Source organism: Streptomyces sp. NPDC014734, assembly GCF_043083325.1.
In the GTDB taxonomy this organism is placed as follows: Bacteria; Actinomycetota; Actinomycetes; order Streptomycetales; family Streptomycetaceae; genus Streptomyces.
In genome coordinates, this window is record NZ_JBIBYN010000014.1 from 1 (window position 1) to 57671 (window position 57671).

At 69.7% G+C, this 57671-nt stretch carries 50 protein-coding genes, 2 tRNA genes and 1 riboswitch (1 of these 53 running past the window's edge); of the genes, 18 read left to right on the forward strand and 34 right to left on the reverse strand.

What is annotated here, in order from left to right; all coding sequences use genetic code 11:
* Positions 1–238: 238 nt before the first annotated feature.
* From ACF1CT_RS21940 to ACF1CT_RS21950, 3 genes are all read right to left on the reverse strand, one after another.
* Positions 239–829: a lytic polysaccharide monooxygenase gene (locus tag ACF1CT_RS21940; protein WP_391785594.1), complete on the reverse strand. Its 591-nt coding sequence runs from the start codon at positions 827–829 to the stop codon at positions 239–241.
* A gap of 154 nt (positions 830–983) precedes the next feature.
* Positions 984–2843: an SPFH domain-containing protein gene (locus tag ACF1CT_RS21945; RefSeq protein ID WP_391785595.1), complete on the reverse strand. Its 1860-nt coding sequence runs from the start codon at positions 2841–2843 to the stop codon at positions 984–986.
* A gap of 10 nt (positions 2844–2853) precedes the next feature.
* Positions 2854–4251 carry a peptidoglycan-binding protein gene (locus ACF1CT_RS21950; RefSeq protein WP_391785596.1) on the reverse strand — a complete coding sequence of 466 codons (1398 nt, stop codon included), beginning with the start codon at positions 4249–4251 and terminating at the stop codon, positions 2854–2856.
* A 184-nt stretch (positions 4252–4435) separates the two neighbouring features.
* On the opposite strand from ACF1CT_RS21950, the gene ACF1CT_RS21955 reads away from it, so the two are divergent.
* Positions 4436–4509 (forward strand) — tRNA-Lys (locus ACF1CT_RS21955).
* 646 nt (positions 4510–5155) lie between these two features.
* On the opposite strand, the gene ACF1CT_RS21960 is transcribed toward ACF1CT_RS21955, so the two are convergent.
* The 11 genes from ACF1CT_RS21960 to ACF1CT_RS22010 form a co-directional block, all read right to left on the reverse strand.
* Positions 5156–5791: a class F sortase gene (locus ACF1CT_RS21960; protein ID WP_391785743.1), complete on the reverse strand. Its 636-nt coding sequence runs from the start codon at positions 5789–5791 to the stop codon at positions 5156–5158.
* 82 nt (positions 5792–5873) lie between these two features.
* A complete protein-coding gene (locus tag ACF1CT_RS21965; RefSeq protein WP_391785597.1) occupies positions 5874–6518 on the reverse strand; it encodes a hypothetical protein in 645 nt (214 codons plus the stop codon).
* A gap of 110 nt (positions 6519–6628) precedes the next feature.
* Complete coding sequence (locus ACF1CT_RS21970) at positions 6629–7417, reverse strand: HAD-IIA family hydrolase (RefSeq protein ID WP_376242679.1); 789 nt, start codon at positions 7415–7417, stop codon at positions 6629–6631.
* Positions 7418–7622: 205 nt separating this feature from the next.
* The gene (locus ACF1CT_RS21975) at positions 7623–8684 is read right to left on the reverse strand and encodes a 2-aminoethylphosphonate ABC transporter substrate-binding protein (protein WP_391785598.1); all 1062 of its coding nucleotides are present in this window, start codon (positions 8682–8684) and stop codon (positions 7623–7625) included.
* A gap of 157 nt (positions 8685–8841) precedes the next feature.
* Entirely contained in the window at positions 8842–9639 is a 798-nt protein-coding gene (locus ACF1CT_RS21980; protein ID WP_391785599.1) for an ABC transporter permease, read from the reverse strand.
* A complete protein-coding gene (locus ACF1CT_RS21985; protein ID WP_391785600.1) occupies positions 9626–10606 on the reverse strand; it encodes a 2-aminoethylphosphonate ABC transporter permease subunit in 981 nt (326 codons plus the stop codon). Before ACF1CT_RS21985 ends, ACF1CT_RS21980 begins: the two co-directional genes overlap by 14 nt.
* Entirely contained in the window at positions 10599–11873 is a 1275-nt protein-coding gene (locus tag ACF1CT_RS21990; protein ID WP_391785601.1) for an ABC transporter ATP-binding protein, read from the reverse strand. The genes ACF1CT_RS21985 and ACF1CT_RS21990 overlap by 8 nt, the downstream gene beginning before the upstream one ends.
* Positions 11870–12583 carry a phosphonatase-like hydrolase gene (locus ACF1CT_RS21995; RefSeq protein ID WP_391785744.1) on the reverse strand — a complete coding sequence of 238 codons (714 nt, stop codon included), beginning with the start codon at positions 12581–12583 and terminating at the stop codon, positions 11870–11872. Before ACF1CT_RS21995 ends, ACF1CT_RS21990 begins: the two co-directional genes overlap by 4 nt.
* Before the next feature lie 68 nt (positions 12584–12651).
* Complete coding sequence (locus ACF1CT_RS22000) at positions 12652–13776, reverse strand: TIGR03364 family FAD-dependent oxidoreductase (protein WP_391785602.1); 1125 nt, start codon at positions 13774–13776, stop codon at positions 12652–12654.
* A 251-nt stretch (positions 13777–14027) separates the two neighbouring features.
* Entirely contained in the window at positions 14028–14798 is a 771-nt protein-coding gene (locus ACF1CT_RS22005) for a GntR family transcriptional regulator (RefSeq protein WP_391785745.1), read from the reverse strand.
* A 95-nt stretch (positions 14799–14893) separates the two neighbouring features.
* The gene (locus ACF1CT_RS22010; RefSeq protein WP_391785603.1) at positions 14894–16144 is read right to left on the reverse strand and encodes a hypothetical protein; all 1251 of its coding nucleotides are present in this window, start codon (positions 16142–16144) and stop codon (positions 14894–14896) included.
* Between the two features lie 843 nt (positions 16145–16987).
* On the opposite strand from ACF1CT_RS22010, the gene ACF1CT_RS22015 reads away from it, so the two are divergent.
* Positions 16988–18247, forward strand: a complete 1260-nt coding sequence (locus tag ACF1CT_RS22015; RefSeq protein ID WP_391785604.1) for a Gfo/Idh/MocA family oxidoreductase — start codon at positions 16988–16990, stop codon at positions 18245–18247.
* 235 nt (positions 18248–18482) lie between these two features.
* On the opposite strand, the gene ACF1CT_RS22020 is transcribed toward ACF1CT_RS22015, so the two are convergent.
* From ACF1CT_RS22020 to ACF1CT_RS22045, 6 genes are all read right to left on the reverse strand, one after another.
* Positions 18483–19343 carry a fumarylacetoacetate hydrolase family protein gene (locus ACF1CT_RS22020; protein ID WP_391785605.1) on the reverse strand — a complete coding sequence of 287 codons (861 nt, stop codon included), beginning with the start codon at positions 19341–19343 and terminating at the stop codon, positions 18483–18485.
* Positions 19344–19526: 183 nt separating this feature from the next.
* A complete protein-coding gene (locus tag ACF1CT_RS22025; RefSeq protein WP_391785606.1) occupies positions 19527–20297 on the reverse strand; it encodes a YidC/Oxa1 family membrane protein insertase in 771 nt (256 codons plus the stop codon).
* A 285-nt stretch (positions 20298–20582) separates the two neighbouring features.
* Positions 20583–20927, reverse strand: a complete 345-nt coding sequence (locus ACF1CT_RS22030) for a DUF6412 domain-containing protein (RefSeq protein ID WP_391785607.1) — start codon at positions 20925–20927, stop codon at positions 20583–20585.
* Positions 20928–21093: 166 nt separating this feature from the next.
* Positions 21094–22767 (reverse strand): sodium:solute symporter, encoded by a 1674-nt coding sequence (locus ACF1CT_RS22035; RefSeq protein WP_391785608.1) that lies wholly within the window; start codon positions 22765–22767, stop codon positions 21094–21096.
* The gene (locus ACF1CT_RS22040) at positions 22764–22922 is read right to left on the reverse strand and encodes a DUF3311 domain-containing protein (RefSeq protein WP_391785746.1); all 159 of its coding nucleotides are present in this window, start codon (positions 22920–22922) and stop codon (positions 22764–22766) included. The genes ACF1CT_RS22035 and ACF1CT_RS22040 overlap by 4 nt, the downstream gene beginning before the upstream one ends.
* Positions 22923–23190: 268 nt before the next feature.
* A complete protein-coding gene (locus tag ACF1CT_RS22045; protein ID WP_391785609.1) occupies positions 23191–23994 on the reverse strand; it encodes a class E sortase in 804 nt (267 codons plus the stop codon).
* An 87-nt stretch (positions 23995–24081) separates the two neighbouring features.
* On the opposite strand from ACF1CT_RS22045, the gene ACF1CT_RS22050 reads away from it, so the two are divergent.
* The 3 genes from ACF1CT_RS22050 (at position 24082) to ACF1CT_RS22060 (ending at position 28968) form a co-directional block, all read left to right on the forward strand.
* Positions 24082–25083, forward strand: coding sequence for an SEC-C metal-binding domain-containing protein (locus ACF1CT_RS22050; protein WP_391785610.1), 1002 nt, complete (start codon positions 24082–24084; stop codon positions 25081–25083).
* Positions 25084–25223: 140 nt separating this feature from the next.
* Positions 25224–25796, forward strand: coding sequence for a GNAT family N-acetyltransferase (locus tag ACF1CT_RS22055; protein WP_391785611.1), 573 nt, complete (start codon positions 25224–25226; stop codon positions 25794–25796).
* 28 nt (positions 25797–25824) lie between these two features.
* Positions 25825–28968, forward strand: coding sequence for a DUF3427 domain-containing protein (locus tag ACF1CT_RS22060; protein WP_391785612.1), 3144 nt, complete (start codon positions 25825–25827; stop codon positions 28966–28968).
* 32 nt (positions 28969–29000) lie between these two features.
* Here ACF1CT_RS22060 and ACF1CT_RS22065 read toward each other — a convergent pair whose 3' ends face one another.
* Positions 29001–29975 carry a YDG/SRA domain-containing protein gene (locus tag ACF1CT_RS22065; RefSeq protein WP_391785613.1) on the reverse strand — a complete coding sequence of 325 codons (975 nt, stop codon included), beginning with the start codon at positions 29973–29975 and terminating at the stop codon, positions 29001–29003.
* A 1647-nt stretch (positions 29976–31622) separates the two neighbouring features.
* On the opposite strand from ACF1CT_RS22065, the gene ACF1CT_RS22070 reads away from it, so the two are divergent.
* The 5 genes from ACF1CT_RS22070 (at position 31623) to ACF1CT_RS22090 (ending at position 36805) form a co-directional block, all read left to right on the forward strand.
* Positions 31623–31934 (forward strand): ArsR/SmtB family transcription factor, encoded by a 312-nt coding sequence (locus tag ACF1CT_RS22070; RefSeq protein ID WP_391785614.1) that lies wholly within the window; start codon positions 31623–31625, stop codon positions 31932–31934.
* 179 nt (positions 31935–32113) lie between these two features.
* Positions 32114–33301, forward strand: a complete 1188-nt coding sequence (locus tag ACF1CT_RS22075) for an MFS transporter (protein WP_391785615.1) — start codon at positions 32114–32116, stop codon at positions 33299–33301.
* A gap of 121 nt (positions 33302–33422) precedes the next feature.
* Positions 33423–33992 (forward strand): DinB family protein, encoded by a 570-nt coding sequence (locus tag ACF1CT_RS22080; RefSeq protein ID WP_391785616.1) that lies wholly within the window; start codon positions 33423–33425, stop codon positions 33990–33992.
* 463 nt (positions 33993–34455) lie between these two features.
* Complete coding sequence (locus ACF1CT_RS22085) at positions 34456–35433, forward strand: hypothetical protein (protein ID WP_391785617.1); 978 nt, start codon at positions 34456–34458, stop codon at positions 35431–35433.
* 742 nt (positions 35434–36175) lie between these two features.
* The gene (locus tag ACF1CT_RS22090; protein WP_391785618.1) at positions 36176–36805 is read left to right on the forward strand and encodes a hypothetical protein; all 630 of its coding nucleotides are present in this window, start codon (positions 36176–36178) and stop codon (positions 36803–36805) included.
* 160 nt (positions 36806–36965) lie between these two features.
* Here ACF1CT_RS22090 and ACF1CT_RS22095 read toward each other — a convergent pair whose 3' ends face one another.
* On the reverse strand, positions 36966–37772 hold the full coding sequence (locus tag ACF1CT_RS22095) for an alpha/beta fold hydrolase (protein ID WP_391785619.1): 807 nt from the start codon (positions 37770–37772) through the stop codon (positions 36966–36968).
* 256 nt (positions 37773–38028) lie between these two features.
* Here ACF1CT_RS22095 and ACF1CT_RS22100 point away from each other — a divergent pair, with 256 nt between their 5' ends.
* A complete protein-coding gene (locus ACF1CT_RS22100; RefSeq protein WP_391785620.1) occupies positions 38029–38676 on the forward strand; it encodes a MepB family protein in 648 nt (215 codons plus the stop codon).
* A 154-nt stretch (positions 38677–38830) separates the two neighbouring features.
* Here the strand turns inward: ACF1CT_RS22100 and ACF1CT_RS22105 are convergent, their stop codons facing one another.
* From ACF1CT_RS22105 to ACF1CT_RS22115, 3 genes are read right to left on the reverse strand one after another with little or no spacing between them, the layout of a single operon-like run.
* Positions 38831–39439 (reverse strand): hypothetical protein, encoded by a 609-nt coding sequence (locus ACF1CT_RS22105; protein WP_391785621.1) that lies wholly within the window; start codon positions 39437–39439, stop codon positions 38831–38833.
* A 28-nt stretch (positions 39440–39467) separates the two neighbouring features.
* Positions 39468–40319 carry a TetR family transcriptional regulator gene (locus ACF1CT_RS22110; RefSeq protein ID WP_391785622.1) on the reverse strand — a complete coding sequence of 284 codons (852 nt, stop codon included), beginning with the start codon at positions 40317–40319 and terminating at the stop codon, positions 39468–39470.
* Entirely contained in the window at positions 40316–41848 is a 1533-nt protein-coding gene (locus ACF1CT_RS22115; protein ID WP_391785623.1) for an MFS transporter, read from the reverse strand. The genes ACF1CT_RS22110 and ACF1CT_RS22115 overlap by 4 nt, the downstream gene beginning before the upstream one ends.
* Before the next feature lie 194 nt (positions 41849–42042).
* On the opposite strand from ACF1CT_RS22115, the gene ACF1CT_RS22120 reads away from it, so the two are divergent.
* Entirely contained in the window at positions 42043–42345 is a 303-nt protein-coding gene (locus ACF1CT_RS22120; protein ID WP_391785624.1) for a hypothetical protein, read from the forward strand.
* A gap of 410 nt (positions 42346–42755) precedes the next feature.
* On the forward strand, positions 42756–43511 hold the full coding sequence (locus ACF1CT_RS22125) for an SDR family NAD(P)-dependent oxidoreductase (protein ID WP_391785625.1): 756 nt from the start codon (positions 42756–42758) through the stop codon (positions 43509–43511).
* Positions 43512–43750: 239 nt separating this feature from the next.
* Here the strand turns inward: ACF1CT_RS22125 and ACF1CT_RS22130 are convergent, their stop codons facing one another.
* The gene (locus ACF1CT_RS22130; RefSeq protein WP_391785626.1) at positions 43751–45142 is read right to left on the reverse strand and encodes a DUF445 domain-containing protein; all 1392 of its coding nucleotides are present in this window, start codon (positions 45140–45142) and stop codon (positions 43751–43753) included.
* Positions 45143–45292: 150 nt separating this feature from the next.
* On the opposite strand from ACF1CT_RS22130, the gene ACF1CT_RS22135 reads away from it, so the two are divergent.
* Complete coding sequence (locus ACF1CT_RS22135) at positions 45293–46726, forward strand: SGNH/GDSL hydrolase family protein (protein WP_391785627.1); 1434 nt, start codon at positions 45293–45295, stop codon at positions 46724–46726.
* 255 nt (positions 46727–46981) lie between these two features.
* Here the strand turns inward: ACF1CT_RS22135 and ACF1CT_RS22140 are convergent, their stop codons facing one another.
* The 4 genes from ACF1CT_RS22140 to ACF1CT_RS22155 form a co-directional block, all read right to left on the reverse strand.
* Positions 46982–47695 carry a DUF1707 domain-containing protein gene (locus ACF1CT_RS22140; RefSeq protein WP_391785747.1) on the reverse strand — a complete coding sequence of 238 codons (714 nt, stop codon included), beginning with the start codon at positions 47693–47695 and terminating at the stop codon, positions 46982–46984.
* Between the two features lie 199 nt (positions 47696–47894).
* Positions 47895–48953, reverse strand: a complete 1059-nt coding sequence (locus tag ACF1CT_RS22145) for an ATP-binding cassette domain-containing protein (RefSeq protein WP_391785628.1) — start codon at positions 48951–48953, stop codon at positions 47895–47897.
* 98 nt (positions 48954–49051) lie between these two features.
* Positions 49052–49960, reverse strand: coding sequence for an ABC transporter permease (locus ACF1CT_RS22150; RefSeq protein WP_391785748.1), 909 nt, complete (start codon positions 49958–49960; stop codon positions 49052–49054).
* Positions 49961–49973: 13 nt separating this feature from the next.
* Complete coding sequence (locus tag ACF1CT_RS22155; RefSeq protein WP_391785629.1) at positions 49974–50774, reverse strand: ABC transporter permease; 801 nt, start codon at positions 50772–50774, stop codon at positions 49974–49976.
* Positions 50775–50946: 172 nt separating this feature from the next.
* Here ACF1CT_RS22155 and ACF1CT_RS22160 point away from each other — a divergent pair, with 172 nt between their 5' ends.
* Positions 50947–53460 (forward strand): transglycosylase domain-containing protein, encoded by a 2514-nt coding sequence (locus tag ACF1CT_RS22160; protein ID WP_391785630.1) that lies wholly within the window; start codon positions 50947–50949, stop codon positions 53458–53460.
* Here ACF1CT_RS22160 and ACF1CT_RS22165 read toward each other — a convergent pair.
* The 3 genes from ACF1CT_RS22165 to ACF1CT_RS22175 form a co-directional block, all read right to left on the reverse strand.
* Positions 53454–53774, reverse strand: coding sequence for a DMT family transporter (locus ACF1CT_RS22165; RefSeq protein ID WP_391785631.1), 321 nt, complete (start codon positions 53772–53774; stop codon positions 53454–53456). The genes ACF1CT_RS22160 and ACF1CT_RS22165 overlap by 7 nt on opposite strands.
* Before the next feature lie 39 nt (positions 53775–53813).
* Positions 53814–53884: riboswitch (guanidine-III (ykkC-III) riboswitch) on the reverse strand.
* Positions 53885–54024: 140 nt separating this feature from the next.
* On the reverse strand, positions 54025–54363 hold the full coding sequence (locus tag ACF1CT_RS22170; protein ID WP_030923137.1) for a co-chaperone GroES: 339 nt from the start codon (positions 54361–54363) through the stop codon (positions 54025–54027).
* Positions 54364–54424: 61 nt separating this feature from the next.
* Positions 54425–54745 carry a DUF3618 domain-containing protein gene (locus tag ACF1CT_RS22175; protein WP_391785632.1) on the reverse strand — a complete coding sequence of 107 codons (321 nt, stop codon included), beginning with the start codon at positions 54743–54745 and terminating at the stop codon, positions 54425–54427.
* 128 nt (positions 54746–54873) lie between these two features.
* Here ACF1CT_RS22175 and bcp point away from each other — a divergent pair, with 128 nt between their 5' ends.
* The 3 genes from bcp (at position 54874) to ACF1CT_RS22190 (ending at position 57362) form a co-directional block, all read left to right on the forward strand.
* On the forward strand, positions 54874–55341 hold the full coding sequence (gene bcp, locus ACF1CT_RS22180; RefSeq protein WP_391785633.1) for a thioredoxin-dependent thiol peroxidase: 468 nt from the start codon (positions 54874–54876) through the stop codon (positions 55339–55341).
* A 200-nt stretch (positions 55342–55541) separates the two neighbouring features.
* Positions 55542–57038 (forward strand): glycine betaine/L-proline transporter ProP, encoded by a 1497-nt coding sequence (gene proP / locus ACF1CT_RS22185; protein ID WP_391785634.1) that lies wholly within the window; start codon positions 55542–55544, stop codon positions 57036–57038.
* A gap of 248 nt (positions 57039–57286) precedes the next feature.
* Positions 57287–57362, forward strand: a tRNA-Leu gene (locus tag ACF1CT_RS22190).
* A 53-nt stretch (positions 57363–57415) separates the two neighbouring features.
* On the opposite strand, the gene rdgB is transcribed toward ACF1CT_RS22190, so the two are convergent.
* Positions 57416–57671, reverse strand: partial view of an RdgB/HAM1 family non-canonical purine NTP pyrophosphatase gene (gene rdgB / locus ACF1CT_RS22195; protein WP_391785635.1) — the 3' portion only. The gene runs 347 nt beyond the window's last position; 256 of the gene's 603 nt are visible here — the last part of the coding sequence; its start codon lies off the right edge, out of view; the stop codon is at positions 57416–57418.

The window sequence follows — 57671 nt, forward strand, 5'->3', positions numbered from 1 at the left end:
GCCGGCTGGGTCGTGGACGTTCGGCGCGGCTGGGGGGTGTTCCCCGGGGGGGGGCGGGGGGGGGGCGCGGGGGGCGCGCGGCGGGGGGGGGGGGGGGGCCCGGGGGGGGGGCCCCCCCCCCCCGCCCATCATGTCCGTACGCCCGGACCGTGACCTCGGACGGCACCGGGTGCGGTCCGCCGCCCGCCACCCGCCGCCCGCTGCCCCACGAGGGGCGCGCACATCGACCCGCTACGGGTCAGAACTTCACGTCGGAGCAGGCGTAGAACGCGTTCGCCGTGTCGGCGACGTTCCAGACGCTCAGGATGATGTGCTTGCCGGTCTTCTGGGTGGGGATGGTGCCCTGCTGAGTCAGGGTCGCCGGGGGCTGCTTGCCGCCGTAGGGCACCGTCATGAAGGGCTGCGGCTCCAGGTCGGCCCTGGTGAGCGGCTTGGTGGAGTCCCAGCCGTCCTTGGTGATGTAGTAACGGAAGTCGGAGGTCGCGTGGCGGGCGGTGAACTGCCAGCGGAAGCTGAAGCCCTGACCGGCCGTCACATTGGTGGCGGGCCAGTTGCCGCCGCGCGGGTCGTCGAGCTGGGCGAACTCGCCGTGACCACCGGAGCAGATCTTGCCGTCGGCGGGGCCCGCCGCCGGGAAGCCCTTCGGGCCCTCGACACTCTGCGGCTCCCACTGGATGTTGCCGCATCCCGTCACCGTGCCGTTGGCACAGAGCTTCTGACGGCTGATCGGGTTGTCGGTGTAGCCGTGGCTGCTGGCGCTGCTCGTCGCGAACATCGAGACGCCGGCGATCGCCAGGCCGACTACGGCCGCACTTGCCCTTTTACGCATTGCTGTCGCTCCTCAAGAACGGGGGGAGGTTCCATGAGCCTGCTGCGCGCGTACTGCGGTCTAGACCAAGGTCTAGATTATTGACGGGAAATGAACATGTCCAGACCAATGAGAGTTCGATTCCGCTCCCCCCACTCGTGGCCCCCGGAACCCGTCAGGCTCCCTCCCCGCCGCCGCGACCCGTGTAGAACGCCACCGTCAAGTCCTTGACCAGCGCCTTTCGTTCATAGTCGTCGAGTTCCACAATGCCCCGTTCGGTCAACCGGTTGACCGTGTCGTCCACCGCGTCAACCACCGAAGTCAGGACACTGTCACGGTGCTTGGCGTCGATGGCGGCGATCCGACGGCGCTGCATGGCCGCGGCGACCTCCGGCGCGTACTCGATCCCGGTCGGCTGCGCCGAGTACACCTCGATGCCGACGGGCACGCAGTCCGCCTTCAGCATCCGGGTCAGCGCGTCCCCGACGGCCTCCGCGTTGCGCAGGGTGTGCGTGTCCTCGTGGAAGGCGTCGGCGGGCAGTTGCGAGAGAACCCGGGCCATCGCCGCCTCGACCTGCTCGCGCAGGTACGTCTCGTGGTCCGCGACCCCGAGCACCGCCCGCGCGGTGTCCTCGATCCGCCACACCACGAGAACGACGACACGCAGTGCCGTGCCGTTGGCATCGACGGCGGGGAGCGGCTCGCTGCGCCAGTGCCGCAGGCGTACGTCGACCCGGCGGCGCAGCAGCAACGGGCTGATCCACATGAGGCCGGTCCGCCGCACGGTCCCCCGGTACTCGCCGAAGAGGGTAAGCACCCAGGCGTACCCGACACGTCCGCGGCTCAGTCCGCCCAGCGCGAAGAGCACCAGCGTCGCGAGCACGGCCAGTGCCGCCCAGGCGACGGGGCCGACGCCCTCGTAGGGCCGCGAGCCGATGCCGAGCAGGGTGAGCACGGGGACGGGGAACGCCCCGATCCACCAGAGGACGGCCCCGGAGGCGGCCGATCCGGTCAGCCCGGTGAACAGCGCAGCCCAGCCGGGCAGCGCGGGCCCCGAGCGCTCGGCGAGCCGCGGGTCGCCGAGCGGCGCCGGTCGGGTGGGGGGCCGCACCTGCGACCCTCTCGGTACGGGCGGTCGCCGCGTCCCCGCCTCGGTCCCCGGCCCACGACCGCCCCGTCGCAGCCCGTCTCCGGGAAACGTCGCGGTGTCGGCGCCCCCGGAGTCCTCACGGAAGAGCAGGTGCACGGGGATGGACGCGGCTCCCCCGCGGCCGATGACCATGCGCCGCCCACCGGCTCCCGCCGCAGGGATGCCGGTCCGCCCGACGCCGCCGCTACCGGGCCGATCGGCAGGGATGCCGGTCCGCCCGACACCGCCGGGCCCTTCGGCAGGGATACCGGTGCGCCCGACGCCGCCGGGCCCTTCGGTACCGCCGGGGCCCCGGCCGATGGTGCCGCGACGCCGGGAGGGGGACGGCAGCGGCGACGACGGCAGCGGGATCGTCGACGGGTGCGGGAGGTCGGCAGCGTGCCCCGTGCGGTGACCGACCGCGGCGGGCACCGGCGTGCCCGGCACGAACGCGGCGTCCGTCGCAGGCCCCCCGACGGGCGCCCCGTCCGCCGCGCGGGCCCGGCCGGGCGGGGCGCCGCCGACCGGGACCGACACGGAGGTCGCGCCGAGTGCGGTGCCCGTGTCCTCGCCCGGGACCAGGTCCAGTACGAGATCGACCACGGCGTCCGGCCCGCCGTCCTGCCTCCCGTCCTGCCTCCCGTTACGACCGTCGTCCGGCCCGCCGTCATGCCTTCCGTCATGACCGTCGACCTGTCCGCTCTCCACTCCCGGCACCGGGTTCCGGTCCGGGCCGAAGCCACCGCCGCTCCCCTCGTTCCGGTTCGCGCCCCGTCCGTCCGCCGGAGTCCCGTCCGCCGGGGTCCCGTCCCGCATCCGCGCCATCTCCCGTTCTCTCCCGCCCCTCTCGCATTCCGGCGTTCCGGAACTGTCCGGCACCGTGGAACCCATTCCCGCCTCCGTCATGTCCGTCTCCTCACGCGAAGAGCCGCCGCCAGGTCTCCGGCCCCGGGTATCCGTCGGCCGACGCGCCCCGCCAGCCCTGGGCCCGCTGGAAGGCCTCGACGTTGCGCCGGTCCGCCTCGGTCCACCGGGGCCCCGGGCCCGACAGGTAGTACGCGCCGTACCCCTTCTTCACCAACTGCCTGCCGAGCCGCTCGACATGGCTGTTGGACTGACCGGGCCGGAAAAGCCCCCGCCCGGGGAACTCCGAATTCGAGTTCGACCCGCCGTTGCCCCCGCCGGCGCCCGCGGCGGAGATGTCGCGGCCGGTACCGCCGGTCAGGAGGCGCCAGGTGTCGGGCCCCGGGATGCCGTCCGCCTCCTTCCCCTTCCAGCCCTGGGCCTTCTGGAACGCCTGGGTGGCCTTCCGGTCCGCGTCGCCCCAGACCGGGCCCGGCCCCACCGTGTAGAAGCTCCTGCCACCCCGTTCCACGAGCATCTGTCCGAGCCGGGTGACATGCGCGTTGTCGGCTCCGGAGCCGAACTTCGAGGCACCCGGGAACGCCGTCGACGAACCGCTGCCGCCACTGCCACCGCTGCCGCCGCCGTCGAGTCCCTTGTAGCGGTACGCGACGTAGTCGCCGGAGTGGGACCAGTACGCCATGGGCGTCGTCTGTCTGCGGGTGTGCGGCTTCGTCTGCTCGTACGCCGTGTAATGGGTGTGCGTGTAGTCGGTCCAGCCGCCGAAGATCGTGACGTGCGAGCCCTTGGACGGGTCGGCCGGATTGTGGAACAGCAGGATGTCGCCGGGCTGCAGGTCCTTGCGCGCGATCCGGGTGCCGTACCGGGCGAGGCTGCCCGTCCACTCGTTGCTCGGCAGGTTCCAGGCCATCGACACGAAACCGGAGCAGTCCTGCCGGTACCCGTCGGACCAGTACTTCGTCATGCTGTACGGCACCTGCGCGGAGACCCACTTCTTGGCCCGGTTGATGATCGCGGTCCGGGTGGTCCTGCGCAGTTCGGGCGTGGTGCTCGTGGACGACGCCGGGCCCGCGGCCCCGGTGCCCCGCACCGGGCCCGGCGCACCCTGCGGACTGTCCGGATCCGCCTCGTCCCGGTCGAGCGAGGCTCCCTCCTCGGCGGGGGTCGTCGGCTCCGGCGCGGCCACCGACGCCGTCACCTCGTCCGGGCGGGCGGATCCGGCCGACTCCGCCGCCCGGTCGCCCGGCACCTCGATCGCCTCGGCCACCCCGGTGCTCAGCACCACGCCGGCCGCCGTGGCCAGCACCAGCACACGGCGCGCCCCGTGGGCGGCCGGATGGCCTCCGTCCCGCACGGGCAATGACCCGGCCGCCGCCCTCCGCCGTGCGGCGCACCCCACACAGGCGCAGTCGACGGCAGGCACGTACTCCTCGAAAGCCGGCACAGTCATGCGATTCCCCTCCGCATTCGTCAAGATCTTTGGCCGCATCTGTACGGGCGTCAGTGTCTCAACCCTTATGACATGTCGCATTTTGACGGATAGAAGTTAAGAAACGACCATCCGACAGGCCGTGACGGGCGGGAAATGGTCAGGAGCACACTCCACCTTCGGGTAGAGTTCTCCAGGTCAGCAGGCGCCGCTAGCTCAGTTGGTTAGAGCAGCTGACTCTTAATCAGCGGGTCCGGGGTTCGAGTCCCTGGCGGCGCACGCAGAGTCAAGACCCCCTCACCAAGCGTGAGGGGGTCTTGTTCGTTCGCGTACCACGCCCGCATATCGCCGCACGCCTCCCCCAAGGGGCCGGACATGGCGCGGACGACCGGCAACGCGCCGCCCCATCCCCGTGATCGGCGCCGGGCCGGCCGATCCGCCCGGCGCCGCGACCGGCACCGTGATCAGGACCGCGCCACGCCTTCATCGCCCAACCGCACCCATACGCGCCACAGTTGGAGGCAGGGAGAGGGGCGTTCCGGTTGCCCGCCGGGCCGAGCGGGGCCGCCGCCCCGTGGACGGACTCCTTCGCATGACAGCCGCGCTGACCTCGGAGTGCGTGCGGGATGCGCAGGACATTACGGGATACCGAGGATGTGCGGGGCGCATGGGGGTGATCCTCCGGCGGCACGGGGAGGGCTTTCGGCGAGAGCCCCGGGAGAGCTCGTCAACTGCGCCCCGTGATCGGCTTCTCTCCGGCGTCGGCGTCGAACCGGTCCCTCGCGGCGCCGAGTTGCGCACCGATCCCCGACGCGGCTCCCACGCACCCCACCACCGACCGCCACAGAGTGTCATCATTCCGTGGCGTTCGGTGATGGTCGATGTCGGTCATCACCGTCGGAATCCGGATCCGTCGCCGCCGGAATCAGGATCCTGCGCGTGTCCCGGACTTCTCGCCGGTCAGGTAGGCGGAGACGACCACGTTGGCGTCGTAGGAGTGGGACGACCGGTCGTAGGTGCCGCCGCAGGTGATCAGGCGGAGTTCCGCGCGACCGCGGCCGCGGGAGCCGTAGGCCTTGTCGGCGTCGAAGCGTTCCCGGGTGATGACCTGGACGTCGTCGACGGTGAACTCGGCGACGCTGCCGTCGACCCGGATCACCTGGATCTTGGCACCGGGGCGGGTCGCGCTCAGCCCGTAGAAGACGGCAGGCCTGGTCTCGGTGTCGACGTGGCCGACGAAGAGGGCAGGGCCCTTCGCCCCGGGCTCGGTGCCGTCGCCGTACCAGCCGACCGTCCGGGGCTGGTCGAACGGCGGGGATTCGATCGCACCGTCCGTGTCCAGACCGCGGACGACCACGGGCGCCGCGACGCCGATCGACGGGATCTCGATCCGCCGCGGCGCGACGCCCGTGATCGGGTCGTGCGGCGGGGGCAGCGGAACACCCAGGGGGCGGCCCACTGCCGCGATGTCACCGGTCGTGGGGGCGGAACTGGCGCCGGTGCCGTCGGCGATGTCCCGGCCCCACAGCCACAGGCCCAGCAGCAGAACGGCCCAGGCCACTCCGGCGAGCAATCGGCCGTGGTCGGCGGGGGGCGGCGGGGACGGGGGCGCGGCACTCGTCGGGCGGTCGGGGGTGGGCACGTCAGTCCGCTGCCGGACGGCGACGGCGCGCGGTGCCGCGGAACGCGACGGCGACGATCGCGACGGCGGCCAGGGCCAGGCCGAACATGGCATGCGCGGCGCCGGGGCCGCTCTGCCGGGCTTCCTGGTCGGTGAGGGCGGCGGTGCCGCCGCCTCCCGCGCGGACCGGGGCGAGCGGGGTTGCCGCGTCACGGTCGACGACCGTGACCGTGCCGGAGATCCTGCCCCCGGTGCCGTCGGCGCAGACGGCCCGGATCTCGTGGTCACCCGGTGAGGCGTCGGAACCGATCCGGGCCCGGGCGACGAGCCCGCCGTCGGAGGCGGACGCGAAACGCGCCTCGGAGGCGAGGGCGTCGGAGCTGCCCGTGGCCCCCTCGCCCTCGCAACCGTCCAGCCGGAGGGTGATCTCACCCCCCGGGGCCGCGGAGGGCGGAGTGACGGAGAGGGAACTGCGGGAGCCCGCTCCCCGGTCCGGATCGGAGCCCGTGCCGGAGCTTGTACCGGAACCCGTACCAGTGCTGGAGCCGGAACCCGTACCGGTACTGGAGCCGGCACCGGGGCCGGATTCGGCAAGGGCGGCGGGGGACGGTGTCAGAGTCGCCGCGACGACCGCGACGGAACAGAGCGTGAGGGATATGGAACGCATCGTGAACCTCCTCAGATGAAAGGTTCGCGCCTGCTCCGGCGTTCCGCATCCGCAGCGGGGGCCGGGAGGGGCTCCGGGCGGTGCCCCTCCCGGCCGGTGTCCCGCCGGGGTCAGGCCTTGTCGACGAGGTCGACGAGGTCGGCGATGGAGTCCACGACCGTGGACGGCCGGAAGGGGTACTTGTCGATGTCGGCCACCGTGGTGAGACCGGTGAGGACCAGGAAGGTCTGCATACCGGCCTCCAGACCGGCCAGGACGTCGGTGTCCATCCGGTCACCGATCATGGCACTGGACTCGGAGTGCGCGCCGATCGCGTTCAGTCCGGTGCGCATCATCAGCGGGTTGGGCTTGCCCGCGAAGTACGGGGCCTTGCCGGTCGCCTTGGTGATCAGGGCGGCGACGGACCCGGTGGCGGGCAGCGGCCCCTCGGCGGACGGGCCGGTCTCGTCCGGGTTGGTGCAGATGAAGCGGGCACCGCCGTTGATCAGCCGGATCGCCTTGGTGAGCGCCTCGAAGCTGTACGTGCGGGTCTCGCCGAGGACCACGTAGTCCGGCTCGTGGTCGGTGAGGACGTAGCCGATGTCGTGCAGGGCGGTGGTCAGCCCGGCCTCGCCGATGACGTACGCCGTACCGCCCGGCCGCTGGTCGTCCAGGAACTGGGCGGTGGCCAGCGCGGAGGTCCAGATGTTCTGCACGGGCACGTCCAGGCCCATGCGGTCGAGGCGGGCGTGCAGGTCGCGGGCGGTGTAGATCGAGTTGTTCGTGAGGACCAGGAAGGGCATCCCCGAGTCCCGCAGCCGCTTGATGAAGGCGTCCGCCCCGGGGATCGGGGTCCCCTCGTGGATCAGGACTCCGTCCATGTCGGTGAGCCAGGATGAGATCGGCTTGCGCTCTGCCATGTGTGGAACTCCTGCCGTACGCCGTGTGCGGGGACGCCGGCGGCACCGCGTTGTGCAGCGCCGACGCCCCCGATTTTAGAGCGTGTGTTCAAGAGCTCCGGTTTCGTCCCGCCCGCCGCTCCAACCGCCGTCCGACCGGCGGGCGGGCGAACCGGGAAACGGGTCGGCGGGCGGGGTGGACCGTCGGACGGACCGGCGGGCGGTATCAGCTCCCGGTGGCCGACTTCCAGGCGCCGACGTAGGTCTCCAGGTTGGTGCCGATGTCCGACCAGTCGGGCTGGAAGACCTCCACGCCCTCCATCAGCTCGGTGAGCGCGACGGCGTTGGCGTCGGTGGCCTCCACGTCCTTGCGGGCGGCGAAGCCGCCGCCGACCGCGCTGACGTCCTTCTGGGCCTGCTCGGAGAGCATGAAGTCGAGCAGCTTCTTGCCGTTGTCGCTGTGCGGGGCCTTGTCGACGAGTCCGGCCGCGTACGGCAGGGCGAACGTGGTGGGCTTGCCGCCCTGCTTCGCGGGGAACCAGATGCCGAGGTTCGGCATGTCCTTGGACTGGGCGAAGTTCATCTGCACATCACCGTTGGCGACGTGCAACTCGCCCTTGTCGACCTTGGGCGCGAGCTTGCCGGTGGACGCGGACGGGCCGACGTTGTTGGCCTGGAGCTTCTTCAGGTACTCCATCGCCGGTTCCTTGCCGCCGAAGTCGTGCATGGCCTTGATGAGCACGGCCGTGCCGTCGCCGGCGACCCCGGGGGTGGAGTACTGGATCTTGTTCTTGAACGTGCCGTCGAGCAGTCCCTCCCAGGTGGTGGGCGCCGACTTCAGTTCCTTCTTGTTGTAGATGAAGCCGAAGTAGTTGTTGACGACCGAGGTCCACTTCGAATCGGCCGCCTTGTCGGCGCCGTCGACCTTGTCCGCGCCCTCCGGCGCGTACGCGGTCAGCAGGCCCTTGCTGTCGGCCTGCTGGATGAACGGCGGCAGGGTGATCAGCACGTCGGCCTGGGTGTTGGACTTCTCGCGGACGGCGCGCTGGACCATCTCGCCGGAGCCGCCCTCCACGTACTTGACCTTGATGCCGGTCTTCTTCTCGAAGTCCTTGAAGACCTTGTCGTACCAGCCGTCGCCGTTCTCGCCCTTGAGGCCGTCGGCGCTGTAGACGGTGACCACCTTCTCGTCGGAGGCGGCGGAGGAGCCGCCGCACGCGGAGAGGGTGGCGGCGAGGGCGAGGGCGCCGGTGACGGCGGCTATCGGCTTGAGGTGGCTCTTGCGCATGGCAGTCGGATCTCCTGGAAGTCGGCCGGGGAGCCGGCCGGAGTCGGTACGGGGGTGTCGGTGTCGATGCCGGTGTGAATCGGGGGTACACCGACGGTGGTGACGGGGATGTCGGCCGTGCGACAGGGGGTGCCGACGGGGCGCGACGGGCGGGACGTCAGCGGTACGAGGCCCTGGTCCGGATGCGGGAGACGCCGAGCAGCACGAGCAGCGTCGTTCCCATCAGGACCACGGCGACGGCCGCGCCGGTGAAGAGCGAACCGCGGTCGGTGGCCGCGAAGATCTGCACCGGCAGGGGCGTCCAGTCCGGCGGGTAGAGCATCATCGTGGCGCTCAACTCGCCCATGGACAGCGCGAAGCAGAGTCCCGCGGACGCCGTGAGGGACGGCAGCAGGAGCGGCAGCTTGATGCGCCACAGGACGTACGAGGGACGGGCGCCGAGACTGGCCGCCGCCTGTTCGTACATCGGGTCGAGACGCACTATTGCCGCCGAAACCGACGAATAGGCAAACGCCGTGACAAGAATGGTGTGCGCCAGGATCACGATCCAGCGCGTGCCGTTGAGCAGCATCGGCGGCTTGCTGAACGCCACCAGCACGGCGAGGCCCACGACGACGGACGGCACGGCGACCGGCAGCATGAACAGCGCGTCCAGCAGCCTCCTGCCCCGGCTGCGCAGCGAGGCGGCGGCGAGCGCGGCCCAGGACCCGATGGTCAGGGCGAGCACGCTGGCGGCGACTGCGGTGACCAGGCTGGTGGTCAGGGCCTGGAGGGAGTCTCCGCTGGTCGCGGCCGTGTAGTGGCGGCCGGTCGGCCCCGAGGGGAAGGCGCCGGACCAGTTGGTGGCGAACGACGCGGCGAGGATGACCAGCAGCGGCAGCGCGAACAGCGGGACGAAGAGCACGAAGAACACGGCCCAGGTGGCCCACTTCCCCGTACGGCTATGCACCAACACGGCGGCTCACCATCCGATACAGACTGTAGAGACCTACGGAGATCGCGATGTTGACGACGGCGACGACACAGGCGGCCGGGTAGTCGGACTCCAGGATCGCCTTGCTGTAGACGAGCATCGGCAGCGTCGTGACACCCTTGGCGCCGGTGAACAGGACGATGCCGAACTCGTTCAGGCACATCACGAGGACGAGGCTGCCTCCAGCGGCGAGCGCGGGGAGCGCCTCGGGGAGGATCACCTGCCGCACGATCCGGGCCGGCTTCGCACCCAGCGAGGACGCCACCTCCAGCTGCGCGCTGTCCAGTTGCGAGAACGCGGCGAGCAGCGGACGCATGACGAACGGGGTGAAGTACGTGATCTCGGCGAGCAGCACGCCCCACGGGGTGGTGAGGAAGTCGAAGGGGCCGCTCGACGCCCCGGTGACGTCCGTCCAGACGCCGTTGGCCATGCCGACGCTGCCGTAGATGAACAGGAGCGCGAGCGTGATCAGGAACGACGGGAAGGAGAGGAAGACATCGATGAACCGGGCGACCGCCCTGCCGCCGGGAAACGGCACGAACGCGATGACCACGGCCAGCACGAAGCCCAGCACCAGGCATCCGGCCGTCGAGGCGACCGCCAGCCAGACGGTGGTCGTCAGCGCCGAGCGGAACGCCTCGGAGGCGAACACGTCGCCGTACGGGGCGAGCGAGGTGCCGCCCGTGTCCGGGCTGACGGACTGCTGGACGACGAGGGCCAGCGGGTAGAGGAAGACGAGGGCGAGCACGGCGACGGGCGGCAGCGCCCAGACGAAGCGGGGGATGCCCCTCGGCGTCCCGGCCTCGCGCCGCCCCCGACCGCCGCCCGTCCGCCCGAGGCGCCCGGGGCTGCCGGGACGGCTGGGGCGGCCGGTCCCCGAATCGGTGCGGGCACCGTCGGCGGACGCGGAAGGCCCGGTGCGGAGGTCCGCGGTCGCGGCGCTAGCCATGGGACTCTCCCTCGGTTCCCTGGACCGTGCCCGCGGGCAGCAGCACCGCGTCCTCGGGCGCGAAGTGCAGGGTGACCCTGTCGCCGAGCGCGGGGGTCTCGCGCAGTTCGCGCAGGTCCGCCTTGATCCGGTGCCCGTCGACGTCGACGTACAGGCGGTGGGTGGAGCCACGCCACTGGACCTCGACGATGGTGCCGTTCAGCGCGTTGGGGCCGTCGCCGAGCCCGACCAGGTGCGGGCGGACGCACAGGGTGGCGGTGGCGCCGCGGACCGCGTCGCCGGTCGGTACGTCGAGGGTCCGGCCGGCGAAGTCGACCCCGCCGACGCCGGTTCCTGTGCCTGTGCCGGTGCCGGTTCCCGGGCCTGTACCCGAGCCGGTGCCGGTTCCCGGGCCTGTACCGGTGACGTCGGTGGCATGGGTGACGTCGGTGACGGTGACGGGCAGGAGGTTGGCGTTGCCGACGAACGAGGCGGTGAACTCCGTGCGCGGGCGTCGGTACAGATCCTGCGGGGTGCCGCAGTCCTGGAGCCGGGCCTTGTCCATGACCGCGATCCGGTCGGCGAGGGTGAGCGCCTCCACCTGGTCGTGGGTGACGTACAGGATGGAGACGTCGGGCAGTTCCCGGTGCAGCCGGGCCAGTTCGGCGAGCATCCCGGAACGCAGCTGCGCGTCGAGCGCGGAGAGCGGTTCATCGAGCAGCAGGACGTCGGGGCGGATGGCGAGTGCCCGGGCGATGGCGACGCGCTGCTGCTGACCGCCGGACAGTTCGCGCGGGTATCGGGTGGCGTACGCGGACATGCCGACGAGTGCGAGGGCCTCGGCGACCCGCTCGGGGATCTCCGCCTTGGCGGCCTTGCGGGCCTTGAGGCCGAAGGCGACGTTGTCCTGGACCCGCATGTGCGGGAAGAGGGCGTACTGCTGGACGACCATGCCGATGCCGCGCTTGTGCGGCGGCAGCGCGGTGACGTCGCGGTCGCCGATGTACACCCGGCCCGAGGCGGGCCGGACGAACCCGGCGACGGCACGCAGGGCGGTGGTCTTGCCGGATCCGGAGGGTCCGAGCAGGGCCATGACCTCGCCGGGTTCGACGGTCAGGTCGAGCCCGGCGAGAACGGTGTTCCCGCCGTACGCGACGCTGACCCGGTCGAATCTGATGCCGCTGCGGGCACCCGTGCCGACGCCGACGGACCGGTCCGGACCCGGCGCCCGCCCGTCCTCCGTGGCGTCGGCCGGCGTCACGTCCGTCGCCGTGGCTCCGCTCGTCATGCCTCTGCCCGCGCGATCAGGTCCGGGAGTTCGGCGACGGAAGCGAGCACGTGGGTGGCGCCGTGACGGGCCAGCTGGTCCGTGTCGTGGGCGCCGGTGCGCACGCCCGCGACGATGCCGGCCCCGGCACGCACGCCGCTGAGCATGTCGTACGAGGTGTCCCCCGCGACGACTACCTGCCGGACGCCGTCGACGGCGCCGGTGCGAAGGAACGCGGCAAGGACCATGTCGGGATAGGGGCGACCGCGCCCGCCCGCGTCGGCCGGACACAGGGTCAGGTCGACCAGGTCCTGCCAGCCGAGCGCGGCCAGGATGGCGTCCTGCGTGGTACGGGCGAAGCCGGTGGACAGGACCACGGTCCGCCCCTCGGCGCGCAGCCGCTCGATGGCCTCGCGGGCGCCGGGGACCGGGGCGATCCTGCCCCCGTCGACGAGCTCGCCGTAGGCCACCTCGAAAGCGGTGTTGGCCTGCTGGGCTCGGTCCTCGTCACCGAAGAGGTGGCGGAAGACGGAGATCTTGGACTCGCCCATGGTGGCGCGTACGTAGTCGAGCTTCTCGGCGTGGTCGGCGGAACCGGGCTCCACTCCGAGACGCTCGGCGGCGGCGGAGAACGCCTGCTCGACGAGGCCGCCGTCGGCGACGGTGGTGCCGGCCATATCGAGGACGACCAGGTTGAGGGGGGTCTGCGGGATCGGAGCTTGAGTGGCCACCGGGGCCTCCGGAGTCTGAGAGGTCTGCGGGGTCTGCGGGGTCTGCGGGGTCTGCGGGGTCAACTTCTTCACCAGCCCAGTTCGTCGGCGGTCGTTTCGGCGATGGCGGGCGAGCACGTCATGCCCCGGCCGCCCGGCCCGGTGACCAGCCAGACGCCGTCCCGCACCTGCTGGCGGTGGACGACCCGACTGGTGTCGGTGCACTGGGCGTACACACCGGCCCAGCGGTGGCGGATCCTCGGCAGCGGTCGCCCGAGGAAGGACTCGACGACACCGGTGAGGTGTTCGTACGGCTCCTCGACGGTGTCGAAGGCGAAGGGATGCTCGTACTCGTGGGTGTCGCCGATGGTCAGTCCGCCGTCGCGACGCTGCACCATCAGCAGCTGCATCCGGTGCGCCGCGGCGGTGGGCGCCTGTGCCTGTCCGGCGTTCAGCGCGTCCAGCGCGTCGCTCCGGTACGCCGGGTAGTAGCGGAAGCTGTCGGCGTCGGCGACGGAGGTGGTGAGCCGCTCGCCGAGCGGGTCGGTCTGCATCATCTGGAGGCGAACACGGCGGACCGGCAGGTCGGGGCCGGCCAGCTCCCGGACGAGTCCGCCGAGCCAGGCACCGGTGGCCAGGATCACGGCGTCACCGGTGTGCACGTCGCCGTGGTCGTCGCGGACGGAGGCGGTACCCACGACCTCGCGGACCTCGCGCCCGCCGAGGAAGGTGTACCGGCCGGATTCCAGCAGCGCGCGCTTCAGGGCCAACTGGGCGGTGCGCGGCTCGACGGCGGCATCCCGCTCGCACCACAGGGCGGCGGCGAAGTCACCGCGGAGCGCGGGGTTGACCGCGCGGGCCTCATCGACGGTGAGCAGCTTGTAACCGCGCGCCGCCGCGTCGGGGCGGGCGACGGCCGCCTCGGCGACGGCGATCTCCAGCTCGGTACGAATCGGGGTGAGCGAGCCGCAGGGCCGGAACCCGAGGTCGGGCACCCGGGCCCCGATGCCCTCCCACAGTTCACGGGCGCGGAGCGCGGTCTCCAGCTCCTCGCCGCCGGCCCGGCCGCTGACCCAAATCTGTCCGAAATTGCGGAGCGATGCCCCGCGCGCCTCGCTCTCGCGCTCGATCTGTACGACCTCGTGGCCGCGGTTCACTGCGTGCCAGGCGTGCATGGTTCCCACCACGCCGGCTCCTACGACGATGACTCTCACGACGGCTACGCTCGTCGGAGTCGATGACCCCTAAGGATCGGCACGGCAACGGGATGGTGAACTGGGCCCCAAGCTTGGCCTAGACCCGTTATCTCTTCGTTACCTTTCGGAACCTGGCCCCGGACATCGTCGCGCCGGGCCGCTATGCCGGGCTGTCGTGACGGCCCGCGGTGCCGAGCCGTCGTGACGGGCCGCGGTGCCGGGCCGCTGTCCGGATGCGTCGTGACGGGCTGTTGTCCGGATGCGTCGCCTCAGTGTCCGTCCTGGGCGCCGAGGTGCGTGGTGAAGGAGAAACGGTCCCCGCGGAAGAGCGTGCGTACCCGCTCCAGCGGCGCCCCGGCCGTGTCGCGCGAGACCCGGTGCATCAGCAGCATGGGCAGGGCGGGCGGCGTACCGATGAGCAGCGCCTCGCGCGGCGTCGCGAGTACGGTTTCGATCCGCTCGTCCGCGTCACCGAACGCGATCCCCAGCCGGTCGCGCAAATAGGCGTAGAAGGACGAGTCGGGGTCGAACTCCGTGTCCAGGTGCGGCAGTCGGGCTACGGACACGTATGTGCTCTCCAGGCCGACCCGGTCGTCGTCGGCGAGCAGTACGCGTTCCAGGTGCCAGACCGGTTCGCCGCGCCCCACCCCGATCTCGGCGGCCAGCGCCTCGGAGCACGGGAACCGCTCAAGTCCGATGAGGTGACGACCGGGGGTACGGCCCTGACGCCGCACACCCTCCGTGTAGCTGGCCAGCGAGAGCGGCTGTTCCAGCTTGGGGCCCGCGACGACGGTGCCGCGCCCCTGCCGGGCGAGCCGCCCTTCCAGCAGGAGTTCGCGCAGTGCCTGGCGCACCGTCTCGCGCGAGACCTCGTAGCGCTCGGCGAGATCACGTTCGGTGGGCAGCATGCCGCCCTCTCCCAGCTCCTCCACGAGGAGGGATACACGCGCTTTGACCGCGTAGTACTTGGGAATTCGGCCGTGCTCCGGGATTCCGGAGCGGATGGGGGCGCCAGGTGTCTGGTCGTGCGGGTAGTCCACGCCGGGATGGTGGCAGACGGACATGAACACATGCTGACGTACATGAACACGCGGGGACGGACGCCTCGGGGCCCGGAGGACGGGCACCTCGGAATTCAGGGGCGGGAACGCCGCACGCGGCGGGACCAGACGACCGCGGCTCCACCACCGAGCAGAAACCCGGCAACGGTGATACACGGGTGCGGCAGGCCGGATGGGCCGGTCGCGGCCAGTTCGGGAAGGGCATGCCCCGACTCCGACCCGGGCTTCCGCTCCGGCACCGGCTCCGGTTTCGCCTCCGGCACCGGCACCGTTTCCACCTCCGTTTCCACCTCCGTCTCCGGCACCGGCACCGGTTTCGTCTCCGGTTTCGTCTCCGGTTTCGTCTCCGGTTTCGTCTCCGGTACCTGCTCGGGCACCGGCACCGTTTCTTCTGCTTCCGTCGTCGGTGGGCGGCCGGGCACGACCGGGCGCGAGGTGTCACCGGTGGCCGCAGGCGCACTGGGTCGAACGGAGGCGGAACGGGACGGGTCCGGAAGAGGCCCATCCGGAAGAAGGCGATCCGGAAGCGGGCGATCGACTCGGTCGGAATCACCGACGTCACCCGTGTCCGCCGCGTCCGCCCTGTTCACCGTGTCCGCCGTGTTCACCGTGTCCGCCGTGTCAGCCGTTTCGGTTCCGGTCTCGCCGCCGTCGTTCTCGCTCTCGCCGTCGTTCTCGCTCTCGCTCTCGCCGTCGCCGACGACGGCGAACGAATAGTCGTCGGACTCCCCGACCCAGGCCCCGTCGTCCGCTCCCCTCCCGTTGTCGGGCGCCGGCAATCGCTGGACGATCGCCGCCCCGGCGGTGATCCTCCCCGGTCCGGTGTCGGAGGTGAAGGCCATCCGGACCCGGACGGTGACGGTGCGGCCCGCAGGAACGGTGAAGCCGTCGAAGGAGTCGGCACCACCGTCGTCATCACCGCCGAAGACACCGATGTGCTCATCCTGGTCCGTGGTCTCCCAGGCGACGCGGTGCTCCACATCGGGCCGGCTCTCCTCGGAGAACACCAACTGGATCTGTTCGGCGGTCAGCTTCCGTTCCGCGTCGACGAGAACGAGAACCGGGTGGATGGCCCGGCAGGTCTCGTCCGTGGTGTTGGTCAGGTCCAGGAACCAGGTTCCGTAGCCGCCGCCGGAGGCATAGGTGTCCGGCCCGCCGTGGATGCGGGTCCTGATCGGGAACTCTTTCGTCTTCGGCTCCCCGCAGTCGGCCTGCCGGTCGGCGCTGGGGAGGCCCGGTTCCGCGACCGCGGCGGCCGTCGACGCGTCGACGGCACGGGCGACGGACGCGCCGCCGAGGACGGCGGGGACCACGCTCGCGGCCACCAGCCCGAGCGCCAGCCCGTGCCGCTTCCGCCCGGCGTGCGGGGCCGCGTGCGCAGCAGGCCCGGGAGGAGGCGGCGCGGGAAGGCGCACAGGGGCATCTGCCGCTCCGTTAGGCCCGGAACCGGCCAGGAACCCGTATCCGAAAGACGGAACGGAGGGCTCGGCGGAGAACCTGGCTGGCGGCTCGGCGGAGAGTTTGGCTGAAGGCTCGGCGGAGAACCTGGCTGGCGGCTCGGCGGACGGGCTCGGCTTGTGGGACATACGGGGTTCACCTTCACTGCTCACCGGACGGCCGACATCCCCCGCCGCCCACTCGGCGCTCCGGGCCGAGCACCTCCGCAGGGCGGCCGAGCACCCCGGCAGGTCGACCGGGTCCCACCGGAGGGCCGGGTCCCGCCGGAGGGCCAAGTCCCGACGGGCCGGGCGAACGTTGAAGATCTTGGCCGGACCTGGAGCGGCGGCCGACGCGTACAGCTACAAGGCGCCGGAGCTGTGCGCGTCGGCTGCCGCGGGCCCGGCCAAGATCTTCAGCACCCGCCCGGCCCTGTTGCGCGCCGGAGTTCGCCGGTTCCGAGCCGTGACACTGCCACGCACGCGCGAGGCGACCGGCGTCGGCATGCCACGGACGCACCCGGTCGGCCGCCGGGAATCGTCCGATCGGCCCAGCCCCGCGCCCCGCTCCCGATACGACCTCCCCCGCCCTCCAGCCCTCCTCCAGCCCTCCTCCAGTCCGCGCCCGTCCTCACCCGTCCACCACCCGCGCACCCCCCGTCCGCGCCGCTCGCCCGCCCTCCCCCCGCCCCGCTCTCGCACATCCGCAACGCCGTTGCTTAAGTGGCGTGCATGACTGGCAACCCGCCCCACGACGCACCGTCGACGTTCGAGATCTCCCCGCCCGCCCCTCCCGCCCGGTCCGGCCTTCGTGCCCCCTCCGCCGCGCGCAGCGGGTCCGACCTGCGTGTCGGGCTCGTCGGCTACGGCCTGGCGGGGTCCGTGTTCCACGCCCCGCTGATCGCCGCGACCGAGGGCCTCGTCCTCGACACGGTCGTCACCTCGAACGAGGAGCGGCGGGCGCAGGCACGCGCCGAGTTCCCCGCCGTGCGCTTCGCCGCGTCGCCGCAGGAGCTGTGGGAGCGGGCTGACGAACTCGACCTGATCGTGATCGCGTCACCGAACAGGAGCCACGTCCCGATCGCCACCGCCGCGATCGAGGCCGGTCTGCCGGTCGTCGTGGACAAGCCCCTCGCCGGTACGGCCGCCGAAGCGCGGGACCTCGCGGCGCTCGCGCACGGACGCGGCTTGCTGCTCTCGGTCTTCCAGAACCGCCGGTGGGACAACGACTTCCTTACTCTCGCCCGATTGCTCGCGGACGGCGAGCTGGGCACCGTACAACGCTTCGAGTCCCGTTTCGAGCGGTGGCGCCCGCAGCCGAAGGGCGGCTGGCGCGAGTCGGGTGACCCCCGGGAGATCGGCGGGCTGCTGTACGACCTGGGCAGTCACGTCGTCGACCAGGCGCTGGTGCTGTTCGGGCCGGTGGTACGGGTGTACGCGGAGTCCGATGTGCGCCGCCCGGGTACCGCCGCCGACGACGACACGTTTCTCGCGCTCACCCATGCGAACGGGGTCCGCTCGCACCTGTACGCCAGCGCCACCGCGGCCCAGCTGGGCCCGCGCTTCCGGGTGCTCGGTTCGACCGCGGGCTATGTGAAGTACGGCCTCGACCCGCAGGAGGCCGCTCTGCGCGCGGGCATGCGCCCCGGGCAGAGCGGCGACCGGCCGTGGGGCGAGGAGCCGCAGGAGCTGTGGGGCCGGATCGGTTCCGGCGAGTCCCCGCTGACGGGTGGTGGAGCCCCGGTCCCCACCGTGCCGGGCGACTACCGCGCGTACTACGCGGCGGTCACCGCCGCGCTGCGCGGCCGGGGCGACAATCCGGTGACCGCCCTGCAGGCCGCCGCGGCCCTGGACGTGCTGGAGGCCGCCCGGCGTTCGGCCCGTGAGGGCGTCGCAGTCCCCCTGCCCACCGCGGACCCGTCCCCTGACCCGTCCCCTGACCCGTCCCCGGACCCGTCCCTCGATGCCGGGAAGCACGAACGCACCGGCTGACGGTGGAACACGACGCGCGGAAGGGGTGGGAGGCGCACCCGCGCTCGCCACCCACCCCTCCGATGTATGGACTCCGCCAAAGCCCACCGGGACACCAGAGCCCACCAAGACCTCACCAGAGCCCACCAGGACCTCACCAGAGCCCATCAGAGCCTGCCGGGACCCCACCGGCCTCTGGCTGGGCCTGACGGGGTCCTGACAGAAACCTGACGGGTTCGACGGTCGACGGCCGCGCTCAGGCGTCCTTCAGCTCCTGCCGCTGCCGTCCCAGTCCCTGGATCTCCAGCTCCACGACGTCCCCCGCCCTCAGATACGGCTGGGGTTCGGGCCGTCCGAGAGCGACGCCCGCCGGGGTCCCCGTGTTGATCACGTCGCCCGGGTACAGCGTCATGAAGTGGCTGATGTAGCGGACCACCTCGCCCACCGGGAAGATCTGGTCGGCGGTCGTCCCGTCCTGCTTCAGTTCGCCGTTGACCCTGAGCCGCAGCGCGAGTGCCTGCGGATCGGGGATCTCGTCCGCCGTCACCAGCCACGGCCCCAGCGGGTTGAACGTCTCGCAGTTCTTCCCCTTGTCCCAGGTGCCGCCGCGTTCGATCTGGAACTCGCGCTCCGAGACGTCGTGCGCGATCGCGTACCCGGCGACGTGTGCGAGCCCGTCCTCGGCGGACTCCAGATAGCGGGCGGTACGCCCGATGACGACGGCGAGCTCGACCTCCCAGTCGGTCCTGGCGCTGCCGCGCGGCACCAGGACCGGGTCGTCGGGCCCGACGACGGTGTCCGGCGCCTTGAGGAACAGGATCGGTTCGGTGGGAATCTCCGCGCCGGTCTCGGCGGCGTGGTCGTGATAGTTCAGCCCGACGCACACGATCTTGCCGATACGGGCGAGCGGCGGCCCGGTACGCACCCCCTCGGCGTCGAGGACCGGCAGCTCTCCCGACGCTGCCGACGCGGCCCGCACCCTGGCGAGCGCGGACGCGTCGGCGAGCAGTGCGCCGTCGATGTCGGCGACGACCCCCGACAGATCGCGCAGGGTTCCGTCCTCGTCCAGCAGGGCCGGTCGTTCCGCACCGGCCGTACCCACACGAAGCAGCTTCAACGGTCTTTCTCCCCTTGGTCGAGATCGGGCCCGACGAATGGGTGGCGGCCATCGCAGGCTTGTCCGATCGTCCAAGACATCCGATCACTCCGCAAGTCCCTGTTCATCCACTGGACCGCAGGCCCCGAGCACCCCCGTCCCCCGCCCCTCGTCCTCTCGTTCCCCGCCATCACGCTGACGACGTCACATCGACGTGGCGGCGGCGACGCCCGCGGCAGGCACATCGCGGTAGAGGACAGCCCGCTCGACCGCGGTCCAGGTGGTGCTGGTGACGACGTACAGGGCGGCGGCCAGCGGCACGACGGAGATGGTGAAGAGGGTGGCGAACGACATCAACGGCATCAGCTTCGTCATCGCTCCCATGCCCGGAACCGGTTGGCCGTCGGGGCCGGTGGCCGGGGTGACGGGGTTTGCGGCCATCTGCCGCTTCGTACGCCGGAAATTGAACGTGGCCACGGCGGCGACGATCGCGAACAGTCCGAGGTAGACAAGTCCCTGCGCCCCGAAGAGCCCGCCGTGCGCGAGCGCGTTGTGCCAGCGCTCGCCGAGCGGGGCGTCGAACAGTTGGTGGCCGAGCAGTTCGTTGGGACCGTCGCCGATCGTCCGGCTGGAGAACAGGTGGTACAGGAGGAAGAAGGCGGGCATCTGGAGCAGGCTCGGCAGACAACCGGACAGCGGCGAGACCTTCTCCTCCTTGTGCAGGTCCATCAGCGCCCGTTGCATGCGCTCGGGGTCCTTGCCGTGCTTCCTGCGCAGCTCGGCGATCTGCGGCTGGAGACGGGTACGGGCCTTCTGCCCACGCGCCGCGGCCCGCGACAGGGGGTGCACGGCGAGCCGCACGAGTGCCGTGAACAGCACGATCGCGGCGGCGGTGGAAGCGGTCTGGAAAAGCGGATGCAGCACATCGGCCAGCGCGCCGACCAGGGCGGCGAACGCGGACATGAAGACGGACATCGGTGAGCCCTCCGAGGGTTCTCGTCGTGCCAGGGGTGAGAAACGAACTCGGTATGACGAACCGCGAGGGACACCCACTGCCGGGGTACGCGCAACTGCCGCACGCCAGAGCGCTCGGGCGCACGGACGCTCGGGCGCACGGAGCGGCGCGGACCGTACGAAGCACACGGGCGCACGGAACGCGCGGACCGCACAGAGCACAGGGAACACACAGAGCACACTGAGCGGCGCGGACCGTACGGAGCGCACGAGTCGGACCAGGGCGGAACAGACGAGGACAGGCCCCTAGGCGGTCGTCATCAGGGCGTGACCGGGCGCTCGGGGGCGTCTGCGGCCCTTGGCGTCCGGGTCCCGCTGCGGCAGGAACGCGGTGCGTTTCTCCCGATCGCGTATCGCCGTACGGACGCGGGTACGGGGCACCGGAGTCGCACAGCGTGCGCTGATGACCGCGGCGGCGACCAATGCGGAACCGGCCGCCGCGGTCGCGGCGAGGGCGACGGCGGCGGAGAGGCTGCCGCCCTCGGCGAGCAGGATCTCGGTGAAGAGCTCGGTGATGACGAGGAGCAGCAGTCCGACGGGACGGAGCAGCCGGGTGAGTCCGTCGAGCGAACGGCGTGTGTCACCACTCATCGGGCCCTCCCCTCCTCGACGCACGGTCGGTGGCGTCGGCGGGCCGGCCGCGCACGACGGCACCCACGAACGCCGTACGCGTCCACGACATTCGCGCACACGCACGTTTCACTGCTCCAGCCGTTATACACGACGGGTCCGACAGCGCCACCGTTCCGGCCTTCGATCACGCGTGGGCCCCGGTCCCGTCCCCCGCCCCTCCCACCGCTCGCCCGTCCCCCCGGCCGGACACCGCCGCACCGGGCGCCGTACCCGTACCGGACACCGCACGGGACGCCGCACCCGCACCGAGCCCGTCGGTCCCGTCGGTCCCGTCGGTCCCGTCGACCTCATCACCCCCGTCGATCTCATCGATCTCATGGATCTCGTCCCGGGCGAGCACCTCGTCGTCCGGCCGGTCGTCGCGCTCGCGCGGGCCCGCGTACGTGACGGCGAGCGCGACGGCGAGGTTGGCGCCCAGCGCCACGATGCCCGCGTTCATCCCCCACACCGGATCGTTCTCCGTGAACACGAACCCGCACACCGTCCCGACTCCCACGACCAGTCCGCTCAGCGCCCCGACCATCGACAGCCGCCGCCACACCAACCCCAGCAGCACCATGGGAAGCAGTTGCGCCATCCCCTCGTACGAGATGAGGGAGAGCCGCACCAGGGTGTTGGGCGCGGTGTACGTGAGCACCAGGGCCAGGGCCCCCGCGACCACGACCACCACCTGCGCGGCGCCCTTCTGCCGCTGCTCCCACCGAGGCACCAGCGACAGCACGCTGCGCCCCCACATCGTGCCGATGACGAGCATGAACACGGCCATCGGCACGATCGACGACAGTGCCGCCGCCACTCCGATGACCCCGACCGCCCAGGCCGGCAGCGAGTCCACGACAAGCTTGAAGAGCGCCAGGTTGGAGTCGGCGCCGACAAGCCCCGGCACGACGAAGAGGGCCGCCATGCCCAGCAGCATCGGCACGAAGAGCAGCACGTTGTAGGCGGGCAGCAGCATCGCGTTCCGGCGCAGCACGTCCGCGTTCCTCGCACCGAGGTAGCCGGCGACGGTCGTGGGGAAGATCACCACGGTGAGGGAGTTGAGGAACGAGGTGGTGATGAACCACGCCTGGCCGAGCCCGCTGTCCCCGTGTCCGGGGAAGGTCAGCCACTCGCTCTTCTCGGTGACGAGCCGGTCCAGGAACGGCCCGTACCCGTCGAAGTAGTGCAGCGGCACGTAGAACGCCAGGAAACCGAGTGTGGCGATCACCAGCACGTCCTTGAGCACGGACACCCACGCGCTGCCGCGCAGACCGCTCACCACGACGAATCCGGTGGTGACGGCGAACGCGATGAAGTAGGCCCAGTTCAGGCCGATGGCACCGTAGGAGATGGTCGAGACGACCACGCCCATGCCGGTGATCTGGAGCTGGATGTAGGGCAGCAGGAAGACGGTCGCGAGGACGGCGACGAGCGCACCGAGCCAGGGGCGGCCGAAACGGTGCGCCACCATGTCGGTGATCCCGACGAGCCCGTGCCGGCGCGCGTACGCCCAGAGCATCGGTCCGACGACGTAGCCGAGGGCGTACCCGCAGGACATGTAGGCCACCACGTAGAGCACGGGCGCCCCGTAGTTGTACCCCCATCCCGCGGCGCCCAGGTAGCTGAAACTGGTGTAGCCCTCACCCGCCATCAGCACCCAGATGAACACGGTCCCGAGGCTGCGCCCGCCCACGGACCACTCCGCCAGCCCGCCGCCCTCCCCGCGCCCCGTGCGCCGTCCGCGCATCGCGAGCAGCCCGAGGGCGACGGTGATCAGCATGAAGACCCCGAAGACGGAGGTCGCCACCGCGGCGTTCACCGGCGATCACCCCGCCTGGTCAGCCATACGGCGACAGGGGTCAGCAGGGTTGCCCCGAGCAGCCACACGAAGAGGAACGGCAGCCCGAGCACCACCGGACGGACCCGGTTCACCCATGGCAGCACCCCCAGGTACAACACGTAGGGAACCAGCAACCACAACAACTGCGGACGTCGTCTCAGCACGTCAGCGAACCCTAGCCAGTGCTGTGCCCGGAGAGGTTCACCGGCCCACGACACCCGGCACCGCACCGGACGCCGTGTCCGGACGCCGCGTTGCCGCACCGGACGCCGCGTTGCCGCACCACCCGCGCGCATCCGGTTGCGCGTGTGACGCTCCCCCGTGCGACGCACCGCACCGGACGCCGCGAACCCCCGGCGCCCCCTTCCGGTCACAGCGCTGGGGAGCCGCACCGCCACCCCGCTACCGTGCCCGCACTCCGGTGAGCCTCCCCCACACCACGAGCCGGTACCGGGAGGTGAATTCGGGCGTGCACGTAGTGAGCGTCACATACGCCCCGACCGCGTCGTACCCGGCGGAGGGCCGTACCTCGCTGCGCGGGACCGCCGCGATGACACCGCCGTCCCACGCACTGGTCTGCGCGAGCGTCCGGTCGACGGTGTACGTGTACACGGCGTCCCGGGTCTCGATGCCGATCCGGTCGCCGCGGCGCAGCCGGTTGATGTACCGGAAGGGCTCGCCGTGCGTGTTGCGGTGCCCGGCGAGCGCGAAGTTGCCCACCTGGCCGGGCTGCGCGGTGTCCGGGTAGTGGCCGACGTACCCCTTGTCGAGGACGTCGTGCTTGCCGATCCCCTGGGCCACCGGCGCGATCAGCCCGACCCGGGGGATCCGGATGACGGCGTACGCCCGGTCCGTACGCGGCACGGCGGACCCGGCACCGTCCGAGGACGCACGCCCGGCGGCCACCGCACCGCTTCCCCCTCCCTCACTCCCCGCCCCAGCGCCGTCCCGCCCCTTCCCCTCCTCCTGCTGCCCTTCCCGTCCCTCCGGCTCCTGCCACACCTTCCGCAGGGCACGTACCTCGTGCTCGGCATCGGCGCGCGCCTGCCGGTTGGTCCACCACAGCTGATGAACAACGAGCAACAACAGGACGACGCCGAGGGTCACCACCGCCTCGGCGCCCGTCCACAGAGCGCGTGCGACGACCCTGCGTCCACGCGTGTCCCGCCGCACCACCACCGGAATCACCGGTCTCCGCTCCCGCACGGCCCGCACGATAGGGCCACGCCCCGTAACTCTCCAGAGCCGGAACAACTCTCCGTCCATGTGGCGCACGGCAGTACGGTGTGGTGCATGCGTCCCGACACGCCTGCCGACCACACCACCGAAGCCGAACGCCTGCTGCGCACCGCGGAGCGCTACCCCGAGGACCGTGAACCGCTCCTCCTGAGGGCCGCGGCCCACCTGGAACTCGCCGACGACCGCGCCCGCGCCACCACGCTCTACGACGACCTGCTCGGCTCCCCCGCTCTCGACCACCCGCACCTGGTCAAGGCCCTGAGCGCGGCCAACCTGTGGGAGTACGGTCACGAGGCCGAGGCTCGCGCGATCCTCGACGGCATCCGTGCCGCGAGCCCGCTCGACCCGGCCCCCTGGGAGATCGTGGCGGAGACCTTCGAGGCCCACGACGAACTGGACACGGCCCACGACAGCTTCACGGCCGCCCTGACCCTCCTGCTGACGCCGGGCGAGGAAGTCCCCTACGCCGCACAGTCGCTGCTGATCGGCCGCCACCGTGTCCGCAGACTGCTGGGCGTCGACCACGACGCCTGGGACGAACTCGCCGACACCCTCCACACGGCGGCCGTCCCGCTGGACGAACTGCACGACCCGAAACGGCTGTGGGCGCTCGGCTCCTCCGACCCGGGCGAACTCCGGGCCGAGATCACCCGTCTCCGCGCCGAACTGGGCACCTACCGCTCGGCGCTGTCCCGCCCGTTCCCGGTGGCGGTGCTGCACTGGACCGCCCCCGAACTCGACGAACTCCTCGCCGCCTACCCGAACCTGCGCAGCGAGTACCCCTCCCACCCCGACCACCTGGCCCGCCTGGAGGCCGCCCTCCGCGACCTCCACCAGGCCGGTACCCCGAACCTGGGCATCGTGACCGGCACCGTCCCCTCCTACGAGGCGTTCGCCGCCTCGGAGGCCGCCTCCCCGGCCGACCCGGACCTCCTCCCCCAGTACGCCACCACCCTCGCCGCCCGAGGCCGCGCCGTCCCCTGGCCCCCGGCCCGCACCTCCCCCTGCTGGTGCGGCTCGGGCCGGACCTACCGCGAGTGCCACGGAGCGGACTGACCCGCGGCGCGGAGGGACGGCCCGCTCACGCGTCTCCGGTCATCGCCGCCCGACCCCGTCCCTCCGTGACCCCTCCTCCGCGCCCCTTCCGCCGCCTCAATCCGTATGACGGGCTCGGCCCCGTTCCGTAGGGTTCCGCCATGCCCGAACTCCAGCGACTCCGCGCCGCCCACGCCCCGGCCCTCCTCGCGTTCGAGCGGGAGAACCGCGCCTTCTTCGCCGCCTCGGTGCAGGACCGCGGCGACGACTACTTCACCCACTTCGAAGCCCGCCACGCCGCCCTGCTCACCGAACAGGCCACCGGTCTCTGCCACTTCCACCTCCTCATGGATGCCGACGACGAGGTCCTGGGCCGCTTCAACCTCGTCGACCTCGCGAACGGCTCCGCCGAACTCGGCTACCGCGTCGCCGAGAAGGCCACCGGCCGCGGCCTCGCCACGACCGCCGTCCGCCGCCTGTGCGCCCTGGCCGCCGAGGAGTACGGCCTCACCGACCTGCACGCCGCCACCACCCTCGACAACCCGGCCTCCCGAACCGTCCTCACCCGCACCGGCTTCGTCCCCACCGGCGAGGAACTCCTGCTGAACGGGCGACCGGGGCTGGGTTACGTACGCGATTTGGACAAGGGCTCCGCAGGCAAGGTCTCCGCAGAGCACCAACAAACAGGCGGGACCTTGGGCTCCATGTCAGATCCACTTGATACAACTGCATGAGTAGGTGGCGAGATGAGGGGACTCGGTCATGCCCAATGATTTTGCAGACAGCGCGGCTCCGGTTGCCGGACTCTACGAGACGCTGATCACTCGGCGTCTAGCAGAACGCATGAGCCAGCTCGAATCTACTGATCTGCGTTCCATCGATGACTTGGTTAGTCCTGAGTCTGCACCGCATGTCTTGTCCCGCCACATCGGAAGCATTGTGCGGCAGGTCCTAAAGGGACTCACACCTAAAGAACAGGTGTTTGCCGCCAACCATATCCTGGATTCACTCAGCACCATCGAAGGCGCATCTGAATGGATCGACCTGGTCGCCGAAGGCCCCCGGCAGCTTCTTGCAGTGGCAGAACAAAAGGCTCCTGGCGTGTATGCAATTCGCCCAGCAACGCCCCTGTCTGAAACTGCACTGATCACCAACTCTCCTGATGACCCCAGCCTGGGGTTTGAACTCCGCGCAGAACTAGCTACGGCAGACCGCGTCGACCTCCTCTGCGCTTTTATAAAGTGGCACGGACTAAGGGTTCTGGAACAGCCACTCTCCTCAGCACGAGACCGCGGTGTACCCATCCGAGTACTAACGACGACCTACATTGGTGCTACAGAGCGCCGAGCACTGGATCGCCTGGTCCGCGAGTTCGGAGCTGAGGTGAAAATCAATTACGAGCTCCGCTCAACACGTTTGCACGCCAAGGCTTGGCTTTTCCGCCGCGGGAGTGGATTCGATACAGCGTATGTCGGAAGCTCGAACCTTTCCAAGGCCGCACTTCTTGATGGGCTCGAATGGAATGTTCGACTGTCCTCAGTCGCCACACCGTCCGCCCTTCGCAAGTTCGAGGCAACATTCGATGCGTACTGGAGTGAACGCTCTTTCGAGCCATACAACCCTGACAGTGACGCACAACGGCTTGACGACGCATTGTCTCAGGCCGGTGGCTCCAACCGAAATAGCGGCAACACTTCCATCACCCTCTCTGGGCTCGAAGTTCGCCCCTATCCTCACCAGCGCGACATGCTGGAACGTCTCGAAGTAGAGCGCACCGTCCACGGCCGGAACCGTAATCTCCTCGTTGCCGCAACTGGCACAGGAAAGACAGTAATGGCAGCACTGGACTTCAAAAATCTGCGCCAAAACCTTGGCCACGATCCACGACTTCTTTTCGTAGCCCACCGCAAGGAAATTCTAGAACAATCTCTGCGCGTCTACCAGAACGTACTGGTCGATGCTAATTTTGGCGAACTCTTCACCGACGGGAAAGTGCCTCACAACTGGTCCCATGTGTTTGCCAGCGTTCAGTCTCTCCATTCACGCGCACTGGAACGCTTTGAACAGGACCACTTTGACATCATCGTGATAGATGAGTTCCACCATGGCACGTCACCCACATACCGTCGACTCTTGGAACACTTCACTCCCAAGCAGCTACTGGGACTCACTGCTACACCGGAACGCATGGATGGACGAAACATTCAGGACGAGTTCTTCAATGGCCGAATCGCGGCAGAGATGCGCCTATGGGAAGCTCTAGAGAACGAACTTCTCAGCCCCTTCCATTACTTCGGCATCACTGACAACACGGACATGAGCGCCATCTCCTGGAAGCGAGGGTCATACGATATTACGGACCTCAGCAACCTCTTCACTGGAAATGACGCACGGGCCAGGCTTGTTGTACAAGCCGTCAAAGGTAAAGTTGCCGACCCAGGATCAATGCGCGCTTTGGGCTTCTGTGTTTCAGTCGCACACGCCACCTTTATGGCCGACTTCTTCCAACGCGCTGGATTCAACGCGGTTGCCCTGTCCGGCGATTCTCCACGCCAAGAGCGCAAGGATGCCCTGGATCGGTTCAAGACAGGCGCCCTCCAGGTCATCTTTTCCGTTGACTTGTTCAACGAGGGGCTCGATATCCCTGACGTTGACACGTTGCTTCTCTTGCGTCCTACATCCAGCGCCACAGTTTTCCTCCAACAGTTGGGACGAGGTCTACGCCGCACTGAGAAGAAGGCCGTCCTTACTGTGCTGGATTTCATCGGCCAACACCGTAAGGAGTTCCGGTTCGAGGAGCAATTCCGCTCACTCACCAATCTCACTCGCAATCGCCTGCTCGCCAACATCGAGTGTGACTTTCCTCAGCTGCCATCCGGCTGTCAAATCATCCTTGAGCCGAAAGCCAAGGAGCTGATCATTGAAAATATTCGTAGCCAGATCGGTGTCAACGTCGCTCAACTCGCTCGCGAGGTCGCGAACTACGCAGAGCCGCGACTCACCAAATACCTCCGCGAAAGCCGCCGCGAAATCAAAGAGGTGTATCGAGGGAGCGGAAACTCCTGGACAGGTCTACTCCGCCGCGCAAAGCTCCTCCCACAAAAGGGCCCTGAGGAAGAAGCAACGCTACTCAAGCGAGTATCGGCGTTCCTTCATGTCGACGACCCAATTCGAGTTTCTGCGTACCAAAAATTGCTGTCCAATGACGTCCCCACGTATGACGCTCTCAGCGAGCAGGAAAGGGCATACGCCCGCATGCTCTTCTTCTCCCTGTGGCCTTTGGGTGGAGGTTTCAGTAGCTACCAGGAGGGCTTCAATACTCTTGCCGGCCAGCGCGCCTTCCGTGATGAACTCCGCCAGGTCCTTACCCATACGCTGAACCAAGCCGATCACGCACCTATTCCGCTACGGGGACAACACGCAAGCTTGCCACTCTCCATCCACGCCTCGTACAGCCGAGAGGAAATCCTCCCGGCCCTCGGACAGGCATACATCGGCGGCTTCATGCCAGGGCATTTCCGTGAAGGCGTGAAGTGGTGCGAAAACATCAAAACAGACGCACTACTCATCACTCTCGAAAAATCCGAGAAGGATTTTTCTCCCGAAACTCGCTACAAGGACTATGCCTTGAATGAGTCCTTGTTCCACTGGGAATCGCAAAACCAAACCTCAGAAACATCACCTACTGGCATCCGATACCAGAACCATAAAGAGATGGGAACCCACGTCTTGCTCTTCGTCCGCCGCTACAAGAAAACGGACATCAGTGGGCCCCATCCGTGGATGCTCCTTGGTCCTGCCGAATATGTTGAGCACAAGGGAAGCAAGCCCATGGGAATTGTCTGGAATCTTCACCATGAGATGCCAGCCGACGTATGGACATATTCAGCGGTTGCCGCCAGCTAAGGGCCGCCCCGCAATCCCTGACAGGACAGCGCTTATTCGTCTATGCGCCAGAATCGACGGTGCGCTCGCAGAAAGCGTCTCCCGATTCGGTGCTGCTCTACTGTTCTCAGCTCAACAGGGCGCGAGACTGAATCACTTAGATACCGATCCACCACATAGAAATCGTCGGTCAAGTAGAGAGCACCACGATCAAGCCGCACATGACAGTTAGGACACAGGCACAAGACGTTTGATTCGACGTCGGGCCCTCCCTCCGGGCCGCCAAGGGCTTGTATATGCGCCCCCTCGGCATAGCCTTTTCCAGGCATCCCGACCTTCAGCGCAAGTCCACAGGCCTGGCACGTATAGTCGTGCCATTCTTTGACTCTACGAACAACAGCCGTATCGCGAATAATACGTTCAATAGTAATCGCCCGTCGACGCGTAGGCTGCTCGGGCGTCTCATCACCATAGAAATCAGCCTCATACCGAGTCGACGGGGTGAGACTTTCTCGAATCTGCTGTTCGAAAGAGGTGAGCTCCTGCATCTCGTCCGGAAGGCGGCGCAGCCTAAAGCGACAAATCTGAAATCCAGCCCTTCCAGCCTCCGTCCAATCATCAACGACCCGATAGAGGCCGTCGTACCGGTACCCACTGATGGGCGAATAGTCCCGCTCCCCCTCGCTTCCGCGAATAACCCTCACAGAATTGTTCGATATTCGACTTCTCCGGAGACCGGCATTCCCCCGGTTATCCCATGTTTGATCCTCCACTTGACGGCCAGTGTTACGATCCCGGCCACCCGCGCCTGTATAGATGACTTCATCCCATTTGTCGATATCATCCTCATATCCCCGATTGAGCACGATTGCGTCGGCAGCCCGCTCGCCATTCGCATCCAACCCCCAAGAGATACCCGCCTCACGCTCCTTATGAAGTCCAGCCTCTTTGACGGCCTGCCTGGATTCGAAATGAACCCCTGGAAGACACTCATCCACATGCCCGAAGAAAGCCCTGTACGCGACCATGTGAACATGCTTGCGAATACTTGACCTCAGCCCGTCACCAGCGCCGACGCACGACGCTGCATGACTCGATTCATCCCATGCATGGCCTAAAAGAGCCCCTTAGCTGCCAGCCGGACCGACTGATCCGCACTGCCCAGGACTACGGAGTAGCGATCCCCACACAGAGAATGGATCCGGGTCACCACCCGTGACCCGGCATACCGTTCCCGCCCGATAGGCGGAAACCACGGTCACCTCTACTCCGTCGAGCATCCAACCTCCGGCCCCGCAGTTGACGGCCCCGCGAAGTCACTCACGTAGAGCTCGTCGACATATGCCACACCAGACAGGTCCGACAACGACCAGGAAGAGCCACGTTGTAACCCAAAGCACGGCAGATGTCATAAATGCAAGCTTGTTGTCACCAGATCCTCGGCATGTGATACCGGCACCCGCTGTTTCACCCGTTCGTCATCTCTGTCAGACGGCGAGCGGCAGAGTGTCCGGTGATTTCCACTTGGTCATCAGCGAAGCTCACGTTTCGTGAGTGCCTTGCGGCCCGCCTTCGTACGGGCCGCTCGGCAGTAGAGCGGTTTCACGAATGAATGCCGCCACGGGAGCACCTCCGCAAAGCCGTCGGCCTGGCGGAACCGCTCTGGGCGCTGCTGTGCGCTGCGAAGCAGCGGGGCGCCCAAGCGGTGGTCTCGGACCACAGCGCATGCATCTCCCGGTTTGGGTAGCCCAGTCCGAGCCCTCTCCAGATTTCGGCGACGAGCGGGGCGGGATCGTCGGGGTGGAGTGCCAAGGCCCGCCCGATATCGTCCTGCGAGGCAGGCAAATCCTGATGGAATCTCTCGAACTGGCTCCGCGACGTGGTGAGCGCAGGGAGCGGCGCTCCCAGTCCTGACCGGCGTCCTCGAAGAGCAGGGCGGCGGGCTCCCGACTCCCTCGGGCGGCAGAACTGCACGCGCGCTGCTATGGGGTATCGAGGCCGGCGAGGTAGGAATTCTGCCATCGCAGCGGCAGTAGGCCGTATCCGAGTCAGCACCAGAGCAACAGCAGGCAGGCGGGGACAAGGAGTGCCATGGTTGGGCAAATCCCTTCAGGAAGAGTGTGGCGATGCACGAAGCGGAAGGGTGACGGCAGTATTCCCGCCGCAAGGGGAGGAGCGGCATGCAGGGTGCCGTTCCCGCTTGCCGCCCCTCCAAGGCACTTCTCAACATCTTCGCTGCCGACTGTGTCGAACGTGCCTGCTGGACGCGGCTCAGCAACGACCCTGAGAGGGCCTGGGCAACTCCGCTGAGGAGGAAGATGGCTGAGCCAGCGCCCCGGGAAGTCCAGATCGCAGGTCAGAGCTGGCAGGCGGTGTCAACAAACCTGTGCATTCAGGCTCGATGACAACAGGTTTTCCTCACCGTGGAGAACTTTCCGGCTTCGGATCGCAGGTGTCTCAAGATCGGCTGGTCGCAAGGATGACACCTACTGTGCTTCGGCGCACGTCGCCTCAGGCCCCACACACGAGCCCCCTCCCCCACTCTTGCCGAGACTCCCGATCAGGGCAGCGCGGTAAAGCTTTGGGGGTGCACCTCCTGATTTGACTCGCCCCTCACATATCGAGAAAGTTAGATAGAATCCCGCAAGGGGATCGGCAGGACGGAGAAACGACTCATGGATCCCCTGACCGTACACAAGGCGCTCGCGAACCCTGCGCGCCTGCGGTTCATGCAGTGGCTCAAGGAGCCGGAGAAGTACTTCGACGAGGCTTCGTACCGGCAGCAGGGACTGGGGTTCCACATCGGGGTGTGTGTCGGTGACATCCAGAAGCGGGCCGGGCTGGCGCAGTCGGTGGTGTCCGGCTACCTGCAGACCCTGAAGGACGCCGGGCTGCTCACCTCGGAACGCATCGGCAAGTGGACGTACTACCGGCGGAACGAGGCCGTGATCGCGGAGTTCGCGGCCCACGTGCGCGACGCGCTGTAGCCGTCCGCGCGATTCGTCGCCGCACGCGTCCCCGTTCCACCCCGCCACCCCGCCACCTCACTGCCCCGCCACCTCACTGCCTCGCTGCCTCGCTGCCTCGCTGCCTCGCTGCCTCGTGGTGATGGTGGAGTTCACGCGATGCAATGCATCTAATTTTCTAGATTTAACGAAAGGCTTCGATGAGTAAGACGTCACGCACTGTCCTGGTACTCGCCCTGGGCGTGTTCGGGATCATCACCACGGAGATGGGGATGGTCGGCGTGCTTCCCCAGGTCTCGGCCGAGCTCGGCGTGGCGCCGTCTGCGGCCGGGTGGCTGGTTGGGGTGTTTGCCCTGGTCATCGCGGTGTCCGGGCCCTTCACGACGCTGCTGGCCTCAGGGGTCGACCGCAAGAAGGTACTCGCCGCGGCGATCGCGGTGTTCGCCGTGTCGAACGCCGTCTACGCGGTCACCACGCAGTACGAGGTGATGCTGGCCTTCCGCATCGTTCCGGCTCTCTTCCATCCGGTGTTCTTCGCGGTGGCGCTCGCTACCGCCGCACGGCTGGTACCCGCCGAGGACGCGACCCGGGCCACGACGACCGTGTTCGGCGGGGTGACCGTCGGGTTCGCCTTCGGGGTGCCGTTGACCTCGTACCTCGCCGAGCATGTGTCGCTGTCGTCCGCATTCTGGTTCGGTGCGCTGGTGAACCTGATCGCCTTCCTCGGCATCCTGCGGTTCGTTCCCGCCATGCCTGTCGGAGGGCGCGTGTCGTACGGGGCCCAGTTGGGGATTCTCAAGCGTGGGCAAACGTGGCTGACCATCGTGTCCGTCGTACTCGTGTTCGCGGCGATGTTCTCGGTCTACGGCTACTTTGCCGAGTACCTGGGGCAGGTCACGCACATGGACGGCACGTGGGTCAGTGCCATGTTGATGGCGTTCGGCATCGTGATGATCGTCGGGAACTTCGCCTTCGGTGCTCTGCTGCGGCGCAGTCTCATAGGAACCGCTGTGGCCTATCCGGTGTTGTGTCTGGTCGTCTACGTGCTTCTGTACGAGGTCGGCCCGTTCTTCGCGCCGATGGTCGTGGCCGTGCTGGTCTGGGGCGCGGTGCATTCGGGCGGACTGGTGGTGAGCCAGAGCTGGTTGGGGCGGGACGCCGTGGACGCTCCGGAGTTCGGCAACAGCCTCTTCATCTCGTTCTCCAACCTCGGCATCACCGTGGGCACCGCCGTCGGGGGGTGGGTCCTGAGCGATCACGGGACGCGCCGGCTCACCTGGGCCGGCGCCGCGTTCGCGGTGGCCGCCCTGCTCGTCATGGGGCTGCGGCTGGGGTGGGACCGGATCGGGTCGTCAAGGGCGCGAGTGATGGCGGGGGACAACTCCTAGGGGCTGCCAAGGGGCTGCCCGGTGCGGTGACCGGGAGGGCTTGCCTGGCGTCGCGAGCCGGTGAACCCTTCCGGTCACAGCACCGGCCTGGGTGGCCGGGAAGCGACCGAAGGGAATACCGATGACAGCGGCGACTGATGCCGACGGTGCGCGAGGAGGGGAACGGGACGATCTGCTGGCGATCGTTTCCGATCAACGCATCAACTTTCTCTACGCCGTTGAGGACGTCGGCGAGGAACAGGCCCGCCTCGCCACCACGGTCAGCGAGCTGACGCTCGGTGGCCTGGTGAAGCACCTCGGCGAGGTGCAGCGGACCTGGCTCGCGGTGATCGACGGCACGGCTCCGGCGGAAATCGGCTGGGCCGATCTCGACCCCGACGGCAATCGGATGACCGATGGGGAAACGTCGGCCGGTCTGCTCGACTCCTTCCGCGCGGCTGCTGCGGAGTTCGATCGCACCGTGCGGGAGGAACCCGATCTCGATCGGGTCGTGACGCTGCCGCGGTACCCGTGGTCGCCACCGGAACCGATCACGTGGACCGTCCGGCACGTGCTGCTGCATGTCTTCCGGGAGATCGCGCATCACTGCGGACACGCGGACATCATCCGCGAGGCACTGGACGGCGCCAGTACGACGGCACGCATGGCCGAGGCCGCCTCGCGTGGTGGTGAACGCGACGCGGACACATAGAACGCCGGCGATTGACGACGGCCTACAGCGCTTGACGGTGATTCGGCGCGGCAAGGGGTGTCCTCCGTCGGGGACTGCCGCATGGCGTCGGCGCGTGCATGCCGGTGGCGCGTCACGGCGGACGTGAGACGTACCTCGTGTCCGGGGCCGTGGCGATCGCCGCATCACCGTCGGGGCCGGAGCATCACCGCCGAGGCCGCCGAGGCCGTCGCGGCCCGTCGCGGCCCGTCGCGGCCCGTCGCGGCCCGTCGCGGCCTTTGGATTCGACGAGTTGATGCGGCCGAACGAGTGGTGCGCGCCCGGCTCCGGGGCATGCGACAGAAGAATTCAGGAGACTTGCCGTCAATGCGGAGGGCGGCGCTCGACGGTTCATTTGGAACGTCGATTTCCGGCCACAACACAACGCCCCTTACGCTGCACCACATCAGTCACCACCGGTCGGCCGGTAGAGAAGGGCGACAACATGACCTCCGAGACCAGCACACTGAGCACCATCGAAGCCACAACAGCCCAGCTGGAAGCGGAACTTCCACGCCTGGAGCAGCACCAGCAGACTCTGGAGAAGGAACTCGCGGCCGTCACCGGGCGGCTGGAGTCGATGCGGACCGCGCTGACGGCGCTGCGCGCGCTGTCCGGTGCCGCCGTTCCGTCCACGGACACGGCGCCGCAGGTTGCCGAGGCGGCGGACGCCGTCGTGGCGGACGAGGACGCGGAGGGTACGGAGAGCGCACAGGGCGCTGCCGCTCCGCTGATCCCGCAGCAGGCTCAGAGTTCCGTCGAGGCAGTCGACGCAGTCGTCCCGGCACAGGCTCCGAAGGACCAGGAGGAAGCCGGGGCGGAGGAGGCGTCTCAGGCGGCAGCCGAGCCGGAGCAGGGCAAGCCGGTTGAGGCGGCGACCGCCGTGACGCCCGCGCGCCGCACCGCGCGCAAGACGTCCGCTCCCAAGGGCCGCAAGCAGGCCACCGCCGCTGCTGAGAAGCCGAAGAGCACGCGGGCACGGACCAGGAAGGCCGAGGCGACCGGCGCCGCCAAGTCGGCCAAGACCGCCTCGTCCAGCACCGCCAAGGCCACCAAGGCCACCGAATCCGCCAAGGACACCGGATCCGCCAAGACCGCGAGTTCCTCGAAGGAAACCGGTTCGGCCGCCAAGGCATCCAGGTCCACCAAGGCCGCCGTCAAGCCCGCGAGGGCCAAGGTCTCGAAGAAGGCTGCCGATTCCGCGTCGGCCTCCGACGACAGCAACGGTCTCACCGAGATGACCATCAAGGTGCTGTCCACGTTCGGCGACACCCCCGTTCGTGCCCGTGACGTCACGAAGGCCCTGGGCCGCGAACTCACCCCGAACGGCATCAACACCGTACGCAGCACGCTCGACCGGCTCGTCGCCACCTCCCGTGCCCACCGCGCCGGCCGGGGTCTCTACCAGGCCGTCGTCGGCTGACACACCACTCGCACCGTTCGAGAGGGTTCCCCGCGCGCCCTCGTCACGTCTCGGCAGTCGTGACGAGGGCGCGCGCGTGCGTGCAGAGGCCGCGTGCATGCGTGCAGAGGCCGCGTGCGTGCGTGCGGGCATCCGGCGGTACGTGTCACGTGCCGACTGTCACATGCCGGCTGTCACATGGCTTGTGGCTTGTGGCTCGTGGCTCGTGGCTTGTGGCTTGTGGCTTGTGGCGAACGGTGCTGGTTTGATGCTCCGGGCCGGGTTCCGTCCCGCTCTGCTGGTTGCCGACATGTCTTCATCACTGCGCCTCGAACTATCTCGGTCTCGGGTTCCGCCGGACCGGTGAGATGAGCGGCGACCAGGTTGTCGGCGAGCTGGAACTCGACGAGGTGTGAGGGCGGGTGACGAGTCCGGGCACGTCGGGGCACGGCCGGGCGCGATGCCGGGGTGGTGTGCGGTGTGCGATGCCGGGGTGGTGCGTGATGGGCGATGCGCTGCGGTACTCGGTGCGGGTGGCTTGGCCGAAGACGGCTGCCCAGCTCGTGGGTGACCGCCGGTACGGACGCTCCAAAGCCTCTGGACGTCACGACGGGGGGCGTGAGTTCATGGTTCGGGCGGCTGCGCCCGCGTGGGGTCGGGAAGCAGCCCGGGAAGAGCCGGAGCGGAACGGAACAGGCCGGGCAGGACGGGGCGGGCCTGCGCGCTCCGGCGTGGAACGGGCCGATGCGGCAGGGGGACGTCGATGGCACGGCGCGGGGCGAGAATTCCGAGTGGTCGGCTGTGCGCGGGAATCGTGCTCGGCATCCTGGCGGGACTGGTGACGCTGTGGTTGCTCATGCGCGTCGGGCATTCCCTCTACACCACGCGCAGCTGGCTGAAGACGCTGCTGCTGCCGGGGGCCGGAATCGCCGTGGGCTGTGCCGTGTCGCTCGGGCGCGCGGGCACCGGCATCGGGCACTCATGGGGCCTGCTTGCCGGGATAGCCGCCATGTTCTTCTGCGCCACGCATATGCAATACCTGTCGTCCAACGCCCTGCACGACCGGGGCCAGGAGGTGTACGGAGTCATACAGAAGGAAACCTCCGCGACCCATGACCCGGACGGCGGCCCCACCACGTACAGCTACGCCGTCGCCTATCCGGGGGACCTGCGGCAACGGGAGCTGTCCACCGTGGGCAGGGAGTTGCAGGTCGGGGGACGCTACCTGATCACCGTCGACCCGGAGTCGAAGGTCCACCCAAAGGTCGGCCCCAGGCCCGGTACGGACGTCTCCGACATCGTCTGGCAGATCATCTGCGCGGTCTTTCTCATGCCTTTCTGCGTCGCTTCCGTGGCGATGAGCCTTCGGCCGGACGAACTCACGGGCTGGTGACTCACCTGGGTGAATGCCGCCGCCCCGGGCCGGGGCGGCGGCACGGAGGCCACGTCGTACGCGTTCCTCGGCGCAGGAGGGGGCGGGCCCGGCGGGTCGGCACGCGGTGGGGACCTCGTGGGAGGGCGACCGCGTGCGGGACCGGACCCGCCCCGTATCGTCACCGGACCAACGTCTTGCGCAATGCCTCGGCGAACTCCTCGGGCTGCCCCAGGAAGGCTCCGTGGTCCCCGGGGAACACCACGGGTTCAGAACCGAGGAGGTCGGCCAGTGCGACGGAGGTGCGGTGCGTGATCAGGCCACCCGACTCGGCTCCGACACCGACGACCACCCTGGCCGGAGCGGCCTTGAGCGCGGCGATGCCGGGCACGTGACGAGCGGTGCCCCGCAGTTCGTGGCCGAAGAAACGGGCGCTGTTCGCGAGGTCCTGGGGTGTGGGTTCCCCCACCGGCGTGGGAGCTCCGCCCTCGCCCAGATCGAAACCGGCGACGGTCATGAACCTCATCCATGCCGCGCCCACCCCCTCCCGGTGAAAGGTCTCGACGATGCTCTCCATCGCGGCGCGCTGCTCGTCGGCGTCGGGGAGGATCTCCGTGACCGGAGGTTCGTGCGCCACGAGCGTCCGCACCCGGTTCGGGTGGCGTGCGACGAGCGCGAGGCCGGTCACCGCGCCGCCGCTGCTGCCGAACACGTCGGCGGAATCGGCCCCGAGCGCGTCCAGAATGGCCACCACGTCGTCGGCACGCAGTTCGGGCGTGGATTCCTGTTCGGGGTCGTCGAGGGTGCTGCCCGAGATGCCGCGCGGGTCATGGGTGACGACGGTGTGGTCGACGGCGAGCGCGTCGGCCAGCGGTGCGAAGGCACCGGCGTCCATCGGCGACCCCATCACCAGCAGCAACGGTCCGGTTCCTCGGACTTCGTAGTGGAGGTGGGCACCGGGAACGTCGAGGGTGTGGCGGGTGGTCATGCCGTTGGTCCTTCCTCAGGTGAACCGCCGCAGCTGCGGCGACAGAGAGTAGGACTCCGGCCGACACGAAAAGTCATCGCTCATTCGTTCGAATCTATACTTCTCGCGGAAAGCCCTGCGGAAACTTCACGGGAGACCTCGCGGGGGACCTCACAGAAAGCTCGCGAGGGCATCGCGGAGGACTCGCGGGGTCTCGCAGAAACCTCGCGGAGACCTCGCGGTTCGGCGCCATCTCGACGATGACAGAATGGTGCAAATGACGACATCTTGCGGGCCTGCGGCGACGACCGGTCCCGGGCTCCGGGCCGGGCAGCACCATCCCGTTCCCTGGTCGAGCGGCGAGCCGCTGCACACCGAGCTGCTCACGGCGAAGGAGCTGGTGTACGACCCGTGCGGCTTCGTCTGCACCCGGCCGGAGCCCGAGGCGGAGAGCGCGGAATACGTCGCGCATGTGTTCAGTGTGGACGGCTCAACCGTCAGGTTCCGGGTGGCCAAGACCACCCCGACCAAGGCCGGCCAGTTCGTGACCGTGTGGAAGCGGTCGGCCGACGGGCCGATTCAGCCCTTCGGCTCCGAGGACCCCGTCGATCTCTTCGTCATCAGCAGCCGTGACGCCGACGGCCGCTTCGGACAGTTCGTGTTTCCCCGGGACGTGCTCTGCGAACAGGGCATCGTGGCGCGGAACGGTTCCGGCGGGAAGCGTGCCTTCCGCGTCTATCCCCCGTGGGTGGCGACGACCAGTCGCCAGGCGGCCCGCACGCAGGAGTGGCAGACCGACTACTTCCTACACGTGAGCCCGGCGACGGACGGGGACGGTGGTGACGCGAACGGTGGCGACGGGGGCCGGGCGGACGCGGGGGCAACGGTCGACCCGGTCCGGTGCCGGGCGCTCTATCACCCGTGACGAAGTCCCGAACGCGTACCCGACCGGTGTGGGGTGCGGCTGTTCGGCGTGTCGATCGTTCGGCGTGCCGATCGTTCGGTGCGACGGCCGTTCGGCGTGCCGGCCGCTCGGTGCGACGGCCGTCGCGTGTGCGCTACCGCACCGCACCCGGGTGTCAGCGGTAGTCCTCCGGATGGCCCTGCATCCACGTGTTGACGCGGTCGCGGGTGCCGAGCAGTTCGGAACGGTGCTTCTCCAGGTTCGCCGTGGAGGTGTCACCGTTCAGGGCCGCCCGCAGGGAACCGATCCGGGCCAGTGGCTCCTCGAAATGACCGGGGCCCTGGACGTCCGCCTTCATCGACTTCTCCAGGCGCGCGAGTTCGTCGTTGACACGGCCCAGGACGTAGGCGCAGTCCGCCGATCCAGGTGTGCAGGTCTCGGTCAGTGTGGCCTGGAGGCCCGCGAAGGCGTCGCGTACCGCCTCCGGCCGGTTCCCGGCTGCCTCGACTGCTGCGTCGGCCGCCGCGTCCACCCTCGCCGCTTCCTCGGCGTCCTTCACCGCTGTGGCCACGTCGGCCGCGCTGTCCGCCCCGGCGGCGTTCACGGAGGGTGTCACGTAGCGGACGTCACCGCCCGGCCCCTGCGAGGTGTCCACGCCCGCGCAGCCGGTCAGGACCGTCCCGAGGGCCGTGGCGACGACCGCGGCCGTCGCCACGGTACGCGTGCGCGTGGCTGTACGGAGGTGCGCGCGGGCGCGTGTGCGGGTGTGTGCGCGGATGAACATGAGGCCCCCTCGTCCGGTTCGCCGCACCTTACCGGCCCGGGTCCCCGGCCGCCCGTCCGGTGATCAGGGCCTGGAGCGCGGGCGCGTACAGGTCGGCGAGGTGCTCGGGTGTCGCCCGTGAGCCGGCGCCCTCCGGGTGGAGGCTGAGCGTGGCTCCGAGGCCGAGGAGGTGACCGGCGACGAGTTCGGCGCGCAGGGCGGCTTCCGGGCCGGCGAGGCGGGCGGCCAGTTCTTCGGTGACCTGCTGGTGGAAGCGATCGCGCAACAGGGACCGTTCGTCGCGGTTGCCGAGCGAGAAGACGACGCGCAGCAGGGGGTCGGACTTCAGCTCGCGGCGGCGCTTCACGAGCGTCACCACCAGGTGGCGGCCCAGCCCGTCGAGCGGGGCGTCGAAGAGCTCGGCCGCCGCGGGAGCGAAGTCGGCGACGGTGTTGAAGAGTTCCTCCTTGCGGCCGAAGTGCTTGACGACCAGCGACGGGCTCACCCCGGCGTCGGCCGCGATCCCCCGGATGGTCACGTCGGCGTACGGGCGCTGCGTGAACGCGCGGCGGGCGGCTCGCAGGATCGCGTCCCGCCCACTGCCCTGATCGGCAACGGATGGATCGGCGACGGATGGATCGGCAGCGGACTCACCGGCGGGCGCCGCATCAGCAGGCGCCGCATCAACAGCGGACGGATCAGCAGCGGACGGATCGGCGGCAAGCTGGTTCCTTGCCTCCCATCCCGATCCCGCTCCCCTCGACTCCGGCTCCGGATCCGGCTCCAACTCCAGCTCCGTTTCCGTCGACTCCGCCGCCGTTTCCGTCAGCTCCGGTTCCGAGCCCGCTTCCGGTTCGGGGACGGGTGCCGGGGCCGGTGCGGTGGCGTGGCCGCTGGTCATGCGCCCTCCTGGATCTCCTGGGCCTCGTGGACCGGCGCCGTCCGCGCACCGTCCTTCCGGGCGCCCGCGGTGTCGCCGCCGCTTTCGACCGTACCCGCCGCGGGCCTACGGCCGCCCGGCAGGCACAGGGTGACCAGCAATGCCGCGAGCGCGGCGCCCGCCGCGATCAGGAAGACCAGCTGATACGCGTGGAGCGTCGGGGCCACCCGGCCGCCCACCCTGAACGTGAGCCCCGACAGGACCGCGGCCACCGTGGCGCTGCAGCACGCCTGCCCGATCGACCGCATGAGGGTGTTGAGGCCGTTTGCCGCCCCGGTCTCGCCGACCGGGACACCTCGCATGACGAGTGCGGGCAGCGCCGAGTACGCGAGGGCCGTACCCGAGGCCACGACCGTCGCCCCGGCGATGATCAGCCAGAGGCTGTGGCTGGTGAAGTACCGCACCACGTAACCGACGGCGATCACAGCGCCCGCGAGCGCCAGGCTGACCTTCGGCCCGTACGCCCCGGAGATCCGGGCCGAGACCGGTGAGAGTGCCACCATCATCACGCCACCCGGCAGCAGGCACAGTCCGCTGACCACGAGCGACGCCCCGAGCCCGTATCCCGTCTCCTTCGGCTCCTGCACCATCTGCGCGGTGACCAGGGAATTCGCGTAGAACGCGAAGCCGATCAGCAAAGCGGCGACGTTGGTGAGCAGGACCGCCGGGCGGGCGGAGACCCGCAGGTCGACCATGGGCGTCGGGACGCGGAGCTCGTACACGCCCCAGGCCAGCGCCACGACGACGGCGGCCACCAGCAGACCGACCGTCCGGGCCGAGGTCCAGCCCCAGTCGGCGCCCTGGGTGACGGCGAGCAGCAGACAGACCAGGGCACCGGACAGCCCCAGGGCGCCGACGGCGTCGAAGCGCCCGCGGGTGCGCAGCGGGGATTCCGGTACGCATCGCAGCACCAGCAGAATGTCGATGACGCCGATCGCTCCCGAGACCCAGAACATCGTGTGCCAGTCGAAGTTCTCCACGACGAGCGCCGCCACCGGCAGTCCGATCGCGGCTCCGATGCCGAGCGTCGAGCTCATCAGTGCCACCGCGGACAGCACCCGCTCGGGCGGGAGTTCGTCGCGCAGGATGCTGATGCCCAGCGGCACGACGGCGATCGCCGCTCCCTGGAGGGCGCGGCCGGTGATCAGTACCCCGATGTGGGAGCTGACCGCGCACAGCACCGAGCCGAGCACCAGCACCATGAGTGAGGCGACGAGCACCCGCCGCTTGCCGTACATGTCGCCGACCCTGCCCAGGACGGGCGTGAAGACGGCCCCGGTGAGCAGGGTGACGGTGACCAGCCAACTGGCGGCGGTGGGGGTGGCGCCGGTGAGCTCCGGGATGTGCGGCAGCAGCGGCACGACGATCGTCTGCATGACCGCGACCACGACCCCGCAGAAGGCAAGTACCCCGACGGCGAAGCGGGGCGGCGGAGCTGAACGCGGAACGGTGTCCGGGGCGGTGTTCGGGGCGGGTATGTCCGCGGGCATGGCTCTCCGTACGGGGGTCGGCGGCGGGCTCGGCAGGGCGTCGGCGGCAAGGCACACCTGGGGTGCACAGGCGTTCACCCCAGGGTAAACGCCTGTGCACCCCCTTCGCGACGGGAATGGCGTGCGCCGCGTTAGCCTCGGAGTCCCGGGCCTCCGGTCCGGACTACTGAGACGAGAAGGCGAAGGTGGCTGCGATGGCGAAGGTTCCGGCAGCGGCGGTGGCGGCGAGCGGACTGATCGGCGGGTACGCGGTCGCACGGTGGACCAGGAAGCGCCCGCTGGGCGGAGTCGCCCTCGCCGCGGCGGGCGGTGTCGCCGCGTACGAGTGGAACCGGCAGGCCGGGCCGCGTGCGGCCGTCGGGCTGACCACCGCGTATGTGGCCGCGTTCGCCGGTTCGCACCCTCTGGCCAAGAAGGTCGGCGCCTGGCCCGCCGTGTTCGCCGTGGCGGGCGGCATGGCCGCAGCGTCGTGGGCGGTCACGCGCTGCTCCGCCTGAGTGCCCGGCGGATGGCCTCCGGCCGGGGGTCATCCGCGGGGCTCCGCGCCGCGCGGGAACGGCCTGGCGCTGTGACCGCGCGGGAACGGCCTGGCGCTGTGACCGTCTTCAGACTCGTGCCGTCCGGCCGGGACCTGCCCGCGGAGGCCGAGCCGACCGACGGTTGACCGGCTCGGCGCGCGCGGTGCCGGACGACGGCGGGCCGCCGGCCGAGCCGCCCCTCGGCCCACGTGGCCGCCGGTCCGGCGGGCGGACCGGACTGCACCGGGCAGCCGGGGTCGGTTCGTGCTTCCGGGGCGCACGGAGTCATCGTTGAAAATTGAACGTGACGTCTGGATACCGCCGGACCCGCAGGACGTTCCGGTCTTGGATTGAGCATGTCCAAGACCGGAACAAGGAGTTCTACGGAGATGACGATGAACGGTGCGACGGCGCTCGACGGCAAGGTGGCGCTGGTGACCGGCGGCAGTCGGGGAATCGGGGCTGCGGTCGCGCTGCGGCTGGCCGAGGACGGCGCAGACGTGGCGCTGACCTACCAGGGCTCGGCCGAGTTGGCCGAGGAGGTGGTCGCCAAGATCACCACGATGGGGCGGAGCGGCTTGGCCGTCCGCGCGGACAGCGCAGACCCGGAGGCGGTGCGCGGCGCGGTGGCAGCGGTCGCCGAGCGGTTCACGCGGCTGGACATCCTGGTGAACAACGCGGGTGTCGGCGCCGTCGGACCGATCGAGGCGGTGACATGCGACCAGATCGACCGGGTGCTGGCGGTGAACGTTCGCGCGCCCTACCTCTACGCCCAGGCGGCGCTCCAGTACCTGGCCAAGGGCGGACGGATCGTGAGCATCGGCAGCTGTATCGCCCAGCGCGTGGCCTTCCCCGGAGGCACGCTCTACGCGACCAGCAAGGCCGCTCTGATCGGCTTCACCAAGGGCATGGCCCGGGAGCTCGGCCCGCATGGGGTCACCGTCAATCTGGTCCACCCGGGCCCGATCGACACCGACATGAACCCGGGCGACGGTGATTCCGCCGACTTCCAGCGCGGCTTCACTGCGCTCGGCCGCTACGGCACGGCGGTGGAGGTCGCGGATGCCGTCTCGTACCTGGTCGGCGAGAGCGCCCGATACGTCACAGGCGCGGAGCTGGCGGTGGACGGTGGCTTCGCGGTCTGAGCCCGCACGGTCCGACGCAGCAGCCGTCGCCCTCGCCCCACTTCTCCTGTGGGCGTAGCCGTTTGACGGCACTCCCCAAGGGCTGTCCCGCAATCCCTGGCGGGCGCGCGACGACGGCTTCGGCACCTCGCGGCGTTGCCGGAACATTCGCATACATCCAGTACGCGCATGTCCCTCCGCCTTGCGATGCACCGCATCCGACGCCGCGCACCGTTCCACCGCGGACTACGGGACAGCCCTTAGGCCCCCAGCGCCCAGGTCACGGTGTGGATGAACAGCCCCGCGAGCGCGCCCACCACCGTGCCGTTGATCCGGATGAACTGGAGGTCGCGGCCGATGTGCGCCTCGATCTTCTTCGACGTCTGCTCCGCGTCCCAGCTCGCCACCGTGTCGCTGATCAGCGAGGTGATCTCCGCGCGGTACGTCGTCACCACGTACACCGCCGCGTCCTCCAGCCAGCCCTCCAGCTTGGCCTGCATGCGCCCGTCCGTCGCCAGCCGCGCGCCGAAGGTCAGCAGCGAGGAACGCGCCCGTCGGCGCAGCTCGCTCTGCTCGTCGTCCGCCGCGTTGATGATCATCGTCCGGACCGATGACCAGGCCGACGCGATGACCTCCTGAACCTCGCCGCGTCCCAGGATCTCCGACTTCAGCCGCTCCACCCGCGCCCGGGTGTCCGGGTCCGTCTGCAGGTCGGCCGCGAAGTCGGTGAGGAAGGTGTCGATCGAGGCGCGCGCCGGGTGCCCCGGCATGTCCCGCATCTCCGTGATGAACCTCAGCAGTTCCTTGTAGACCCGCTCCCCCACGCGTTTGTCGACGAAGCGCGGCGTCCAGCCCGGCGCCCCGCCCTGCACCGCGTTCATCACCGAGTCGCCGTGCAGCACCAGCCAGTCGTGGGCCCGCACACAGATCAGGTCCACCACTCTGCGGTGGCCGCCGTCGGAGACCACCTTCTCCAGCATCTTGCCGAGACCGGGCGCGATTTCCACCGTGTTGGCCCGCCGGGTGATCGCCTCGCCCACCACGGCCTGCACGTCGGAGTCGCGCAGCACCGTCAGCGCGCCTCGCAGCGCGGTGGACAACTCGGCGGTGACCCGGTCGGCATGGGACGGTTCGGCAAGCCAGGCCCCGAGCCGGCCCCCGATGCCGAGGGCGTGGATACGGCCGCGCACCACATCGCCGGAGAGGAAGTTCTCACCGACGAAGGAACCCAGGGACTGTCCGAGCTGGTCCTTCTTGGTGGGGATGATGGCGGTGTGCGGGATCGGCAGGCCGAGCGGGCGTTTGAACAACGCGGTGACGGCGAACCAGTCGGCGAGCGCACCCACCATCCCTGCCTCGGCAGCCGCGGCGACGAAGCCCGGCCAACCGCCCACGCCCGCGTTCCCCGCCCAGGTGGCGAGTCCGTACACGAGCGCGACCAGCAGCAACAGGCCCGTTGCCGTCGTCTTCATCCGGCGCACACCGCGCCGCTTCTCCTCGTCGGCCGCGGTGTACGCGAACGCCGCGAGGGGGGCGGGCCGGCCGCCGGGACGGGCCGTATCCGCCGCCCGCTCCGCGGCGGGCTCCGTCACTCCCTGGCCCGTCCTTCTCGCACCCGGTTCCCCGGGTCCGGTCCTGTCGTTCCGTTCCATCCGCTCCGCTCCACCTGTCCGCGTACGCACCACCCCGGGTGTTCCGTACGCATTGTGCCTACCTGACCTACTCCCGTGCCGCACGCCGAGTTCCCGACGCCCTGCCCCATCATGGGACCGACCCGACAACCGCGAGGAGAAAGACCGTTCATGCCCAGGCGTCAGGGACACGCCCCGCTCATCGCCCTCGTGGCGGCCACAGCCGTGTTCGCCGCCGGGACGGCGTCCGTCGGCCCGCTGCTGTTCCCCGGATCACCGTCCGGTTCCGGTTCCGATCTCGGTTCTGGTCCCGATTCCGGTTCCGGTTCCGGTTTTGGTTCCGGTTTTGGTTCCGGTTTTGGTTCCGGTTTTGGTTCCGGTTTTGGTTCCGGTTTTGGAACCGGGACCAGAACCGGGACCGGAACTGTTTCGGGCACGGGCACGTATCCGCAGGGGGCCGACGCACCCGACCCGTGGTCCGTGGCCCGCACACCGGCCCCCACGGCCGTACCGGTCGCGCCCGCCCGGTCCGCGGGACTCTGGCTCGGCACCTGGTCCGCGGCCCCCACGGCCGGGGTGGCTCAGGAGGCGGGGCGCGGCGACGGCCCGTTCCGGCACACCATCCACAACGTCGTGCACACCAGCATCGGTGGTGACGCCGCACGCATCACCCTGTCCAACGCCTTCGGCACGCACCCGCTGCTCGTGGACCGCGCCGCGGTCGACACCCGGCCGGTGACGTTCCGCGGCGCCACCGCGGTGACGATCGCCGCGGGCGGCCAGGTCGTCAGCGATCCGGTCGTCGTCCCGGTCGCCGCCGACGCCGATCTCGTCGTCACCCTGCGCACCCCGGCCGCCGTGGGCCCGGTGACGGGCCACCCGCGCAGCCATCAGACCTCGTACCTGGAGGACGGGCGGGGCGCCCGGCCCACCACCGACTGGCGCTATCTCACCGCCGTCGACGTCCACAACGCGAACGCCGTCGGAACGGTCGCGGTGATCGGTGACTCCCTCACCGCCGGCACCGGCTCCTCACTCGACACGAACAGCCGCTGGCCCGACGTGCTCGCCGACCGTCTGCGGAACCGGTACGGAGTGGTCAACGCGGGCATCGCCGGCAACCGCATCATGCGCGACGGCACCGGCCCGCGGGCGAGCACCCGCTTCGACCATGACGCCCTCGACGTCGCCGGAGCCCGGACGGTCGTCATCGCGCTCGGCATCAACGACGTGCAGAAGCGCCCGCGGGAGACCGACTCGCACCGCATCGCGGACGCGCTGCGTTCCCTGGTCCTGCGCGCCCACGCCCGCGGGCTGCGCGCCGTCGGCGCGACCCTGATGCCGTACGAGGGGTACCGCACCTGGTCGCCCGCGCAGAACGCCGTACGGGAACGGGTCAACGAACTCATCCGGGCGGGCGGGGTCTTCGACGCGTTCATCGACTTCGACAAGGCCGCCCGGGACCCGCGCCACCCGGCCCGGCTGCTGCCCGCCTACGACTCCGGCGACCATCTCCACCTGAACGACACGGGCTACCGGCGGCTCGGCTCACTTTTCGATCCGACGGTTCTGGAGCAACGGCCGCCCGTCGACGGGCGGTTCTGACGTTCCCGACTCCGGAACAAGCCGAACCGGAACGGGACCAGGACCAGGGGCGGGACCAGGACCAGGGGCGGGCCGAACCGGAACCGGGGACGGGCCCGAAGACGGGCGATCCCTGGCGGGCGCGCGACGACAGCTACGGCACCTCGCGGCGTTGCCGGAACATTCGCATACATCCAGTACGCGCATGTCCCTCCGCCTTGCGATGCACCGCATCCGACGCCGCGCACCGTTCCACCGCGGACTAGGGGACAGCCCTTAGACGTCGGCCTCGCCCTTGCCCTTGCCCTTCTCCAGCCGCCCGCGTTCGCGCTCCCCGTCCACCTCCCGCGCGCGCGTCCGCTCGGCCTCCTTCAGCCGCTGCTTCTCCGCCTTGCTGCGCTTGCGCTCCACGCCGACGCCGCCCATCAGGGCGAAGCCGGTGATCCGGACCCGGGGCGAGTCCGGTGACACGACGCCCTCGTCCTTGGAACTCTCGCCGAAGCCGCCCATGATGCCGATCCCCCTGACGTCGGCGTGCAGGTCCGGTGGAAGCGTCACGTGCATGCCGCCCATGACCGCGAAACAGCGGATGACCACCTCACGGTCCTCGAAGTCGGCCTCGCGCAGATCGATCTCGCCGCCGCCCCAGAACGCGAACGCGGTGAACTTCCGGCCCACCGTCCAGTTCCCCCGACGCCGGAAGCCGCCCCAGAACGCGAACGCGCCGCTCGACGTGGCGGGCTTGCCGATGCGGTCCGCCCAGCGCGCCGTGGAACCGGTCGCCGCCCTCGCCGGGGCCGTTCCGGCCGGGGCCGGCGTCGTGCCCGGGGCCGGGAGGTCCCGGACGATCGGTTCCAACTCCCCGTGCGTACGTGCCTTGTAGGTGGCTTCGAGGCGCTGCTCGAACTCCTCCATTTCGAGTCGGCCCTCGGCCACCGCCTCGCGCAGGGTCTCGGCGACTCTCTCGCGCTCGGCATCGGAAGCACGCATCTCCGGGAGATCACTTGTCATACCGCGAAGCCTATTGAACGCGCACGCTTCCGTCACCGCTCCCCGTCCGCCCGCGCATCGCCACCGTTCCGGGCACGGCCCCGCCCTCGTCCGTCACCGCTCCCCGTCCGTCACCGCTCCCCGTCCGTCACCGCTCCCCGTCCGTCACCGCTCCCCGTCCGTCACCGCTCCCCGTCCGTCACCGTTCCCCGTCCGCCCGCGCGTCGTCGGCCGAGGCGTACATCTTCGCGATCACGGCCTCGATGTCCGGCTCCCGGACCGACAGGTCGGCCAGCGGGTATTCGGCGGCGATCCGGGCGACCAGCGGCGCGGCCGACTCCGAGGCCGGGAACGACAGCCACTGGCGCGGCCCCTCCACCTTCACCGTGCGGACGGACGGCGCCGACTCCAGCCGGATGGGCGGGAGCTGGCGCTCCAGGTCGACCACCAGCATCCGCTCGCTCTCGCCCACCTCGTGGAGTCCGGCGAGCGAGCCGTCGTACATCAGCCGGCCGTGGTCGATCACCATCACCCGCTTGCAGAGCTGCTCGATGTCCGTCAGATCGTGCGTGGTCAGCAGCACGGTCGTGCCGCGCTCGGCGTTCAGGTCGCGCAGGAAGCCGCGGACCTTGGCCTTGGAGACCACGTCGAGGCCGATCGTCGGCTCGTCCAGGTACAGCACCTCGGGATCGTGCAGCAGCGCCGCCGCGATGTCGCCGCGCATCCGCTGCCCCAGCGAAAGCTGCCGCACGGGAACGTCCAACAACTCGCCCAGATCGAGGAGTTCGACGCAACGGGCCAGGTTCTCGCGGAAGCGGGCGTCGGGAATCCGGTACATCCGGTGCATCAGCCGGTACGAGTCGCGCAGCGGCAGGTCCCACCACAGTGTGGTGCGCTGTCCGAACACCACACCGATCCGGTGCGCCAGTCTCGTGCGCTCCCTGGACGGGTCGATGCCCGCCACTCGCAGTCGGCCGCCGCTCGGCGTGAGAATGCCGGTGAGCATCTTGATCGTTGTCGACTTCCCCGCGCCGTTCGGGCCGATGTAGCCGACCATCTCGCCGCGCGGAACACGGAAGCTGATGGAGTCGACCGCACGGACGCGGCGGCGCTCACGGCGCATGAATCCGGTCTTGCGCCGGACGTCGAAGACCTTCTCGACGTCGTCCAGCACGATGAAGTCGTCGTCGTCGTTCCTCTCGGCCCGCTCCCCCGAACGGGTACGGGTCCCTGCCGCCGTTTCCGATTCCGCGCCCATGTCCGATGCCCCTCTTTCCTGTGCTCGCGCCCGCATGTGTTCCCGTGCCGATCCGGTCCCGGCCGGCCTCCGGGCGCCGGGGGCCGGGACCGTCCCGGTCAACTGCCCGTGCTGCGGTAGGCCCGCAGCCCCTTGCGCCAGGCCAGGCCCGCGAGCAGGCAGCACAGGGCGGCCACCGCCGGAGGCAGGAACGTCACCCACCGCGGCAGCCCCAGCGGGTACTCCCGGCCCAGCACGTACAGCGCGGGCAGCCAGTTCACGAAGGCCAGCGGCACCACGAACGTCACCCCGCGCACCAGGTCCTTCGCGAAGATCGACGGCGGGTACTGGAGCAGTGTGCTTCCGCCGTACGTGAAGGAGTTCTGCACCTCGGAGGCGTCCTGCGCGACGAACTGGAACGCCGCCCCGGCCACGAACACCGCCGCGAAGATCGCCGCCCCGCACAGCAGCATCAACGGGATCATGGCCACCTTCAGCGGTGTCCACGCCACGTCCAGCACCACCAGCGCGTACCCGAGGACCAGTGCCCCCTGGGTGATCCGCCCCAGCCTGCGCAGCGCGAACCGGTCCGCCGCCACCTGTGCCAGCACCGGTACCGGCCGTACCAGCAGGGTGTCCAGAGTGCCGTCGCGCACCCGCCGCCCCAGCCGGTCCATCGAGCCCATCACCAGGTCGGCGAGGCCGAACGCCGTTCCCGAGAGCCCGTACAGCAGGGCGATCTCCGGCAGCGAGTAGCCGCCCAACGCGTCGACGTGCGCGAACATCAGCAGGATCGCGACGAAGTCGAAGGCGGTCACGGCGAAGTTCCCCAGCGCGGTCATCGCGAACGAGGCCCGGTAGGTCATCGTCGACCGCAGCCACATCATCGCGATCAGCCCGTACGCCCGGACTCCGTCGACGAACCGTGACCGCTCGACGTACACCGCCCCGGGCGCAGCCGAGCCCCGGTCGACACCGACACCGACACCGTCATCACTGCCGTCGCCCGCGGCTCCGGCCGTCCCCACCGCACCAGTCGTCTCAGCCACCCTGGACCACCACCCTCCGCGTCGCCACCGACTGCACCAACCGGCCCACCAGCAGCAGGGCGAGCGCCCAGCCGCCCTGGAACGCGTACGCCTCCACCAGACCCCACCCCGTGTACTTGCCGAGGAACACGTCGGCGGGCACCTGGAGCAGCGACGACCACGGCAGCACCCGCGCCACCTCGCCCAGCAGGCCCGGGAACAGCGTCAGCGGCAGCAGCATCCCGGAGAAGAACAACCCGGCCAGGGACGTGATCTGCGCGACTCCGGCCCCGTCCAGCAGCCAGAACGCGGAGAGCGCCACCAGGTAGCGGATCGCGAAGCTGACCACGACGCCGAGCGTCACCGAGACGAGGAAGGCCAGCCAGATCCCGGCCGAGGACGGCAGCGCGAGGTCGAAGGCGAGCGAGCCCAGCAGCATCGGCGCCACGCCGCGGCCCAGCAGGTGGAACGCGGCCCGGCCCAGGTCGCCCGCCAGCCACCACAGTTGGAGGTCCGCGGGCCGGTAGAGGTCGACCGCCACGTCGCCGGTGCGGATGCGCTCGATCAGTTCGTCCTCGAAGCCTCCGCCCATCATGGCGCAGGTCATCAGCAGCGCCTGCCCGAGCCACACGTAGGCGAGGGCCTGAGGCATGTCGTAGCCGCCGAGCCGCGGACGCTCGTCCCACAGCGCGATGTAGGTGTAGGCCATGATGAACCCGAAGACGGTGTTGGTGAACACCCCCGCCGCCGTCGCGGTCCGGTAGGTGGCATAGCGCCGGAACCCGCCCGCCGCCACCACCGCGTACAGCCGCACCGTATCGCTCCTGTCGTCGTCCGGCGCCCCGAGGCCGCTGGGCACCAAAGCGCACGACATTAGTCCGGTGGGGGCACCCGCCGCGACTGCTTTTCAGGGGTCGATCCGGTGTTTATTCCCCGGAAAAGTGCACTATGGGGGAACTGACCGCGCGCGAGGAGTCTGCACAGACATGAGCGACGAGCCACAGCAGCCGGGCGGAGGACACGAACACCGGGGCCGGCCTCCCGGGGACCGGTGGTCCGCCCGCGAGGACGGCGGCGCCTCAGACGGCACCGTCGCCCACGGGCAGCAGGACGACGGGCAGCACGGCGGCGAACAACACGACGTGGACGGCGGGCAGCGCGACGAACACGGCGACGGCGACGGCACGGCGAAGAAGCGCGGGCGCCCCGCGCGGACCGGCTGGCGCCGCGCCGTCCCCACCTGGCGGATGACCCTGGGCGGCGTACTCCTCCTGGCCGTACTGCTGATCGGCGGCTTCGTCGCCGGATACGAACTCGTCGACATCCCGGCCGCCAACGCCAGTGCCACCGCGCAGTCCAACGTCTACCTCTACAAGGACGGCAGCGTCATCGCCCGCTCCGGTGACGTCAACCGGGAGAACGTCGACCTCGCCCAGATCCCCCTCACCGTCCAGCGCGCGGTCCTCGCGGCCGAGGACCGCGACTTCTACTCCGAACGGGCCGTCGACCTCGCGGCCATGGCCCGCGCCGCGTGGAACACCGTCTCCGGCAAGGGAACCCAGGGCGGCTCGACCATCACCCAGCAGTACGTCAAGAACTACTACCTCGGCCAGGAGCAGACCGTCACCCGGAAGATCAAGGAGTTCTTCATCGCGGTCAAACTCAACCGCGAGCAGTCCAAGAGCCAGATCCTCCAGGGCTACCTCAACACCAGCTACTTCGGCCGCAACGCCTACGGCATCCAGGCCGCCGCCCAGGCCTACTACGGCAAGGACATCGGCGAGATCACCACCGCCCAGGGCGCCTACCTCGCCTCGCTCCTCAACGCCCCCAGCGCCTACGACGTCGTCGTCCACCCGGAGAACCGGGCCGCCGCCCTCGGCCGCTGGAACTACGTGCTGGACGGCATGGTGAAGGAGAAGTGGATCGGCGCCGCCGAACGCGCCGCCATGGATTTCCCCGTGCCCGGCAAGGTCAAGCCGCCCACCGGACTGTCCGGACAGCGCGGCTACATCGTCCAGGCCGTCGACGACTACCTCACCTCGCACGGCGTCGTCGACGAGAACACCCTGGCGACCGGCGGCTACCGGATCACCACCACGCTGGAGAAGAAGAAGCAGAACGCGCTCGTCAAGGCAGTCGACGACAACGTCATGTCGCAGACGAGCGGCGGGCGGGCCGTCGACCGCTACGTCCGTGTCGGCGGTGCCTCCATCGACCCCGCCACCGGCCGGGTCGTGGCCATGTACGGCGGCGTCGACTACACGAAGCAGTACGTGAACAACGCGACCCGCCGCGACTACCAGGTCGGCTCCACCTTCAAACCGTTCGTCTTCGCCTCCGCCGTCGCCAACGACTCCGTCAACGAGCACGGCCGCCACATCACCCCCGGCACCTACTACGACGGCCAGAACAAGCGCATGGTCCAGGGCCCCGGCGGACCCACCGGCTACGCCCCCTCGAACGAGGACGACCACAGCTACGGCTACATCACCGTGAGCACCGCCACCGACCGTTCCGTCAACACCGTGTACGCCCAGATGGCCGAGGACGTCGGTCCCGACAAGGTCAAGCAGACCGCCATCGCCCTCGGCATCCCCAAGAGCACCCCGGACCTCACCCCGTCCCCGTCCATCGCTCTCGGGGTCGCCACCGCGAGCGTCCTCGACATGACCGAGGCGTACGCCACCCTCGCCGAGCACGGCAGACATCACGCGCATGTCCTCGTCGACAAGGTCAGCAAGGGCGGCGAGGACCTGACGCTCCCCGAGCGGAGCGCGCCCCGGCAGGCCGTCAGCCGCGAGGCCGCCGACACCACCACCTCGATCCTCCAGAGCGTCGTCGAGGGCGGCACCGGTACCGCCGCACAGTCCGCCGGCCGCCCCGCCGCCGGCAAGACCGGCACCGCCGAGGACGACAAGGCCGCCTGGTTCGCGGGATACACCCCCGGTCTCGCCACCGTCGTCGCGGTCATGGGCCAGGACCCGAAGACCGGCACCCAGAAGCCGCTCTACGGCGCGCTGGGGCTGTCCCGGATGAGCGGGGGCGGACCACCCGCCCAGATCTGGGGCCAGTACACCGAAGCGGCGCTGCGCACCACCGCGGTCAAGGACTTCGATCTCGAACTCGAAAGCGGGGCAGAGGAGTTCCCGCCGCCCACCGGTCGTGACACCGCCCCCGAAATCGGCGGAACACCGCCCGGGAGCCCGTCCGGCCCACCGTCACAACCCCTGGAAACCACCCCGCCGGGCGGCCCCCGGGGCAGCCCGCAGGGCCCCGGCAGCAGCGGACCCGCCACCAGTGGCGGCACGAGCACCGGTGGTGGCAACGGCAGTCCGACCGGCGGCGAACCGCAGCACGGTGGTGGGAACAACGGGGCGGGAGGCGGCCGGGGCGGAGCCGAGGGCGGCCCCCGCGGGGGCGACGGTCAGGACGTCCGCCCGGGCGTCCCGGGAACCCCGGCGCCCCGCGGCACCCCCTCGGAACCTGCCGGTCAGTGACCCGAAGTTGCCTTCAGCCCCACGACGGCCACCAGCAACAGGCAGACGAAGAAGATCCGGGCGGCGGTCACCGGCTCGTTCAGCACCACCATGCCGAGCACCGCCGCCCCGGCCGCGCCGATGCCGACCCACACCCCGTAGGCCGTACCGATCGGCAGTGATTTCGCGGCCTGGGAGAGCAGCACCATGCTGGCCACGATCCCGATACCGGTGAACACACTCGGCCACAGCCGGGTGAACCCCTCGGTGTACTTCATCCCGATCGACCAGGCCACTTCCAGCAGACCGGCGACGACCAGCAGAACCCACGCCACGACAGCACCTCCGACGAAACAGAACACGCGAACAACCGGGATGCGTCGTCTTTGCCTGTCCCGGTACGGCGCGTCTCGTCGGGTCGTCCCACCGTAGCAAAAAACAGGCAAAGGGCCTGGTGACACTGGTCACCAGGCCCTTCGGCCGGAAACGCGACCGCGGACCACTGCTGCGACTGCGGACCACGGACCGACCGCGGACGGCTGCTACGGCTGCTACGGCTACGGACCGCGGACCGCGGACCGCGGCTTACAGATACAGGCCGGTCGAATCCACCGAGCCCTCGAACCGGTCCGCCGCCACCGCGTGCAGATCCCGCTCGCGCATCAGCACGTACGCCACACCGCGCACCTCGACCTCCGCACGGTCCTCGGGGTCGTACAGCACCCGGTCGCCGGGCTCCACCGTCCGCACGTTCTGACCCACGGCGACCACGACCGCCCAGGCGAGCCGGCGGCCGACCGCGGCCGTCGCCGGAATCAGGATGCCGCCGCCCGAGCGTCGCTCGCCCTCCGGCGTATCGGACCGGACCAGCACACGGTCGTGCAACATGCGGATGGGCAGCTTGTCGTCGGTGTTCTCGCTCACGCCCCGCAACCTACCTGCCCGGCGCCGCTCCGCAATCCTCCGGGGTGCGCGGACCGCCGCATCACTTCTTCCGGCGCCGCTTCGACGACGCGATCAGGCCCACCACGCCGACCGCCACCAACGCGACCGGGATGACCCGCTCCAGGCGCGGCGCGCCGTCCTCGGTCACGAACTGCGCCTTCACGTCCGACACCGCCCGGTTCACCGCGACGTAGGCACGCCCGGCCGTCCGGTCCACGGCCTCGGCCGCCCTGGCCTTCGCATCACCCATGATCGTCTGCGGGTGCACCCGCACCCCGATCTCGTCGAGCACCACGGCAAGCTGCTCACGCCTGCTGATGATGTCCGCCTCGATCTGCGCAGGGGTCCTGGCATCCGACACCGCGCCGCCTCCGTGGTCCTCGTCCGGTAAATCCTCATCGACAGTCTGTCAGCTCGACCGCCCACGCACCCGGCGGCACCCCTATTACGCTCGGTCCCGTACATCCCACGTGCCACCTGAGGAGAACCATGAGCGAGCGACTCCAGCCCGGCGACACCGCCCCCGCCTTCACCCTCCCCGACGCCGACGGCAACGAGATCTCGCTCGCCGACCACAAGGGCCGCAAGGTCATCGTCTACTTCTACCCGGCCGCCCTGACCCCGGGATGCACCAAGCAGGCCTGCGACTTCACCGACAATCTGGAGTTGCTCGCCGGCGCCGGATACGACGTCATCGGTGTCTCGCCCGACAAGCCGGAGAAGCTCGCGAAGTTCCGCGAGAAGGAGAACCTGAAGGTCACCCTGGTCGGCGACCCCTCCAAGGAGACCCTCACCGAATACGGCGCTTTCGGCGAGAAGAAGCTCTACGGCAAAACGGTGACGGGGGTCATCCGCTCCACCGTCGTGGTGGACGAGGAGGGCAAGGTGGAACGCGCCCTGTACAACGTCAAGGCGACCGGCCACGTGGCCAAGATCATCAAGGACCTCGGCATCTGACACCCGGGGCCCCGGACGGTGCGGGCCGAACCGGCCGGACCGGCCGGGGTCGCGTCCCGACGGCCGCGCACAGGTGAGAACGGTGTGGGGAGCCCCTGTGAGGGACCTCGCATTCGGCCACCGAACCGGTTTGCAGCCGCCATGACCGCGCAGAAGCCTTTCCTGAACCCGGAACGCTCACCCGAGGAAAGGACCCGGCCATGGCGGCCTCCGACCCCCACCAGGCGGCCGACCCCGATGCGGTCAAACGCCACCCCACCCTCTTCCGCGCGATCCGGCAGCGGCGGAACCCGAAGCTGCGCCGGACGGACATCACCGTCACCGACGAGAGGGCGGTCCGGCGCGCGGTGAAGGCGGCATCGCTCGGCAACGCCATGGAGTGGTTCGACTTCGGGATCTACTCCTACCTGGCCGTCACCCTGGGCCATGTCTTCTTCCCGTCCGGGAGCGACACCACCCAGCTCCTCTCCTCCTTCGCCACCTTCGCCGTCGCCTTCCTGGTGCGCCCCCTCGGCGGCATGTTCTTCGGGCCCATGGGCGACAGGATCGGCCGCAAGAAGGTCCTCGCCCTCACCATGATCATGATGGCGGTCGGCACCTTCGCGATCGGCGTCATCCCCTCCCACGCCACCATCGGCCTCTGGGCACCCGTCCTGCTGATCTTCTTCCGCCTGGTCCAGGGGTTCTCCACCGGCGGCGAGTACGGCGGCGCCTCGACCTTCATCGCCGAGTACGCCCCCGACAAGCGGCGCGGCTTCTTCGGCAGCTTCCTCGAATTCGGCACCCTCGCCGGTTACGTCGGCGCCGCCGGGCTCGTCACGGCGCTCACCGCCGTGCTCGACTCCGGTCAGATGGAGGCGTGGGGCTGGCGCATCCCGTTCCTCGTCGCCGGGCCGCTCGGCCTGGTCGGTCTCTACCTGCGGCTGCGCCTGGACGAGACGCCCGCGTTCCAGAAACTGGAGGGCGGCACCGCCCGCGCGACCGAGGCCGCCGACGGGGTCGAGACCACCACCAAGGGCGACCTCGCCACGATCTTCCGGCAGTACTGGCCGACGCTGATCCTCTGCATCTGCCTGGTCGGCGCGTACAACATCACCGATTACATGCTGCTGTCGTACATGCCGACCTATCTCTCCGACGAACTCGGCTACAGCGAGACCCACGGCCTGCTCATCCTGCTCGCCGTCATGGTCTTCCTGATACTGATCATCAGCCGGGTCGGCAGACTCTCCGACCGCTTCGGGCGCAAGCCGCTCCTGATGACCGGCATGCTCGGGTTCTTCTTCCTCTCCCTGCCGGCGTTCCTGCTCATCCGTCAGGGCGGCGTCCTCGCCATCACGACCGGCATGCTGATGCTGGGGCTCTCCCTGGTCTGCATGCTCGGCACGATGTCCGCCGCGCTCCCCGCCCTCTTTCCCACCCAGGTCCGCTACGGCTCCCTGTCCGTGGGCTACAACCTCTCGGCCTCGCTGTTCGGGGGCACCACCCCGCTGGTGATCACAGCCCTGATCAGCTGGAGCGGCAGCCAACTGATGCCCGCCTACTACGCGATGGCCGCCGCACTGGTCGGCGTGATCGCCGTGGTGTGCATGAAGGAGACCGCCCGGCAGCCCCTTGCCGGTTCCCCGCCGTCGGTGGCGACCTCCGAGGAGGCTGCGGAACTCGCCGCCTCTCAGACACCGGACCCGAAGTTCTGACCCCGGCGCCCCTCGCTCCGTCCGGGAGAGGCGCTCCAGGACGAACGCCTCGTCCGGGAGGGGCGCTCCAGGGCGAGCGCCCCGTCGTGGCGGCCGACCCCCTCGCCCCGTCCTGGCGGCCGACCCCTCGACGGCGGCCCGCCCCGACAACCGCCCGGAGAACCCGCGGCACTTGTGCCCGTCCTGCCAACAGCCGGACCGCGACCTTCTCGAAGTGGCGCGGGGTCGCACAGTAGAGTGGCGTCGAGGGGCCCGTACCCCAGCTGGCCTAGAGGGCGCCGGTTTAGGTCCGGTGTGTCGTGGGTTCGAGTCCCACCGGGCCCACAGCCGCAGAGCCGCCGTCGCCTTCGCTTCGAAGGTGACGGCGGCTCGCTGTCTCAGCGCACCAACTCCCGCACCACCGGCACCAGGGCCCGGAACGCCTTGCCCCGGTGGCTGATCGCGTTCTTCTCCGCCGGGGTGAGTTCCGCGCAGGTCCGCGTCTCGCCGTCGGGCTGGAGGACCGGGTCGTAGCCGAAGCCGTTGGTGCCGGACGGGGTGGGGCGCAGGGTGCCGGTGAGGCGGCCCTCGACCACGCGTTCGGTCCCGTCGGGGAGGGCCAGGGCCGCAGCGCAGGCGAAGTGGGCGCCGCGG

Excerpts from the sequence above, each read along its gene's own strand:
- ACF1CT_RS21940 (WP_391785594.1), bottom strand. The coding sequence starts at position 829 with ATGCGTAAAAGGGCAAGTGCGGCCGTAGTCGGCCTGGCGATCGCCGGC.
- ACF1CT_RS21945 (WP_391785595.1), bottom strand. The coding sequence starts at position 2,843 with ATGACGGAGGCGGGAATGGGTTCCACGGTGCCGGACAGTTCCGGAACG.
- ACF1CT_RS21950 (WP_391785596.1), bottom strand. The coding sequence starts at position 4,251 with ATGACTGTGCCGGCTTTCGAGGAGTACGTGCCTGCCGTCGACTGCGCC.
- ACF1CT_RS21965 (WP_391785597.1), bottom strand. The coding sequence starts at position 6,518 with ATGCGTTCCATATCCCTCACGCTCTGTTCCGTCGCGGTCGTCGCGGCG.
- ACF1CT_RS21970 (WP_376242679.1), bottom strand. The coding sequence starts at position 7,417 with ATGGCAGAGCGCAAGCCGATCTCATCCTGGCTCACCGACATGGACGGA.
- ACF1CT_RS21975 (WP_391785598.1), bottom strand. The coding sequence starts at position 8,684 with ATGCGCAAGAGCCACCTCAAGCCGATAGCCGCCGTCACCGGCGCCCTC.
- ACF1CT_RS21985 (WP_391785600.1), bottom strand. The coding sequence starts at position 10,606 with ATGGCTAGCGCCGCGACCGCGGACCTCCGCACCGGGCCTTCCGCGTCC.
- ACF1CT_RS21990 (WP_391785601.1), bottom strand. The coding sequence starts at position 11,873 with ATGACGAGCGGAGCCACGGCGACGGACGTGACGCCGGCCGACGCCACG.
- ACF1CT_RS22015 (WP_391785604.1), top strand. The coding sequence starts at position 16,988 with ATGACTGGCAACCCGCCCCACGACGCACCGTCGACGTTCGAGATCTCC.
- ACF1CT_RS22025 (WP_391785606.1), bottom strand. The coding sequence starts at position 20,297 with ATGTCCGTCTTCATGTCCGCGTTCGCCGCCCTGGTCGGCGCGCTGGCC.
- ACF1CT_RS22030 (WP_391785607.1), bottom strand. The coding sequence starts at position 20,927 with ATGAGTGGTGACACACGCCGTTCGCTCGACGGACTCACCCGGCTGCTC.
- ACF1CT_RS22050 (WP_391785610.1), top strand. The coding sequence starts at position 24,082 with ATGCGTCCCGACACGCCTGCCGACCACACCACCGAAGCCGAACGCCTG.
- ACF1CT_RS22055 (WP_391785611.1), top strand. The coding sequence starts at position 25,224 with ATGCCCGAACTCCAGCGACTCCGCGCCGCCCACGCCCCGGCCCTCCTC.
- ACF1CT_RS22060 (WP_391785612.1), top strand. The coding sequence starts at position 25,825 with ATGCCCAATGATTTTGCAGACAGCGCGGCTCCGGTTGCCGGACTCTAC.
- ACF1CT_RS22065 (WP_391785613.1), bottom strand. The coding sequence starts at position 29,975 with ATGGTCGCGTACAGGGCTTTCTTCGGGCATGTGGATGAGTGTCTTCCA.
- ACF1CT_RS22070 (WP_391785614.1), top strand. The coding sequence starts at position 31,623 with ATGGATCCCCTGACCGTACACAAGGCGCTCGCGAACCCTGCGCGCCTG.
- ACF1CT_RS22075 (WP_391785615.1), top strand. The coding sequence starts at position 32,114 with ATGAGTAAGACGTCACGCACTGTCCTGGTACTCGCCCTGGGCGTGTTC.
- ACF1CT_RS22080 (WP_391785616.1), top strand. The coding sequence starts at position 33,423 with ATGACAGCGGCGACTGATGCCGACGGTGCGCGAGGAGGGGAACGGGAC.
- ACF1CT_RS22085 (WP_391785617.1), top strand. The coding sequence starts at position 34,456 with ATGACCTCCGAGACCAGCACACTGAGCACCATCGAAGCCACAACAGCC.
- ACF1CT_RS22090 (WP_391785618.1), top strand. The coding sequence starts at position 36,176 with ATGGCACGGCGCGGGGCGAGAATTCCGAGTGGTCGGCTGTGCGCGGGA.
- ACF1CT_RS22095 (WP_391785619.1), bottom strand. The coding sequence starts at position 37,772 with ATGACCACCCGCCACACCCTCGACGTTCCCGGTGCCCACCTCCACTAC.
- ACF1CT_RS22100 (WP_391785620.1), top strand. The coding sequence starts at position 38,029 with ATGACGACATCTTGCGGGCCTGCGGCGACGACCGGTCCCGGGCTCCGG.
- ACF1CT_RS22105 (WP_391785621.1), bottom strand. The coding sequence starts at position 39,439 with ATGTTCATCCGCGCACACACCCGCACACGCGCCCGCGCGCACCTCCGT.
- ACF1CT_RS22110 (WP_391785622.1), bottom strand. The coding sequence starts at position 40,319 with ATGACCAGCGGCCACGCCACCGCACCGGCCCCGGCACCCGTCCCCGAA.
- ACF1CT_RS22115 (WP_391785623.1), bottom strand. The coding sequence starts at position 41,848 with ATGCCCGCGGACATACCCGCCCCGAACACCGCCCCGGACACCGTTCCG.
- ACF1CT_RS22120 (WP_391785624.1), top strand. The coding sequence starts at position 42,043 with ATGGCGAAGGTTCCGGCAGCGGCGGTGGCGGCGAGCGGACTGATCGGC.
- ACF1CT_RS22125 (WP_391785625.1), top strand. The coding sequence starts at position 42,756 with ATGACGATGAACGGTGCGACGGCGCTCGACGGCAAGGTGGCGCTGGTG.
- ACF1CT_RS22130 (WP_391785626.1), bottom strand. The coding sequence starts at position 45,142 with ATGGAACGGAACGACAGGACCGGACCCGGGGAACCGGGTGCGAGAAGG.
- ACF1CT_RS22135 (WP_391785627.1), top strand. The coding sequence starts at position 45,293 with ATGCCCAGGCGTCAGGGACACGCCCCGCTCATCGCCCTCGTGGCGGCC.
- ACF1CT_RS22140 (WP_391785747.1), bottom strand. The coding sequence starts at position 47,695 with ATGCGTGCTTCCGATGCCGAGCGCGAGAGAGTCGCCGAGACCCTGCGC.
- ACF1CT_RS22145 (WP_391785628.1), bottom strand. The coding sequence starts at position 48,953 with ATGGGCGCGGAATCGGAAACGGCGGCAGGGACCCGTACCCGTTCGGGG.
- ACF1CT_RS22160 (WP_391785630.1), top strand. The coding sequence starts at position 50,947 with ATGAGCGACGAGCCACAGCAGCCGGGCGGAGGACACGAACACCGGGGC.
- bcp (WP_391785633.1), top strand. The coding sequence starts at position 54,874 with ATGAGCGAGCGACTCCAGCCCGGCGACACCGCCCCCGCCTTCACCCTC.
- proP (WP_391785634.1), top strand. The coding sequence starts at position 55,542 with ATGGCGGCCTCCGACCCCCACCAGGCGGCCGACCCCGATGCGGTCAAA.